Below are 57671 nucleotides of genomic sequence, written 5' to 3' on the forward strand. Positions count from 1 at the left end.
ACCCGGCCGAGTCGTCGGACCCGGTCGCGTCGTCAGACCCGGCCGAGTCGTCGGACCCGGTCGCGTCGTCAGACCCGGCCGAGTCGTCGGACACGGCGGGCTTGGGCGCCGAGGCCTCGTCCCGGGCCACCTGACCGACCTCGGCCGCCTGAGCCGCCTGGCCAACCTCAGCTGCCGCGGCGGCCTCTGCCGCTTCGGTGGCCTGTGCTGCCTGCGCGCCTTGCGCTGCCTGCGCTGCCTGCGCGGCCTGCGCGGCCTGCGCGGCTTCGGCGGCCTCGGCGGCCTGCGCTGCTTCCGCTGCTGCCTGTTTGTCTGCTGTTTTGCGGGCTGCCGCGAGTTCCTTCGGTTCTTCGGCTGCCGGGTCGAGGGCGGGCGGGGACGGGACCGTCCACATCCATTCGCGGAGCTTGTCGCGCTCGTGGGTGAGTTCGTGGATGTCCGTCTCGGCGTACTCGAACTCCGGGGACCAGAACAGCGCGTCGAAGGGGCACACCTCGATGCAGATACCGCAGTACATGCAGAGGGAGAAGTCGATGGCGAAGCGGTCGAGGACGTTGCGGCTGCGCTCGCGGCCGCCCTCGACGGCGGCCGGGACCGTCTCCTTGTGGGAGTCGATGTAGATGCACCAGTCGGGGCACTCACGGGCGCACAGCATGCAGACCGTGCAGTTCTCCTCGAACAGGCCGATCACGCCGCGGGTGCGGGGCGGGAGTTCGGGCTGGGCGTCCGGGTACTGCTCGGTGACGGTCTTCTTCGTCATCGTGCGGAGGGTGACGGCGAGGCCCTTGGCCAGGCCGGACCCGGGGATCGGGGGCACTAGTTGATCGCCACCTTCACGATTCCGGTGAGCGCGATCTGCGCGAGGGCGAGGGGGATGAGCGTGGTCCAGGCGAGTTTCTGGAGCTGGTCCTCGCGCAGCCGGGGATAGGACACGCGCAGCCAGATCACGACGAAGGCCAGGACCGCCGTCTTCAGCAGCGTCCAGACCCAGCCCAGTCCTTCGGAACCCCACGGCCCGTGCCAGCCGCCCAGGAAGAGGACCGTGGTCAGGCCGCACAGGACGACGATGCCCGCGTACTCGGCGAGGAGGAAGAGCGCGAAACGCAGCCCGGTGTACTCGGTGTACGCGCCGAAGATGATCTCGGAGTCGGCGACCGGCATGTCGAAGGGCGGGCGTTGCAGCTCGGCGAGGCCCGCCACGAAGAAGACCAGGGCACCGACGATCTGCCAGGGCAGCCACCACCACGCGAAGGCGTCGACGATGCCGGGCAGCGAGACCGTGCCGGCCGCCATGGCCACCGAGGCCGCCGCGAGCAGCATCGGGAGTTCGTAGGCGAGGAGCTGGGCGGCGGTGCGCAGGCCGCCGAGGAGGGAGAACTTGTTGGCGCTGGCCCAGCCCGCCATCAGCGAGCCGAGCACGCCGACGCCCATCACCGCGAGTACGAAGAAGATGCCCGCGTCGATGACCTGGCCGACCGCGCCGTCACCCGGCCCCACCGGGATCGCCAGCAGGACGATGAGGTACGGCAACAGGGCGACGGCGGGGGCGAGTTGGAAGACCCGGCGGTCGGCGTCGGCCGGGACCACATCCTCCTTCTGCGCGAACTTGACGCCGTCGGCGACGAGTTGGGCCCAGCCGTGGAAGCCGCCCGCGTACATGGGGCCGAGCCGGCCCTGCATGTGGGCCATGACCTTGTGCTCGGTCTGGCCGACGACCAGGGGCAGCACCAGGAAGGCGACGAAGACGACGACGAGGCGCAGGGCGACGTCGAGAGCGTCGTTCACTGCTTGCCTCCGTCGGTCGTGTCGTTGTCGGTCGTGCCGTTATCAGTCGTGCCGTTGTCGGTCGCGTCGGCGCCGGTCGTGCCGTTGTCACTCGTATCGGCGCCGGTCGTGCCGCTGTCAGTCGCGTCGGCGCCGGTCGTGCCGCTGTCACTCGTATCGGCGCCGGTCGTGCCGCTGTCACTCGTATCGGCGCCGGTCGTGCCGTTGTCACTCGTATCGGCGCCGGGTTCCGCCGACGCCGGGTCCGATTTCGCGTCCCGCTTCGGCTCGGCCTCGTCGAACGCGGGCTTGGCGTGGTGCCAGGGAGCGTCCGAGGAGCGGGCCGGGGCCGGTCCGTTCTCCGGGGCCGCGTCCGGCGCGGGCCGCTGACTCGCCGAGCCGTCGGAGACGCTGCGCGCACGCCGGGCGGGCCGCGCCGCACGCGCCTCCCCCGCCGGGGCATCCGGAACAGCCGGGGCATCCGAAGCAGCCGGCGTCTCCGAAGGAACCGCACCCTCCGGAGCAGCCGCAGCAACCCCCTGGCTCGCCGAACCCTCACTGACCGACCGCGCCCGCCGGGCCGGACGCTCGCCCGGCCCACCCGACGCGGCCCCAGCCGCACCCGCACCCGCCCGCCCCGCACCCCGCGCCGCTCGTGCCGGACGGGCCGGGGCAGCCGGCATCTGGCCCTTCATCGGGCCCCATTCGTTCGGGTCGGGGACGCCGGGCGGCAGCATCTGGCGCCGCTTCGGGCCGCCGTGTTCGGACTCTCCGGGCTCCTTCGCGCCGGGCCATGCCTTGGCGACGCGCGCCGCGAGCACGAAGTCCTTGCGCAGCGGGTGTCCTTCGAAGGTGTCGGGGAGGAGGAGCGGAACCAGATGCGGGTGGCCTTCGAAGTCGACGCCGAACATCTCGTGCGTCTCGCGCTCGTGCCAGGCCGCGCCCGCGTACACGTCGACCGCCGACGCGAGGACCGGCGCGGCGTGCGGCACGGTCGTGCGCAGCAGCAGACGGCGTACGGAACGGGGGGCGACGGCCGCGACGTGCGCGCACACGCGGAAGCCGGTCTCCGGTTCGTCGACGGCGCTCAGCCAGTCGAAGTACGTGCAGCCCAGTCGCGTACGAGCCGTTTCGAGAGCGGTGATCCAGGAGGCGGCGGGGACGTCGACCGTCAGCAGGTCGTACGCCTCCTCGACGGTGGCCTCGGCGCCGAACAGTTCCTCGACGGGGTCCGGCAGCCAGCTCATCGGTCACCACCCACGGCGGGCGGCTGGACGAGGCCGCTGCTCAGCGCCGCCGCGGAGGGCCGGCCGGCCGCGGCGTCGGCGGAGGCGTACCGCTCGCCGAGCGACTCGCGCGCGATCTTCTCCTGGAGTTTGAGGATGCCCTGGAGCAGTGCTTCCGGCCGGGGCGGACATCCGGGCACGTACACGTCGACGGGGATGATCTGGTCGACGCCCTTGGTCACCGAGTACGAGTCCCAGTACGGGCCGCCGCAGTTGGAGCAGGCGCCGAAGGAGATGACGTACTTCGGCTCGGGCATCTGCTCGTACAGGCGCTTCACGGCCGGGGCCATCTTGTCGGTGACCGTGCCGGAGACGACCATCAGGTCGGCCTGGCGCGGGCCCGGCGCGAAGGGGATGACGCCGAGCCGGATGAAGTCGTGCCGCGCCATGGACGCGGCGATGAACTCGATGGCGCAGCAGGCGAGGCCGAAGTTGAAGACCCACAAGCTGTACCGGCGGCCCCAGTTGAGGACCACCTTCATCGGCTCGGGGGCCAGGCGCGAGAGCACGCCAAGCCGCTTCGGCTCCGGGAGGAGAACGGGCACGGGCTCGGGGGTCACGTCACTCACGCCCATGTAAGGACGCCCTTCTTGTATGCGTACAGCAGGCCCACGGCGAGGAAGCCGAGGAAGATGAACATCTCGACGAGGGTCGTCGCGCCGTATCCCGGCGCGGCGAAGACCGTGGCCCAGGGGAAGAGGAAGATGGAGTCGACCGCGAAGATCACGTAGAGGAACGCGTACACGTAGTAGCGGACCTGGGTGTGTGCCCAGCCCTCGCCGACGGGGTCGACGCCACACTCGTACGTGAGGAGTTTCTCGGGGGTGGGGACCACCGGGCGGAGCAGTCGTCCCGCGCCGAAGGCCACGGCGACGAACAGCACGCCGACGACGGCGAGCAGTCCGACCACCGAGTACGACTGGAAGTAGTCGTGGGCATAGCCGTCGGAGGTGTCCGCCGCGATGACGGTCACGGTGGGTCCCGTCACGTCTGTCGCCCCTCGCGTGTTCGTGTTCGACGATCTGTACGCACGGGAGTCTAGGGCCTGTTAAAGGGACGGTAAGCCTCCTGGGTCCGGCCGTCGCCCTCGGCGGGGTGGGGTTATCCCCCGTTCCTCCCGGCCGGTCCGCCTCATGGCGCCGCGCGTCGCGCGCAAGGCACTCTTTCGCTATGACCGACCCACTGCACCCGCCCGGGGCCGCGGACGACGACCGCCCGGTGCTGCCGTCGCCGCGTTTCGCCTACGACAGACACACCTGGAAGGAGATCTCGTTTCTCCTGACCAGCTTTCCGCTCGCCGTCCTCGGGTTCGTGTACGCGCTCACGATGCTGGCGCTCGGGGCCGGCCTGACCGTCACCGTGATCGGGCTGCCGCTGATCGCGGCGGGACTGACCGGCGCGCGGCTCCTCGGCAGGGCGGAGCGGGCACGGGCCCGGAAGCTGCTCGGGGTGCGGATCGACGAGCCGAGCCCGTTGCCGCGCCGGCGCGAGGACGGTTTCTTCGGCTGGCTGTGGAACGGGCTGAAGGACCCGGTGGGCTGGCGTGCCGTGCTGTACGAGCTGATCCGGCTGCCGTGGGGCATCCTGACGTTCGTCGTGACGCTGGTCGGCCTGTTCGTGCTGTGGCCGGTGCTGCCGTTCGTCGCGCGCGGCCTGACCAACGCGGACCGTGCCATGGTGCGCGCTCTGCTGTCGCCCTCCGACGAGCTGGAGCGGCGGATCGCGGAGCTGGAGTCGGACCGGGGTGTCGTGGTCGACACGGCGGCCGCGGATCTGCGGCGCATCGAACGCGATCTGCACGACGGCGCGCAGGCCCGCCTGGTCAATCTGGCCATGGGGCTCGGCCTCGCCAAGGAGAAGCTCCTGGAGGATCCGGAGGCGGCGGCCACCATGGTCGGCGAGGCGCACGGTGAAGTGAAGCTCGCGCTGCGGGAGTTGCGGGATCTGGCCCGTGGCATCCACCCGGCGGTGCTCACCGACCGCGGCCTCGACGCGGCGCTCTCCTCGATCGCCTCGCGCTGCACGGTCCCGGTGAAGGTGACGGCCGACCTTCCTGCGCGGCCCGCCGAGGCGATCGAGGGCATCGCGTACTTCACGGTCTCCGAGCTCCTGCAGAACGTCAGCAAGCACAGCCGCGCGACCAAGGCCTCGGTCGACGTGTGGCGGTCGGACGAGCGGCTGCTGATCCAGGTGCAGGACGACGGACAGGGCGGCGCCAGCCTCGACAAGGGCACCGGCATGTCCGGGCTCGCGGAGCGGCTCGGCGCGGTCGACGGGCTCTTCGTCGTGGACTCGCCGGACGGCGGCGGAACGACGGTCACGGCCGAGCTGCCGTGGCGCGACCGGTCGTAGCAGCATCCCGGGGGTAGGGAAAACCCCCGGTCGAAGACGCCGACCCGCCGCATGGCCCGGGGCCCCGCCCCCCGGGGACCCTGGAAACAGAGCAGCGGACCCGAGCAGAAACGGACGACACCCATGGCCACGCAGCAGTACGGATACCGAAGCGAGTACTCGTACGACGACGAGCCCTGCCCGCGGCGGCACGGGCTCGGCCGTCTGCCGGCCGGGCTGCGGGCGCCGGTCGAGGGGCGTGCCTGGCGGGAGTTCGCCTACCTGCTGCTGAGCCTGCCGATCGCCGTCGTGGCGTTCGTCTGGTCGGTGACGATGATGTCGCTCGGTGCCGGACTGCTCGTCACCTTCATCGGGGTGCCGGTGCTCGCGGCGGCGCTGGCCGGGACGCGTGGGCTCGGCGCCGTCGAGCGGGCGCGGGCCCGGGGGCTGCTCGGCCTGGAGGTCGGTTCGCCGGAGCCGGTGCGGCCGCGCGGCGGCGGACCGCTGGCCTGGATGGGCGCGACCCTCAAGAGCGGCGTCTCGTGGCGGCATCTGCTGTACAGCGTGCTGCACTTCCCGTGGGCGGTGTTCTCCTTCTCCGTGGCGATCGCGTTCTGGACGACGGGCTGGTCACTGCTCACGTACCCGCTGTGGCAGTGGGTCTTCCCGATGTACGCGGGCCAGGCCGGTATACAGCTGTACGGCGACGAGTCGCACTCCGTGTACCTGAACAACCCCTTCGAGATCACGCTGACCGCGGTGTTCGGCCTGCTCGTCACGTTGGCGACGCCGTGGATCATCCGGGCGCTCACGACGGTGGACCGGGTGATGGTCGGCGGGCTGCTCGGTCCGTCGCGGCTCGCGTCGCGCGTGGTGGAGCTGGAGTCGGACCGGGGTGTCGTCGTCGACACGGCGGCCGCGGATCTACGACGCATCGAACGCGACCTGCACGACGGCGCGCAGGCCCGCCTGGTCAGCCTGGCGATGGATCTGGGCCTGGCCAAGGAGAAGCTGAGCGAGGACCCGCGGACGGCGGCCCGCATGGTCGACGAGGCGCACGGCGAGGTGAAGACGGCGTTGCAGGAGCTCCGCGACCTGGCGCGCGGCATCCACCCGGCGGTGCTCACCGACCGCGGCCTGGACGCGGCGCTCTCCTCGGTGGCGTCGCGCTGCACGGTCCCGGTGACGGTGGAGGTCGACCTCGAGGAGCGCCCGGCGCCCGCCATCGAGGGTATCGCCTACTTCACGGTCTCCGAGCTGCTGCAGAACGTCAGCAAGCACAGCCGGGCCACGCGGGCGACGGTCGACGTGTGGCGTACGCGTGACCGCCTCATGCTCCAGGTGGCCGACAACGGGATCGGCGGAGCGGCCGCCGCCACCGGCTCGGGCCTCGCGGGCCTGACCGGGCGCCTCGACGCGGTCGACGGCATCCTCCTGGTCGACTCGCCGACGGCCGGCCCGACCCGGATCACGGCGGAACTGCCCTGGCGCCGGGCGTGACAGCCGCCCGGACCCACTGAACACCCGACGGAACACCCGACGGAACATCTGGCCGAACAACCCACCTCTCCCGCCCATTTCGGGCCCCCGCGCGGAGGAATCCGCCCCTCTTCCCGCAGCGTGGGCGCACCCCGGTCCGGATCCTGGAATGCTGGACCTGTCAGAACTGGCCGCTGTGACAGGTGCGCAGCGGCGCTGGGGGGCCGAAAAACGTGGAGGACAGGGTGCGGGTGGTCATCGCCGAGGATTCGGTGCTGCTCAGGGAGGGCCTGACCCGGTTGCTGACCGACCGCGGGCACGAGGTCGTCGCCGGTGTCGGTGACGGGGACGCGCTGATCAAGACCATCAACGATCTGGGCGCGCAGGACCAGCTTCCCGACGTGGTCGTCGCGGACGTACGGATGCCGCCCACGCACACCGACGAGGGTGTGCGCGCCGCGGTGCAGCTGCGCGGGAAGTTCCCCGGGCTCGGGGTCCTGGTCCTTTCGCAGTACGTGGAGGAGCAGTACGCGACCGAACTGCTGGCCGGATCGAGCCGCGGGGTGGGCTATCTGCTCAAGGACCGGGTGGCCGAGGTACGGGAGTTCGTGGACGCGGTCGTCCGTGTGGCCGAAGGGGGCACGGCGCTCGACCCGGAGGTCGTCGCGCAGCTGCTCGGGCGCAGTCGCAAGCAGGACGTGCTGGCCCATCTCACCCCGCGCGAGCGCGAGGTCCTCGGCCTGATGGCGGAGGGCCGGACGAACTCGGCGATCGCCCGGCAGCTCGTGGTGAGCGACGGCGCTGTCGAGAAGCACGTGAGCAACATTTTCCTGAAGCTGGGCCTGTCCCCGAGTGACGGGGACCACCGTCGCGTTCTGGCCGTTCTGACCTACCTGAACTCCTGATTACCTGACACCCTGTCAGGTATCGCGGTGGGCCGGGCGCCGGACCAGAACCGAAGGGCGAGCGCAGTGCGTCTTCCAGATCGCTTCGAGTGCGCCTCCAGGGGGCTGGCAGATCATGACAGAACGGGGCGACACGCCGTCTCGAAATCAAGTCCGTCCTGCGAACGCTCAGAGGAAGGCACCCCTTACAGACGTAGGGTGGGCCTGGGGTAGGCCAGTGGGACGGGTCTGCCCGGACAGCCGCCTCGAGGGAGGTCCAGTTCAGTGACCAGCCAGGTCAGTAGCCCAGCCGAGCAGGCCGACGGGACCGACGGTGCAGTGGTCGGAGAACAGCGCACAGTCGCGGGTGAATCGAGCAAGGACGTACGGCGTCTGGACCGGGTGATCATCCGGTTCGCGGGTGACTCCGGTGACGGGATGCAGCTCACGGGTGACCGGTTCACCTCGGAGACGGCGACGTTCGGCAACGATCTGTCGACGCTGCCGAACTTCCCGGCCGAGATCCGGGCACCCGCCGGAACGCTGCCGGGTGTGTCGTCGTTCCAGCTGCACTTCGCGGACCACGACATCCTCACGCCGGGCGACGCGCCCAACGTACTGGTGGCGATGAACCCGGCCGCTTTGAAGGCGAACATCGGCGATGTGCCGCGCGGCGCGGAGATCATCGTCAACACGGACGAGTTCACCAAACGGGCGATGGCCAAGGTCGGCTATGCGGCCAGTCCGCTGGAGGACGGTTCGCTGGACGGGTTCTCCGTGCATCCGGTGCCGCTGACCACGCTGACCGTGCAGGCGCTCAAGGAGTTCGAGCTGTCCCGCAAGGAGGCCGAGCGCTCCAAGAACATGTTCGCGCTGGGCCTGCTGTCGTGGATGTACCACCGGCCCACCGAGGGCACCGAGAAGTTCCTGAAGACCAAGTTCGCCAAGAAGCCCGAGATCATGAAGGCGAACCTGGCGGCGTTCCACGCGGGCTGGAACTTCGGTGAGACCACCGAGGACTTCGCGGTCTCCTACGAGATCGCGCCGGCCACCACCGCGTTCCCGACGGGCACCTACCGCAACATCTCCGGGAACCTGGCGCTGTCCTACGGGCTGATCGCCGCGTCCCAGCAGGCGGATCTGCCGCTGTACCTGGGCTCGTACCCGATCACTCCGGCCTCCGACATCCTGCACGAGCTGTCGCGGCACAAGAATTTCGGGGTGCGCACCTTCCAGGCGGAGGACGAGATCGCCGGGATCGGAGCGGCGCTGGGTGCCGCGTTCGGCGGCTCCCTGGCGGTCACGACCACCTCCGGGCCCGGAGTGGCGCTGAAGTCGGAGACCATCGGGCTCGCGGTGTCCCTGGAACTGCCGCTGCTGGTGGTGGACATCCAGCGCGGCGGCCCCTCGACGGGGCTGCCGACCAAGACCGAACAGGCCGATCTGCTGCAGGCGATGTACGGGCGCAACGGGGAGGCGCCGGTGCCGATCGTCGCCCCGATGACGCCGGCGGACTGCTTCGACGCGGCACTGGAGTCCGCCCGGATCGCCGTCACCTACCGCACCCCGGTGCTGCTGCTCTCCGACGGCTACCTGGCCAACGGGTCCGAGCCGTGGCGCATCCCCGAGGTGGACGAACTCCCGGACCTGCGCACCCAGTTCGCGACCGGCCCGAACCACACGCTGGACGACGGCAGCGAGGTGTTCTGGCCCTACAAGCGCGACCCGCAGACCCTGGCACGGCCGTGGGCGATCCCCGGCACACCCGGACTCGAGCACCGGATCGGCGGGATCGAGAAGCAGGACGGCACCGGGAACATCTCCTACGACCCGGCCAACCACGACTTCATGGTCCGCACCCGCCAGGCCAAGATCGACGGCATCACCGTCCCGGACCTGGAGGTCGACGACCTCACCGGCGACGCCACGACTCTGGTGCTGGGCTGGGGTTCCACGTACGGGCCGATCACCGCTGCGGTGCGCCGGCTGCGCGGGGCGGGCGAGGCGATCGCGCAGGCCCATCTGCGCCACCTCAACCCCTTCCCGCGGAATCTGGGCGAGGTCCTGCGGCGTTACGACAAGGTGGTGATCCCCGAGATGAACCTCGGTCAGCTCGCCACCCTCATCCGGGCCAAGTACCTGGTGGACGCCCACAGTTACAACCAGGTCAACGGAATGCCGTTCAAGGCTGAGCAGCTCGCCACGGCTCTCAAGGAGGCCATCGATGGCTGATACGCAGACCAGGGAGTCCACGGAAGGGACCGGAGGCGGCACCGAGACGCTTCTCTCACTGGTCCCCAAGGCCGAGGCCAAGCAGTCCATGAAGGACTTCAAGTCCGATCAGGAAGTGCGCTGGTGCCCCGGCTGCGGTGACTACGCGGTCCTCGCCGCCGTTCAGGGCTTCATGCCCGAACTCGGCCTGGCCAAAGAGAACATCGTCTTCGTCTCCGGCATCGGCTGCTCCTCCCGCTTCCCGTACTACATGAACACGTACGGGATGCACTCCATCCATGGCCGCGCTCCCGCCATCGCCACCGGCCTCGCCTCCTCCCGCCGCGACCTGTCCGTGTGGGTCGTCACCGGCGACGGCGACGCCCTGTCCATCGGCGGCAACCACCTCATCCACGCCCTGCGCCGCAACGTCAACCTCAAGATCCTCCTCTTCAACAACCGGATCTATGGCCTGACCAAGGGCCAGTACTCGCCGACCTCCGAGGTCGGCAAGATCACCAAGTCGACGCCGATGGGCTCCCTGGACGCCCCCTTCAACCCGGTGTCGCTGGCCATCGGCGCCGAGGCCTCCTTCGTGGCCCGCACCGTCGACTCCGACCGCAAGCACCTCACCGAGGTCCTGCGCCAGGCCGCCGACCACCCCGGCACCGCGCTGGTCGAGATCTACCAGAACTGCAACATCTTCAACGACGGCGCCTTCGAAGTGCTGAAGGACAAGCAGCAGGCCGAGGAAGCCGTCATCCGCCTGGAACACGGCCGGCCCATCACCTTCGGCGCCGACGACTCCAAGGGCGTCGTACGGGATGCGCGGACCGGGGACCTGGCCATCGTCCCCGTCACCGACGAGAACCGGGACCAGATCCTGGTCCACGACGCGCACGCCGCGTCCCCGACCACGGCCTTCGCGCTGTCCCGCCTCGCCAACCCCGACACCCTGCACCACACCCCCATCGGTGTGCTCCGCAACGTCGAACGGCCCGTCTACGACACCCAGATGGCCGACCAGCTCGACACCGCCATCGAACAGAACGGCAAGGGCGACCTCGCCGCGCTTCTCGCCGGCGGCGACACCTGGACCGTCGTCGGCTGACGTCGGTCCCGGACTCGGACATGGGCAGGGCCCGGATGCGCGGTCGCATCCGGGCCCTGCCCATGGTGGTCGCCCTTGGTTCCGGGTCCTGTCAGGCGTCCGGAAGGTCGCGCTTCGCGCTGACCATGGTCGCGCGGGTGATCACCACCACGCGCTCGCCGGGATCGAGCGTCACGCCCTGCGGAAGCCGCCCCCGGAGGGAGTCGGTCGCATCGGTGCCCACGACCGCGAAGTTGCTGTCGCTCAGCTCGAAAATGTCCGGGCAGGTCTCGCCCGAACCGCAGCCCCTCAGACGTGGCGCGTCGCCCATACGACGAACGATCTTCACTTGGGGAATCCTCCGGCCTGGGCGACAACTGGGTGCTGACCTTTCCCGACCCGGTCACGCACCGCAAAACGCTGCTGGGCCAAACGGCAGAGGGGAAAGAACCTCCCCATCCTTCTGCCGCTCCGCCCCTCCCGACAGCCGAACGCCGCAACATGTCCGTAGTACGACCTTTCCCGGTCTGTCGGACACTGCGGACGTTCACCGGTTCGAGCGGACATCCCCGGCGCACCCGGTCAGTCCGCAGATGTGTCCGGGCCTACGACCCACCATTCCTCGGGGTCGGTGGCCAGTTCCTCGATGATGCTGTTCAGCGCGTCTCTGACCCGTGCGTCCAGCGTGTCGGGGGCGAGGCTGCGCCGGTGATCCACTGTGCGCGTCCAGTACAGCTGGAAGATCTCGTTGCGGCACAGGACGCGCAGATGGCCGATGAGTTCGTCCCAGCAGAACGCGCCCACCCGGTGCGCGAGCAGCAGCACGGCGTACTCCCGGTTCACCCACAGCATCAGCCGCCGCTCCCGGTCCGACAGATCCGGCAGCGTGCTCAGCGCCGCCGCCAGGTCCGGATCGTCGATCGCGCGGTCCAACTGGTCGAGAAACAAGGAGTGTTGACGGAGTACGTTCGCCCGGCTCATTTCCTCGACGAGCCGCTCCAGGAGTTCGTCCCGGCGGCGACGGCGGCCGAATCCGGCGCGCAGGCGGGAGCCCATCCCGCGCAGGGGCGATGTCAGTGTGGCCATGGCGAAGAGACCCCCCGGTCGGCGCAGCGGGCGGAGCATTCCACCTCCAGGGTGCCGAGCCGGGCCGGGCGGCGCGGGAGGCGGACAGGGGGCGCACAGGTGGATGGCGGGTTTGGTGTATACCGACGCCCTACCGGGTGTGTGCCCCCGTGTGCCGTGGGCATGCCGGGCCGAACGGCCCTCCATGGCCTGAATCCCTTGCCAGGGCGGCCAGTTACGTCAGGCGGACGACCTGGCCGCCCGGACCTCGTCGTACCTCTCTCGCGCCTCGGCCACGTCGGCCATCCGCCGCTCCGTCCACTCAGCGAGCGCGCGCACCTGGGCCGCCGCCTCCCGGCCGAGACCGGTGAGCGAGTAGTCGACGCGCGGCGGGATCACCGGTTTGGCGTCGCGATGCACCATGCCGTCGCGCTCCAGGGTCTGCAGCGTCTGCGTGAGCATCTTCTCGCTGACCCCGCCGATCTCCCGGCGCAGCTCGCTGAACCGGAACGAGCGCTCCTCCAGAGCGAGCAGCACCAGGACACCCCAGCGGCTCGTGACGTGCTCGAGGACCAGGCGCTGCGGGCAGATGCCCTCGCCGGCCGGCATCGTCCACTCCCGCACCTTGGTCATCTTGGCTCTCCTTCGCGGGCGTGTGCTTGGTCGTGTGCTTGGTCGAGTGCGGTCGAGTGCGGTCGAGTGCGGTCGAGTGCTTCGTCCACTGCTCATTCGCTTACTTACTCGCGCGACAGTACCTTACTTCAAAGTGGGTACTTTCTAATCCACAGCGCTGCCTTTACGGTGGGGAAGAACCACCCACCCAAGGAGAATTCCGTCATGAGCCTCGTCATCACCGGAGCCACCGGACACCTCGGCCGTCTCGTCGTCGAAGGGCTGCTCGCCGCGGGCGTGCCGGCCGGGGAGATCGCCGCCGTCGTACGCGACAAGGAGAAGGCCGCCGGCCTCTCCGCCCGCGGCGTCGAGCTGCGCATCGCCGACTACAGCGCCCCCGAGACGCTGACCGGCGCCTTCCGCTCCGGCGACAAGGTGCTGCTGATCTCCGGCAGCGAGGTCGGGCAGCGCGTACCGCAGCACCAGGCCGTGATCGACGCCGCGAAGGCCGCGGGCGTGGCCTCGCTCGCCTATACCGGCGTGCTCGGCGGCCCGGACGCCGACTTCGCCCTCGCCGACGAACACAAGGTCACCGAGCAGGCGATCCTCGACTCCGGGCTGCCCTACACGTTCCTGCGCAACGGCTGGTACCACGAGAACTACACCGGGAACCTGGCCCCGGTCCTGGAGCACGGCGCCGTTCTCGCCTCCGCGGGCGAGGGCCGGGTCGCCTCCGCCTCCCGCGCCGACTACGCCGCGGCCGCCGTCGCCGTACTGACCGGCGAGGGTCACGAGAGCGTGGCCTACGAGCTGAGCGGCGACGTCGCCTGGTCGCTCGCCGAGTACGCCGCCGAGGTGGCGAAGCAGTCCGGCAAGGACATCGTCTACCGGGCCGTCACGCCCGAGGAGAACCGGGAAGTGCTGCTCGGCGCCGGGCTGCCCGCCCCGTTCGCCGACATCCTCGTGGGCGTCGACACCGCCATCGGGCAGGGTCTCCTCGCCCGGCGGAACGGGGACCTCGCCCGCCTCATCGGGCGCCCCACCACGCCGCTCGCCGACGCCGTCGCCGACGCCCTGAAGTAGCCCGGTCCGACGTCAGGACCGTATGGCGATACGGGCATGACACGCACCGCCCCTCGGCGCTACCTTGCTTGATGGCCGCCGCGGGGCTGCCGGGTGTCATGAGGAGGGTCCGTGCAGGACGGGGCGGCAGGCGGCGGGTCGGGGCGGGGCAGCGAGGGGCGCACAGGGCTTCTCAACGGTTTCGCGGCGTACGGGATGTGGGGGCTCGTGCCCCTCTTCTGGCCGCTGCTCAAGCCCGCCGGGTCCGTGGAGATCCTGGCCCACCGGATGGTGTGGTCGCTGGCCTTCGTCGGCGTCGCCATGCTCTTCGTACGCAAATGGGGCTGGGCGCGGGAGCTGTTGCGGCAGCCCAAGCGGCTCGGGCTCGTCGCCGTCGGCGCCGCCGTCATCACCGTCAACTGGGGCGTCTACATCTGGTCCGTGAACTCCGGGCATGTGGTCGAGGCCTCCCTGGGGTACTTCATCAACCCCCTGGTCTCCATCGCGCTCGGCGTGCTGCTGCTCAAGGAACGGCTGCGGCCCGCGCAGTGGACTGCCGTCGGAGTCGGACTCCTCGCCGTTCTCGTGCTGGCCATCGGGTATGGCCAGCCGCCCTGGATCTCGCTCGTGCTCGCGTTCTCCTTCGGCACGTACGGGCTCGTGAAGAAGAAGGTGAACCTCGGGGGGCTCGAGTCGCTCGCCGCCGAGACCGCCATCCAGTTCCTGCCCGCGCTCGCGTATCTGCTGTGGCTCGGTTCGCAGGGGCGGTCCACGTTCGCCTCCGAGGGAGCCGGGCACGCGGTGCTGCTGGCCTCGACCGGGCTTGTCACCGCCGTGCCGCTCGTGTGCTTCGGGGCTGCCGCGATCCGGGTGCCGCTTTCGACTCTCGGGCTGCTGCAGTACCTCGCGCCCGTCTTTCAGTTCCTGCTCGGGATCGTCTACTTCCATGAGGCGATGCCGGCTGAGCGGTGGGCCGGGTTCGGGCTGGTGTGGCTGGCGCTTGTCCTGCTGACCTGGGATGCGTTGCGCTCCGCTCGGGCCGGGCGGATGGCGTTGATCCGGGCGGAGGTCGCCGCTGCCGGGGTTCGGGACGACGCTCCGCCCGTTCAGCGGGAGTCGGCTGTGTAAAACCCGGCGATCCACCGGTCCGCCCCGTCGCGCGGGTGGACCGGGGCTCCGCCACGCCACGCCCCGTCGCGCGGGTGGACCGGGGTCCCGCCACGCCACGCCCCGTCGCGTGGGTGGACCGGGGTCCCGCCACGCCACGCCCCGTCGTGTGGGTCGCCCGGCGCGGAGTTCTGCAGCCGCGCCTCGCCCTGTTGCGTCGTGGGGCGGGGCCGTGACGGGGTACCTCCTCGGCCGGATCGGTGTCGTCGTCTCTTGTACGCCGTAGGCGCGTCATCCGGCGCGGAGTTCCCGCGGTGTCCTGCGGGGGCACCCCGCCACGTCCCCTCCCGTCGTATTGCGGCCGCGAGTGCGTGGGGCGTCTGGTTGGGGTGCAGCGCCGTCGCATTGCGACCACGAGTGCGTGGGGCGTCTGGTTGGGGTGCAGCGCCGTCGCATTGCGACCGCGAGTGCGGGGGGCGTCTGGTTGGGTGCGGCGCCGTCGGCTGTCGCCGCCTCCGCCAGCGGGTTCGCCGCCCCGCCGGCCGGGTCGCCGCCCGTCGCTGCCCTCGTCGCCTCGCCGCCCGCCCCGCCCTGGGCAACCTGCCCTCGCCTTAACCGACTTGGGCAATCTGCCGCCTTGGGCGGCAGGGTGGGCAAGGCGGCACCCCAGCGCCGGGCACCGTGAAATCCGGCCCGCAGGAAGGCCGGCTCCCGGCCGAGGCCGATCCCCCGTCGGCTGCCGCCCCGCTAGCGCCGGGGGCCGTGAAATCACGCCTCGCCGAGACCCGTTCCGGTCACGTCCGCTGGTTCGGCGGATTCCGTCGTGCGACCTCAGGACCAAGCCGCCCGGAATTCGAACACGGGTGACCGAAATACGCCCTTGACCGGGCCTCGGCTCACCAGGACCATCGGGCCACCTCAAATCCCCGTACACACCCAGGAACCAGGAGCCCCCCACATGCCCCTGCACCCCATACGCGTGCGGCTCGCAGCCGCGTCTCTGCTCACCGCCGCCACCCTCGTCACCGCTGTCGCCGCCCCGGTCGGCGCGGCGCCGGAGGCCGCCGCGGCGCCCGACATACCCGTGGCCTCGGTCAAGGCCCATCTCACCCAGTTCCAGTCCATCGCCACGGCCAACGGAGGCAACCGCGCCCACGGCCGCCCGGGCTACAAGGCCTCCCTCGACTACGTGAAGGGGAAGCTGGACGCGGCCGGGTTCACCACCTCTGTCAAGCAGTTCACGTCCGGCGGGCGTACCGGATACAACCTGGTCGCCGACTGGCCCGGCGGCGACACGAACCAGGTCGTCATGGCCGGCGCCCACCTCGACAGCGTCACCGCGGGCCCCGGTATCAACGACAACGGGTCCGGGTCCGCCGCGATCCTGGAGACCGCGCTCGCCGTCTCGCGCACCCAGTTCAAGCCGACGAAGCATCTGCGGTTCGCCTGGTGGGGCGCCGAGGAGCTCGGCATGGTCGGCTCGCGGAACTACGTCAACTCCCTTGCTGTCGCCGACCGGTCGAGAATCTCCGGTTACTTGAACTTCGACATGGTCGGGTCGCCCAACCCCGGCTACTTCGTGTACGACGACGATCCCGCCCTGGAGAAGGTCTTCAAGGACTTCTACGCCGGTCTGGGCATTCCCACCGAGATCGAGACCGAGGGCGACGGCCGCTCGGACCACGCCCCGTTCAAGAGCGCGGGCATCCCGGTCGGCGGGCTGTTCAGCGGCGCCGACTACACGAAGACCAGCGCTCAGGCCCAGAAGTGGGGCGGCACGGCGGGCAAGCGGTTCGACGCCTGCTACCACTCGTCCTGCGACACGGCCACGAACATCGACAGCACCGCTCTCGATCACAACAGTGACGCCGTCGCCCACGCCGTGTGGGAGCTCGCCGGGTAGTCCCGCGCCGCGGCGAGTCCGGCTTCCCCTGTCGCGATTTACTTGCGTGTGCATATACTGCATGCGCAAGTAAGTCGTGTCCGCGTCCCAGGGGGAGCCATGACCCACCGCGAATTCCTGTTCGTGCTCGGCAGCAGCCGGGCCGACGGCAACACCGAGATCCTCGCGCGCAGGGCCGCCGAGCAGCTGCCGCCCGGCGTCGGGCAGCGCTGGATCGACCTGGCCGCGCATCCGCTTCCCGATTTCGAGGATCTGCGGCACGACAGCGACCACGTGCGCCCGAAGGGTGATGACGTCGCGCTGCTGCTCGACGCCACCCTCGCCGCCACCGACATCGTCATCGCGTCGCCGCTGTACTGGTACTCGGTCTCCGCCTCCACCAAGCGCTACCTGGACTACTGGTCCGGCTGGCTGCGCACCCCGGGCCTCGACTTCAAGGCCACCCTCGCCGGGCGCACCCTGTGGGGCGTCACCGCCCTCGCGCACGAGGAGGAGGTCGTCGCGGAGCCGCTGGTCGGCACCTTGCGCAACTCGGCCGCGTACATGGGCATGCGCTTCGGCGGCGTGCTCCTCGGCAACGGCAGCAAGCCCGGCGACGTGCACAAGGACGTGGCGGCCTCGGCCCGCGCCAAGACGTTCTTCGCGCAGGAGGCCCCGCTCGCCTCGTTCCCGTACGCGCAGGGGTAGTTACGCGGTGACGTCCTTCGCCGTGAAGCGGGCCCAGGCCGCCGAGCCGAACACCGCCGCGTACAGCGCCTGGAGTTCGAAGTTCTTGGTCAGGTCGTCCCAGTAGACCGGGTCGCGCATCAGGTCGGCGAAGGACAGCCAGTAATGGGAGAAGAAGTACGGCTGCAGTGCGTGCAGTTGGGGGATCTGGTCGAGGATCTGGATCGTGATCAGCAGGCCCACCGTGGTCGCCATCGCCGCGATGCCGCTGTTGGTGAGGGTGGAGACGAAGAGGCCCAGGGCGGCGATGCCGATGAGGGACGCGGCCACTGCGAGAGCGATGAGGAACGCGCGCCACAGGCCCTCGCCGAAGCCGATCCGCGTACCGGAGATGGTGACCACATCGCCGAGCGGGAAGAGGATCGCTCCGGTGATCAGCGCCGAGACGGCCACGACCAGCGTCGCCACGACGCAGAACGCCATCGTCGTCGCGTACTTGGTGAGCAGGAGGCGGCCGCGGCCGGCCGGGGCGACGAGGAGGTAGCGCAGCGTCCCCGCGCTCGCCTCGCCGGCCACCGCGTCGCCCGCGATGACGCCGACCGCCATGGGGAGGAAGAACGGGAGCGTCGCCGCCAGAGCGGTGAAGACGAGGAACAGGCCGTTGTTCGTGATCTGCGCGATGAACGCCGGGCCGCCGCCGCCCTCGGGGCCTCCCCCGCCGAGCGATGAGCCGTCACCCGTCTCGATCCTCACCGCCGCGCCGATCAGGATCGGGACGCCCGCGAGGACCGCGAGCAGCGCCAGTGTGCGCCAGCGTCGGAACGTCGTGAACAGCTCGCTGCGCAGCAGGCCGAACGTCCACAGCGGGTTCACCCGCGGCGCGGTGCGGGCCGCTTCAGCCTGCGACATCGAAGCCCTCTCCGGTCAGGGCGACGAACGCGTCCTCCAGTGACGCCCGTTCCACGCCGAAGCCGCGGACGCGTACGCCCGCGGTGACCAGTGCTGTGTTCAGATCCGCCAAGTCCGTTCCGGGGGACGGTGGTTCGGCGGTGACGCGGTCGTCGGTCGTCTCCACGACGGTGATGCCGTGCTCCTTGAGCACGCGGGCCGCGTCGGCCGGGTCGGGGGTGGTGACGGTCAGGTTTCCCTTGGCGCCCGCGGCCAGTTCGGCCACCGGGCCCTGGGTGATCAGGCGGCCCTGCGTCATGACTGCGGCGTGCGTACAGACCTGCTCGATCTCGTCGAGGAGGTGGGAGGAGAGGAAGATGGTGGTGCCGTCGGAGGCCAACTCCCGTACGAGCGTTCTGATTTCTCTCATGCCTTGGGGGTCCAGGCCGTTCGTCGGCTCGTCCAGGACCAGCAGGCGGCGCGGCTGGAGCAGGGCCGCTGCCAGACCCAGGCGTTGTTTCATGCCGAGCGAGTACGCCTTCGCCTTCTTGGCCGCCGCGGCCGTCAGGCCCACCCGGTCCAGGGCCTCCGCGACCCGCGCCTTACGGGTGCGCGGGTCGGCGGTCGGGTCCGCGGCGTCGTAACGGAGCAGGTTGTCACGGCCGTTCAGGAACCCGTACAGGGCCGGGCCCTCGATGAGCGCGCCGACGTGCGGCAGGACGGCGCGGGTGGCGCGGGGCATCGGGCGGCCGAGGACCTGGGCGGTGCCCGCGGTCGGTTCGATCAGGCCCATCAGCATGCGGATGGTGGTGGTCTTGCCCGAACCGTTCGGCCCGAGGAAGCCGAAGACGGCGCCTTCCGGGACGGTCAGACTCAGCCGGTCGACGGCCGGCTGACCGCCGCGGTACCGCTTGGTGAGCTCCCGGGTCTCGATGACCGGCGCCATGTCCCTCCCTCATCAAGGATGGCGAGGGGGCGGTGCGCACCGCCCCCTCGCCACCGTCCACCGGTCCGTCAGCCCGCGTCGGCCGCCTTCACCAGTGCGTCCTTGGTGACCGCGCCCGCGTACACCTTCCCGTCCTGGGTGATCAGTACGTTCACCAGGCGGGTCGAGTACACGGTGCCCGAGCCGAACTTCCCCGTCACCTTGGAGCCCAGGGAGTCGAGGAACTTCTGCGCGTCGGCCGGCATCTCGCTCGACGCGGAGCCCGACGCCAGGCCCGCGGCGCCGGAGTCACCCGGCAGTTTCAGTTCGGCGACCGAGGTCCAGCCCTCGCCGATCACGTTCAGCCCGTCCAGGCCGGCGGCGCCCTTCGGTGCCTTCTCCGCCCGGTCGCGGCCCTGCCCGGACTGCTTGTCGGCCTCGGTGACCTTGGTGCCCTTCGACGGCTTGAAGTCGAAGGTGGACGCGGCCGGCTTGCCGAAGTCGACCTTGGTGAAGCCCGCGTCGACGACGGCCGCGCCGCCGCTCGCCGGGGTCAGCGTGAACTTCAGCGGCGTACCCGTCTTCGCGTCCACGGAGACCGTGACCGCGCCGACCGTCGAACCGGACTGCTTGGGCTTGATCTGCAGCCGGTAGGCGTCGCGGCCCGCGACCTGCGCCGTGCCGTCCACGGTGAACGACGTGGTGTCGCCGGACGCCTTGAGGATCTCGTCCGTGAGCTGCTTCGGCGTGGCCGGCACCTCGGTCGCGTGCTTCTTCGCACGGTCGCCGGACGCGGTCCGGGCGTCCTTCGCGTGGTACGCCTCGTCCGACCTGCTGTCGTACGCCCACACGTCCGCGCCGTTGTGGATCAGGCTGTATTCGGACGCGTCGTCCAGAACCGACAGCTTCTGCCGGTCCTGGCCGTCCGCCGCGACGCGCAGCGTGTGCGTGCCGGTGGCGAGCTCGGCCAGCTTCGCCTGCGGGTCGGCCGAGGAGGAGCCCTTGTCGCCGCCGGTGAGGCCGGAGGCCGCGCCGCCGAGCGACGGCAGGCCCAGATCGGTGTGGATCTTCACGGTGCCGGACAGCTGCTCGGTGTCCGATTTGGCGATCTTCTCGATGAGCTGCTGGGCGGTGATCTGCGGGAGATCCGGGTCGCCCGAGTCGGCGAGCGCCGGGACGAGCCCGATCGTCGCGGCGGCCACCCCCACCACGGCCACGGGGACCGCGTAACGGGCCACCTTGCGGCGCCCGGAGCCCTGGCTGTCTTCGGATTCGTACGGTGCCATGCTGTTGCCCTACCTCCGTGTTCGGCGGCGGCTTACCGTCCTGTGCACTCGTCGTCTGTCTGTCGGTTGCTCGTCCACCCCAAGCCGCCATTCTCACCCGAATTGGTCAGGAGTGGTGTACTCAATCTGACCAAACCGGCCACAGGGAAGCGTCAGACCCCAGGATCAACTCCGCGTACACCTACGGGATGACATGACGCGGCGACGCCTTCCCCGACCCGTAAGGGTGCCGGGGAAGGCGTCGCCGGTGACGCGCGGAGGGTCAGTCCGCCCGGTAAAGCTGGCCCCGGACGGCTCCGCCCGGGAATTCGGCCGTGTGCAGATTGGCGTAGAAGCCGGCCGGATCGGCGACGATCCGGTGCAGCAGGGCCCGGTCCCGGACGGTGACGGTGCCCGAGACGCCGTCCCGGTCGGCCTTGCCGAGGAGCTTGGTGAAGTCGACCTTGATGCCCCCGTTGACGCCCTCGGCGCCCTCGTGGATGTGCAGCATGACCGGCTTGCCGACGCGGTGCCACTTCGCGGTGACGGACACCTTGTCCCCCTGGATCTGTACGTACTCCACGGCCGAGCCGTCCATGTCGCCGACGGCGGGGCCGCCCTTGACCGGGACCTCGTCGGCCCCGTGGAGACGCGCCGCGAGAACGGTCTCCGGCGCGCCGCCGTCGGGCCGGCCGCGATCCGCGACGGCCGCGGGAACGGTCAGCGCCGCCGCGGTGAAGGCTGCCGCGCCGATACTCCCCGCGGCCAGCAGGATCCGTGTACCCATGGTCGGTTCCCCCCTGTCGAGCCGACGCCCCCTGCGTCGGCTTCCGGGTTGAGCGAACTGGTGCCACGCGCATGGCGGTACGGAGCGGGAGAAGCGGGTCCGCTCCGTCTCCCAGGGTGGCAGCAAGCGGCGCGTGCGAGGCGCACCAAGCCCGCCAATGAGAATCTGACCGGTTTCGCAGGGCCGGGGGGCGGCCCGGGCGGGTCAGCCCGCCCGGTGCACCACCGCGTCGCAGAGCTCCACCAGAGCCGCCTTCGCCTCGCACTCCGGGAGGGGGGCGAGGGCGGAGCGGGCCTCCTCGGCGTACCGGACCGTGTCGCGGCGGGCCTGCTCCAGCGCGGGGTGGGCGCGCAGCAGGGAGACCGCCTCGGTGAGCCGGTCGTCGTCCGCGAGGTCGGAGTCGAGCAGCTCGACCAGGGCCTGGTCCTCGGGCAGCCCGAGGAGCTCGGCGCGCTCGCGCAGCCGCAGCACCGGCAGCGTGGGGATGCCCTCGCGCAGGTCGGTGCCCGGGGTCTTGCCCGACTCGTGCGAGTCGGAGGCGATGTCGAGCACGTCGTCGGCGAGCTGGAAGGCGACGCCGAGCCGCTCCCCGTACTGGGTGAGGACGTCGACGACCGTCTCGTCGGCGCCGGACATCATCGCGCCGAAGCGGCAGGCCACCGCGATGAGGGAGCCGGTCTTGCCGCTGAGCACGTCCAGGTAGTGGTCGACGGGGTCGCGCCCGTCGGCCGGGCCCGCGGTCTCCAGGATCTGGCCGGTGACGAGGCGCTCGAACGCCTCCGCCTGGATGCGGACGGCGTCCGGGCCGAGGTCGGCCAGGATGTGCGAGGCGCGGGCGAAGAGGAAGTCCCCGGTGAGGACCGCGACGGAGTTGCCCCAGTGCTGGTTGGCGCTCTCCACGCCGCGCCGCACGTCGGCCTCGTCCATCACGTCGTCGTGGTAGAGCGTCGCGAGGTGGGTGAGCTCGACGACGACGGCTGAGGGCACGATGCCCGGCGCGTACGGGTCGCCGAACTGGGCGGCGAGCGTCACGAGCAGTGGCCTGAAGCGTTTGCCGCCGGCCCGGACCAGATGCTGGGCGGCCTCCGTGATGAAGGGGACCTCGCTCTTGGTCGCTTCGAGCAGTCCCTCCTCGACAGCCACCAAACCAGCCTGGACATCGGCTTCGAGAGCCTGGTCCCGAACGCTAAGACCGAAAGTCCCGACGACGGTCACGAGAGGTTCTCCTGTCTGCTGACGAACACGACGCTCACATGGCGAACTCGGTCGATGATTCGGCCGATCATTTGGTCGTCGACCCGGTTTGTCGATGTGTCGCTGCCATCACTCAAGTCAGCGTATCCGGTCGCGTTTCGATCACAGGGGGCGCCTGCCCGGACAGCCCAGACCAGGCGGCCCGGTGACGCCCCCGGTATGTTGCTGATCAGCCCATACGACCGGGAGTACACGCTTTGTCCCGCACCACTACCGACCCCGAGCCCGCGGCCGAGCCGCCGCCGGGCGACGACACGGCCTTCTTCGGGCAGCCACGCGGGCTGCTCACACTGTCGGGCCTGGAGGTCTGGGAACGCTTCTCGTTCCTGGGCATGCAGGCCATTCTCGTGCTGTTCTTCGCCGACACCGTCGCACATGGCGGCATGGGCATGGACCCCGGCACGGCGGCATCGGTCTCGGCCGCGTACGGAACCCTCGTCTACCTGGTCTCCGTCGCGGGCGGCTGGCTCGCCGACCGGATCCTCGGCTCGTACCGCGCCGTCCTGTGGGGCGGCATCCTCATCGCCTGCGGCCACTACTCGATGGCGGTGCCCACGCCGACGATGACGTGGGTCGGCCTCGGCCTGATCAGCGCCGGTACCGGGCTGCTCAAACCGAACGTGGCCTCCATGGTCGGCAAGCTCTACCGCACCGACGACGAGCGGCGCGACGCCGGCTTCGCGCTGTACTACATGGGCATCAACATCGGCGCGTTCGCCGGACCGCTGATCACCGGCTGGCTCGGCGACCACAAGGGCTGGCACTGGGGCTTCTCCGCGGCCGCGATCGGCATGACCCTCGGTCTGATCCAGTACGTCGCCGGCCGGCGTCACCTGGCCGGACGCAAGAACGCCGCCGAGTACGCGCTGGCGCCCGAGGGGATGCGCCGCGCGGTGCGGACGATCATCGTCGGCGCCGTCGTGGTGGCCGCGCTCGCCGTGCTCCTGTCCGCGGTCGGCTGGCTGACCATGGACCGCTTCGTCGACTGCCTCACGGTCATCTCGGTGATCGCGCCGATCGTGTACTTCACCGTGATGTTCCGCAGCCCGCGCGTCACGCCCGAGGAGCGCGGCCACCTGCGCCCCTACCTGGTGCTGTTCGTCGGGTCGGTCGCCTTCAACTTCATCCTCTTCCAGGCCTACTCGACGATGATCCTGCTGGCCTCGACCAACGCCGAGACGACCATTTTCGGCCTGCACTTCCCGGCCAGCTGGTACGCCTCCGCGCTGGGCGCCTTCGAGGTCGCCCTGGCGCCCGTGGTGGCGGGCGTGTGGGCGCGGATGGGCCCGCGCCAGCCGCACGCCTCCAACAAGATCGCGTTCGGCGTGATCCTGGGCGGCCTGTCGTTCCTGCTCATGGTCCTGCCGACCTCGGGCCACAGCGACGACACGTACAAGATGGCGGTCTGGTGGATCGTCGGCTCGTACCTGCTGCTCGGGCTCGGCGACATCCTCGTGGAGACCTCGGGCATGTCGGCGACGACCAAGCTCGCCCCCCAGGCCTTCGCCAGCCAGACCATGTCGCTCTGGTTCCTGTCGCTCGCCCTCGCCAACGGCATCCAGGCACAGACCGTGAAGCTCTACGGCGAGGTCTCCAACTCCGCGTACTTCGGCGTCAACGGCGCCATCGCCGTCGCCGTCGGCATCGCCGTGATCGCCCTGGCGCCTTGGCTGCGCCGCACCATGCACCCCGTTCACTGAGGCCGAGGCCATCGAGGTTTTCCCATGAGCACTCCGAAGATCCAGACGACATTCCCCTACGGGACGACCCGCGAGGACATCCGCGTACCCCTCTCGGACGGGACGACGCTCTTCGCGCGCGTCTGGCGCCCGGTGACCGACGAGCCGGTGCCCGTCCTCCTCGAATACCTTCCGTACCGCCTCTCCGACTGGACGGCGCCGCGCGACTGGCAGCGCCACCCCTGGTACGCCGGGCACGGCTACGCCTCCGTCCGTGTCGACGTGCGCGGACACGGCAACTCCGAGGGCATGCCCGGCGACGAGTACGACGCGCAGGAACTCGCCGACGGCGTCGAGGTCGTCAACTGGCTCGCCGCGCAGCCCTGGTCGAGCGGCAAGGTCGGCATGTTCGGCATCTCCTGGGGCGGCTTCAACTCCCTGCAGATCGCGGCCCTCGCGCCCGAGCCGCTCAAGGCGATCGTCACCGTCTGCTCCACGGACGACCGCTATGACAACGACGTGCACTACATGGGTGGTTCCGTCCTCGCCGTGGACATGCACGCGTGGGCGGCGACGATGCTCGCCTTCGTGTCGCGCCCGCCGGACCCGGCCTACGTCGGCGAGGGCTGGCGCGACATGTGGGTCGACCGCCTGGAGGCCGTCGACCCGTTCATCCACACCTGGCTGAAACACCAGACGCGCGACGAGTACTGGCGCCACGGCAGCGTCTGCGAGGACTACTCGGCGATCAAGGCCGGCGTCCTCGCGGTCGGCGGCTGGCACGACCCGTACCGCGACACCGTGCTCCGCCTCGTGGAGGCCCTCCCCGACGAGCAGGTGCGCGGCCTCATCGGGCCGTGGTCGCACCAGTACCCGGACCGCGGCCTGCCGCCGGGCCCGGCCATCGGCTTCCTCCAGGAGACGCTGCGCTGGTGGGACCACTGGCTCAAGGGCGACGACACCACGGGGGTGATGTCCGAGCCCAAGCTCCGCTCCTGGATCAGCGACTCGCACCCGCCGGCGACGGTCTACGCGGAGCTGCCAGGACGCTGGGTCGGCGACCCCTCCTGGCCCTCGCCGAACGTCTCCCCCGTCTCCTACGCGCTCCAGGGCAGCCCCGTCCTGGTCCGCTCCCCGCAGCAGACGGGCCTCGACGCGGGCCGCTTCTTCCCGTTCGGCAACGACGCGGACCTGCCGCCCGACCAGCGGGACGAGGACGCGAAGTCGTCCTGCTTCGAGTTCGAAGTGCCCTCGGACACCCGGGTGTTGGGACGGCCGCGCGTGACGGCGCGGATCACCCTCGGGGTGCCGCGCGGCCAGGTCGTGGCCCGCCTCTGCGATGTCGCGCCGGACGGCTCCTCCACGCTGGTCACCCGCGGCGTGCTCAACCTGTCGTCGCGGCACGGCCGGGCGGCGTCGCTGCCCTGGGTGCCGGGCACGACCGAGGACGTCACGTTCGACCTGAACGGCATCGGCCACGTCTTCCCCGCCGGGCACCGCATCCGCCTCGCGGTCTCCTCGACGTACTGGCCCTGGATCTGGCCCCAGCCGGGCTCGGCGTCCGGTTTCACCCTCGACCCGGTAGGCAGCTCGCTCGAACTGCCGGTGCGCTCCGCCGCATCGGGCGGGACGATCTCCTTCGGCGACCCCGAGCAGTCGGAGCCGCTCGGGGTCGTCTACCCGGCCTCGCTCGACGAGCAGCGGCCCGAGCGGCTGGTCGTACGCGATGTCGCCAAGGGCGAATGGCGCCTGGAGGTCGACCCGCGGTACGGCGGTACGCGGGTGTACCCCGACGGCCTCGAATTCACCGAGGACGCCGTGGAGACGTACGTCATCGAGGAGGACGACCCGCTGTCGGCCCGCACCCGCTCGGACTGGTCGATCCGGCTGCACCGGCCGGAGATCGGGTGGGACGCGACGGTGCAGACCCGGTCCGAAATCGCTTGCACGGAAATGGAGTTCGTCACGTCGAGTGAGGTGGTGTGCCGGGACAGGGGCGAGGTGGTGTTCCACCGGACGTGGGAGGAACGGATTCCGCGGACGGCGGGTTGAGCCTCGCCCGGCCGCGGCTATGACACGGGCTCCCGCCCGTACAGCCGCTCCAGCACCGCGGCCACCCCGTCGTCCTCGTTCGACGACGTCACCTCCGCGGCCACGGCCTTGAGTTCGGGATGCGCGTTCGCCATGGCCACCCCGTGGGCCGCCCAACCGAACATCGGCACATCGTTCGGCATGTCACCGAAGGCGACGGTGTCGGCGGCCCCGACGCCGATCCGCTCGGCCGCCAGGCTCAGGCCCGTCGCCTTCGTCACGCCGAACGGCTGGAGTTCGACCGTGCCGGGGCCCGACATGGTGACGGACGCCAGCGGGCCGACCGCGGCACGGGCCACGGCCGCCAACTCGTCGTCGCTCAGCTCCGGGTGACGCAGCAACACCTTGCTGATGGGCTCCGCCCACAGGTCGGCGCGGCGGTCGACCCGGACGGCCGGAAGCGTGGGGTGCGGCATCAGGTACTGCGGCTCGATGAGCGTGCGGCCGTGGACGCCGTCCTGGTCGACGGCCGCGTACACCTGCCCGATCTCCGCCTCGATCTTCCCGAGCGCCTGCTCGGCCAGCTCCCGCTCCAGCGTCAGCGACCACACCAGCCGGTCGTTCACGGCGTCGTACAACTGCGCCCCCTGCGCGCACACGGCGAGTCCGTCGGAGCCGCCCAGGCCGTCGAGGAGCGCCTTGACGCGCGGCGCGGGACGGCCCGTCACCACGATGTGCCGGGCACCGGCCGCGGCGGCTCTCGCGAGGGCGGCCCGTGTGCGGTCGGAGACCGTGTCGTCGCCGCGGAGCAGCGTTCCGTCCAAGTCCGTGGCGATGAGGGCATATGCGGGTGCGGCCATGATCCGAAGAATACGGACCGCCCGCCCGGGCGGGCCGTCGAGTACCGGCCGTGTGGTGCGGGTGTGGTATTGCGTCACGGGAGGCGGCGCCGGGGCGCCCCGGGCCCCGCTCGTACCGGTGCTCTTTTCAGGTCAGGAGCCGGTGACCTGCCACCGTCGCACCACGTCCCTTGGACAGTGAGCCACGTGCCGTCGCCGAGCGCGATCGGGTCGGGGAAGTCCGTACCGGGGCAGTGGCTCCCGGCGGTCGGCCGCAGCGTACGGCCGTCGAGCAGCAGGTGCCGTGCCGTCTCGGACCACTCCTCCTCGGCCTCGACGACGGTGCCGGACTGCCCGCGCTCGTGGCGGCTGAGCCACGCACCTCCCACATGACCTTGAGGAAGGTCCCGATGAAATCCAGAACGTCGTCCGGCCAGCCCGGAATCGTATGGCCCATCCCAGTAACCCCCGTTGCCACAACACCATTTCGACGTCCGTCGCGGCAGTGATGCGCTGGCGCAGCATGGGCAGTGACGCATCCGGCCGAACGACAGTTGCGGAAGGCGACGCATGGGCAGAGGGGGCCACAGAGGTTCAGGGGATACGGCCCTCGCGGCCGCGCACGGATGGAGAACCGGGAGAACCCACCCGTGCGCGGCCGCGAGAGCGGCGGGCTCAGCCGTGTGCTCCCGCCAGGTGCCGGGCCAGCCGCGGTGACGCGAACACCGTGCCGCACACGAAACGCATCACCGGGCCGTACGAGGACCCGCCGAGCATGCCCGTGAAGTACAGCCCGGGGACGGACGAGACGTAGCCGGCGCCGAGCCGCGGTGTCCCCCGGCTGACGGCTGTCCGCGTACGCAGCCCGTCCCCCAGGAACGGCATCGCCGCCAGGTCCACGCGGTATCCCGTCGCCGCGATCACATGGTCCGAGGCCAGCTCCTGGCGGCGGCCGCCGTGTGTGCGGACGGTCAGGACGGGCGCCCCGTCCGAGACCGAGGCACGCTCGACGGCGGCGACGTTCCGCACCGTCACCTTCCCCTCGAACCGCTCGCGCAGCCACCACGCACCCATCGGTCCGAGCACCCGCTTGACGAGGAAGTGCCGCGCCTGTGGCGGCAGTTGACGGTACTGGTGCGGGTAGTACGAGAGCGCGTACAACGACCAGGCCCGGCCGAACGGCGTCTCCGGGCGGAACTTCGGCTGGTCCCACGGCGGCGCGCCGAACCGCACCCGGCCCTGGCCGCGGGCCACCACCTTCACGGTCGCTCCGGTCTCCGCCGCGAGCGCGGCCGTCTCCAGGGCGGACTGGCCCGCCCCGACCACGGTCAGCTCCTTGCCCGCGAACCGGGACAGGTCGTGGTGCTGGGCGCTGTGCGAGAGCGGGCCCGTGGGGCTGGGTCCGTCGGGCACGGCCGCGGCGAGCTCGCGCGGCAGATGCTCCAGGCCGGACAGGCCCGTGGCGACGACCACGGCCCGCGCCGTGAACTGCTCGCCCGAGTCGAGCTTCACCTCGAACCCGGCCCGGCCGTGCCGGTCCACGGAGACGACACGGACGCGCTCCAGGTCGGGCACCAACTGCTGCTGGAACCAGTCCCCGTAGGCGACGAACACCTCGGCGGAGATCAGGTCCTCGTCGGTGACGAGACGCTTGATGCCGGCCGCGTCGCAGTAGTCGACCAGGTCGTGACCGCGCTGCGGAGCGTCGATGTTCGACGCGGACGGGACGGACTTCAGGATCATGCCTTCGGGCATGTGCGAGCGCCAGCTCACCATGGGTTCGCCGAAGACTCTGACGGGGATGCCACGCGCCCTCAGATGAGCGGCGGTGGACAGGCCGTAGGGGCCCGCCCCGATGACAGCAACCGGATGGATCACGAAGTCCCTCCCCAGGACGGAGCAGCGTCACATTCTTCGTGTGTCCGGCCCCCGCGGTTCAGGCGGGTGAACCGGATGCGCTGCCGCGGCGGTTGGTCCGCCACAGTTGGTAGAGATGCCGCGCCCCTGGCCGTACGAAGCGGGCGAGCATCGTGAAGAACGGCCGCGGATCGTCGGCCGCCCACCACGCCAGCTCCGTGCCGCTCGCGCGGGCCGGGGCGTGCGGGGTCGTATAGCCACTGCGCCGGTAGGCGAGCAGGGCCGGCAGGTCGATGTTCTCGACCACGTACCGATACCCGGCCCGCTGTTCCCCCTCCGGGACGTCGCGGCCGGTCAGCGACAGGTGCATGGCGCGGACGACGTCCACGCCGGCCTCGCTCTCGAACAGGCGGAACTGGGCGCCCATCCGCGGATTGAAGTCGAGCAGCTTGTACTGTCCGTCGCGCCGGTCGAAGCGCAGGTCGAGGTCGATGATGCCGGTGAAGCCGATCTGCTTGATGAAACGCGCGGCGATGTCCGCGAGTTCCGGATTGTCGACGACGTACGCGTGCGCGGTCATGCCCGCGTGCGGCGGCCACGAGCGGACCTTCACACCGGTGAACAGGGCGCGGGGCGTGGAGTCCTGGTCGAAGTAGGCGTGCACGATCCAGTCCTCGGCGTCCTCGCGCGGCAGATACTCCTGGAGGATCACGCCGGGCCGCTCGCCCCAGTCACGGGCGAGCGCCCGCAGGCCGTCGGGGGACGCGATCCTCGTCGTCCCGTTCACCGCCGGGCTGCTGCGGCGCGTGAACGCCTCCCGGTTCTTCGCGACGACCGGGAACCTCGCTCTCCGGGCGAACTCCTCGATCTCCGCGCGGCTCGCCGGGAACTCGGCGGCCGGCGACGGGATCCCGTGCTCCACGCACAGCTCGTGCAGCCCTTGCTTGCTGGCCAGGCGGCGCGGCAGCTCCCGCTCCACGCGCGGGAAGAGAAACCCCGCCCCGGCCAGCAGGTCCTGGTGCTCGGCGATGAGGACCGCCGCTTCCTCGTCGGTCGGGATCAGCACCGTGGGCCGCCCGATGCGGCGCGCGATGCGCAGCAGCCCTTCGACCAGGCGTCCTGGCTCCTCCGCCCCGGTGGTCCGCCAGGGAAAGGCCCGGTGCAGATAGCGCGAGGCCGCCGCGGGCGTGTACCGGTCCTCGGTGATCGCGTACATGGGCACACCGAGCCGCCCCAGACTGCGGATCGCCCCCACGCCTCCGTGGTGCAGCGGGTAGTCGCCGAATTTGACGATGAGCCCCGGCACGTCCCGGTCCACGGCGAACGGCATATTTCCGGCGCCGCTCCGAGCACTGCCGGCACTCCTGGCCACGGGTCCCCCCACGTGTCCTGTTCCCCCCCATAAGAACCCGGACCCACCCCGTCCGCGTCCACCGGACATAGACGCTAAGCCGGAACCGACCACTCCATCAACGGGTCATTCGGACATTGCGAACTCTTTAGGCACTGCCCGAACCCGTGTCTCCCACGTAACGTGACCCGCAATCGATGGAAAGTGAGGCAGGTCGGTATGGCTGTCACGCCCGAGCACACCCCGCTCGACCTCCCCGAAGGCGATCCCTTCGGCCCGCACAACCTTCCCTACGGGATCTTCTCCCTCGGCACCGACGGCACCCGCGGCACCGAGGGCTCCGCCAACTCCGTTGGCACCGGCGGCTCCGGCGGTCCCGACGGCGTGCGCCGGGTCGGCGTGCGCCTCGGCGACCACGTCCTGGACGCGGGCGCGGCGGCCGCGGCCCTCGGCTCCCCCTACGTCTCGCTCCTGGCCCGGCCGAGCCTCAACTCCCTGATGGCGGCGGGCCGTACGGCGTGGTCCGACGTACGGCGTGCGCTGACCGCCTGGGTGACGGTGCCCGCCCACCGCGAGACCGTCCTGCCCTTCCTGCACCCGCTCTCCTCGGTCACGCTGCACCTCCCCTTCGACGTCGCGGACTACGTCGACTTCTACGCCTCCGAGAACCACGCCTCGAACCTCGGCCGGCTCTTCCGCCCCGACGAGGAGCCGCTGAAGCCCAACTGGAAGCACCTGCCGGTGGGTTATCACGGCCGGGCCGGCACCGTTGTCGTCTCCGGAACCGACGTGGTACGTCCCTCGGGCCAGCGCAAGAGCCCGGCCGACCCCGCCCCGGTCTTCGGCCCCTCGGTCCGCCTCGACATCGAGACGGAGGTCGGGTACGTGGTCGGAGCCCCCTCCGCGCAGGGCACCACGGTGCCGCTGTCCTCCTACCGCGACCACGTCTTCGGCCTGTGCCTCCTCAACGACTGGTCGGCGCGCGACATCCAGTCCTGGGAGACGGTGCCGCTCGGCCCGCACCTCGGCAAGTCGTTCGCCACGTCGATCTCCGCGTGGATCACGCCGCTCGACGCGCTGGACGCGGCGCGCGTGCCCGCACCGGCGCGCACGGTGCCGCTGCTCCCCTACCTGGACGACGCCGAGCCGTCCCTGGACCCCGCCGGCTACGACCTGCGCATCACGGTCTCCCTGAACGGCCACGTCATCTCCGAGCCCCCCTTCTCCGGCATGTACTGGACGGGCGCCCAGATGCTGGCCCACATGACGGTCAACGGCGCCTCCCTGCGCACCGGCGACCTCTATGGCTCCGGCACCATCAGCGGCACCGAGGAGCATGAGCGCGGCTCGCTCATCGAGATGACCTGGAACGGGCAGCACCCCCTCGAACTCCCCGACGGCAAGCGGGGCTTCCTGGAGGACGGCGACGTGGTGACCCTGACGGCGTGGGCACCCGGCCCGCACGGCACCCGGGTGGGCCTCGGCGACGTGACCGGCAGGATCATCGCGCCCCGTTGAGAGCGCGGCCCCGGCGCGGGTGGCAGATCTACCCCACCCGCGCCCCATCGCCGCAGGTCACAACCTGACCGCCACAGGCCCCCGGTGGCGCGACACAACAGCGGCACCACCTTCGCCCGCCCCCGGCTGCCGTCCGTCGCATGCCCGCCGCAGACCGCGTACGAGACCCCACGGGAGCCGGGGCGACCACCGCCGCCGCCCGGACGGCCCGCCGCAGCCCCAGGTCGAGTACAAGTTGCGCCGCTTCGTGAACGACTACGTGGCGCCGCCCAAGTCCGGCGCGCGGCTCTCCCCCGCCGTCGAGCACGTCGAACGCATGCGGGCCGACATCGCCGCCATGGGCGCCCGCACCCCGCACCAACTGATGCGGTGCGCCGAGGTGTCGTTCATCCGCGACTGCGCCGAGATGGCCGCCCGCTCCTCGCTGGCCCGCACCGAATCGCGCCGGGGCCTCTACCACGAGCGCACCGACCATCCGGCGCGCGACGACGCCCAGTGGTTCCACCACCTCGACCTCCACAAGTCCCCCGTCGGCGCCATGGAGTTCACGGCGGCGACCCGGACATCGAGGTACGCGTCGCCGCGGTACGGGCCCTGGTGTCCGTCGACGCCCTGGACGTACTGGCCTCGGCCACCGGCGATCCGGCCCACGAGGTACACGTCGCCGTGGCCCGGGGACTGGCCGCCCCCGAGGCCCTGGCGCCGCTCCTGGCCGACCCGGACGCCCTGGTCCGCGCGGTGACCACCTTGAGCGGCGCGGGCTGTCCGCCTCCGTACGAGGCGTCGGCCATCGCGGCCCTCGGCGATCCGGCCTGGCAGGTGCGCGCGGGCGCGGCCACGGCTCTCGGCGCCGCCGCGCGTACCGGCCCCGCGATCGAGGCGCTCACCGGGGCACTGGACGACGGGAACGCGGACGTCCGCAAGGCCGCCGTCCTCGCGCTACGCCGTCACGCCCCCGCCGCGCCCCTCGCCCGCGCGGCCCTGGCGACGGCCGCCGAGGACTCGGACGCGGATGTCAGGGCGTACGCGGCCCGCCCCGTGTGAACCCGCACCGTGTGAATCCGCGCGGTCTGAGACGTACGTGATGTGCGGTGCCGGTGCGGCGGGCCGTGCGCCCTGCACGCGCACGGCGCAAGGAACCGGCCCTCGCCACCACAGCCTCCCCCGTCACCAGTCGATCTCATCGAACTCGGGCTCCGGCTCGGGCTCCGACCCGAAGTACGACTCCCGCTGCGGCTCGCTCCGCTCCGGCTCCGTCCGCTCCGCACCCTGGCCGCCGCCGTCGAGCGCGGCGCCCAGGGCCCCGAGCACTCCTTCGCCCCACGTCGCCAGCTTCTTCTCGCCGACCCCGCCGATCGTGCCCAACTGAGCGAGCGACGTGGGCCGTTGAACGGCGATCTCCTTGAGCGTCGCGTCGTGGAAGATGACGTACGCCGGGACCCCGTTCTCCTTGGCCTGCGCCCCGCGCCAGGACCGCAGCGCCTCGAAGACGGGCAGCAGCTCCTCGGGCAGATCGGCGGCGGGCGACTTGGCCTTGCGGTCGCGCGCGGTGGCCCGCGTCGCCGCCTTCGGGGCCTCCTTGCGCAGCCGCACCTCGCGCTGCCGCCCGAGCACGCTCGCGCTCTCCTCGGTGAGCACCAGCGTCCCGTACTCGCCCTCGACCGCGATGAGCGACTGAGCCAGCAACTGCCGCACCACACCCCGCCATTCGGTCTCGCTCAGCTCCTCGCCGATACCGAACACGGAGAGCTGGTCGTGGTCGAACTGGATGATCTTGGCAGTGCGCCGTCCCAGCAGGATGTCGATGATCTGGCCCGCGCCGAACTTCTGTCCGCGCTCGCGCTGCAGCCGCACCACAGTGGAGAGGATCTTCTGCGCGGCGACGGTGCCGTCCATGGTCTCGGGCGGCGTCAGACACGTGTCGCAGTTGCCGCAGGCCTCGGTCGCGTCCTGGCCGAAGTAGGTCAGGAGCTGGGTGCGGCGGCACTGGGCGGTCTCGCACAGCGCCAGCATCGAGTCGAGGTGGGCGGAGGCACGGCGGCGGAACGCCTCGTCCCCCTCCCCCATGTTGATCAGCTTCCGCTGCTGGACGACGTCCTGCAGTCCGTAGGCCATCCAGGCCGTGGACGGCAGCCCGTCCCGCCCGGCGCGGCCGGTCTCCTGGTAGTACCCCTCGACGGACTTCGGCAGGTCCAGGTGGGCGACGAACCGGACGTCGGGCTTGTCGATGCCCATGCCGAACGCGATGGTCGCGCAGACGACCAGTCCCTCCTCGCGAAGGAACCGGGACTGGTGCCTGGCGCGCGTGCCCGCGTCGAGGCCGGCGTGGTACGGCACCGCCTCGATCCCGTTCCGGCAGAGGAACTCGGCCGTGGCCTCCACCGACTTGCGCGACAGGCAGTACACGATGCCCGCGTCGCCCTCGTGCTCCTGCTTGAGGAAGGTGAGCAGCTGCTTCTTCGGGTCGGCCTTGCCGACGATGCGGTACTGGATGTTCGGCCGGTCGAAGCTCGCCACGAAGTGCTTGGCGTCCGGCATGCCCAGGCGCTGGGTGATCTCCTGGTGCGTGGCGTGCGTCGCCGTCGCCGTCAGGGCGATGCGCGGGACGTCCGGCCAGCGCTGCCCGAGCACCGACAGCGTCAGATAGTCCGGGCGGAAGTCGTGGCCCCACTGCGCGACACAGTGCGCCTCGTCGATGGCGAAGACGGAGATCTTGCCGCGGGAGAGCAGGTCGAGCGAGGAGTCGAGCCGCAGCCGCTCCGGTGCCAGGTAGAGCAGGTCAAGCTCGCCCGCGAGGAACTCGGCCTCGACGGTGCGCCGCTCGTCGAAGTCCTGCGTCGAGTTCATGAACCCGGCGCGCACTCCGGCCGCCCGCAGCGCGTCCACCTGGTCCTGCATCAGCGCGATCAGCGGGGACACGACGACCCCGGTGCCGGGCCTGACGAGCGCCGGGATCTGGTAGCAGAGCGACTTGCCGCCGCCGGTCGGCATGAGGACGACGGCGTCCCCGCCGGCCACCACGTGGTCGATGACCGCTTCCTGCTCGCCGCGGAAGGCGTCGTACCCGAAGACGCGGTGGAGCGTGCCCAGCGCCTCGCTGCCGACGCCCTCACCGCCAAAGCTCTCACCGTCGAAGCTCTCGCCGCTGATGCTTCCGGCACGCTCGACGTCCTCGCGCTCCGTCACCTCGCTCATACCCTCAGTCCCATTCATCGCCTGTTTCCCCGCGCGCCGTGGCTCGACGTCTCCCGCCACGATAGGGGTCCGCGCCGACAACCCTCGAAGTTATCCACAGGCCCGGACGTCAAAGTGCCCGGCACCCCTTCCGAGGGGCACCGGGCACCGGAACATTCGTACGACCGCGGCAGCGGCTACCGCTACTGCTATCGGACGAAGACGCTCGCCTGACTCGCCAGGTCCAGGAAGTACTGCGGCGCGAGGCCGAGCACGACCGTGACCGCGACGCCCACCGCGATCGTCGTCATCGTCAGCGGTGAGGGCACGGCGACGGTCGGCCCGTCCGCCTTCGGCTCGCTGAAGAACATGACGACGATCACCCGGATGTAGAAGAACGCGGCGATCGCCGACGACACCACACCGACCACGACGAGCGCGCCCGCGCCGCCCTCGGCCGCGGCCTTGAACACCGCGAACTTCCCAGCGAACCCGGAGGTCAGCGGGATACCGGCGAAGGCGAGGAGGAAGACCGCGAAGACCGCCGCCACCAGCGGCGAGCGCCGTCCGAGCCCCGCCCACTTCGACAGGTGCGTCGCCTCGCCGCCCGCGTCGCGCACCAGCGTCACCACGGCGAAGGCGCCGATCGTGACGAAGGAGTACGCGCCCAGGTAGAAGAGGACCGACGAGACGCCGTCGGGGCTCGTGGCGATGACACCGGCCAGGATGAAGCCGGCGTGCGCGATGGACGAGTAGGCGAGGAGCCGCTTGATGTCGGTCTGGGTGATCGCGACGATCGCGCCCGCGAGCATCGTGACGATGGCGACGGCCCACATGACCGGCCGCCAGTCCCAGCGGAGCCCCGGCAGGACGACGTAGAGCAGGCGCAGCAGCGCACCGAACGCGGCGACCTTCGTGGCGGCCGCCATGAAGCCGGTGACCGGCGTCGGGGCGCCCTGGTAGACGTCCGGGGTCCACATGTGGAAGGGGACGGCGCCGACCTTGAACAGCAGGCCCATGACGACGAGCGCCATGCCGATGAGCAGCAGCGCGTCGTTGCCCATGGTGTCGGCGAGGGCCGGGTCGATGTTCTGCACGGAGCCGTCGGCGACGCTCGCGATGGTGGCGTACGAGACCGAGCCCGCGTAGCCGTACAGCAGCGCGATGCCGAACAGGGTGAAGGCCGAGGCGAACGCGCCGAGCAGGAAGTACTTGACCGCGGCCTCCTGCGACATGAGCCGCTTGCGGCGGGCCACGGCGCACAGCAGGTAGAGCGGGAGGGAGAAGACCTCCAGGGCGACGAAGAGCGTCAGCAGGTCGTTCGCCGCGGGGAAGACCAGCATCCCGCCGATCGCGAAGAGGACGAGCGGGAACACCTCGGTGGTGGTGAACCCGGCCTTCACGGCGGCCTTTTCGCTGTCGCTGCCGGGTACGGAGGCGGCCTGCGCGGCGAAGGAGTCGACGCGGTTGCCGTGCGCCTCCGGGTCGAGCCGCCGCTCCGCGAACGTGAAGACCGCGACGATACCGGCCAGCAGGATCGTCCCCTGGAGGAAGAGCGCCGGACCGTCGACGGCGATCGCGCCCATGGCCGCGATGTGCGCCTTCGTCGTGCCGTATCCGCCGGCCGCGAGGCCCACGACCGCCGCGAAGGCGGCGGCGAGCGCGACGACCGACAGGAACACCTGTACGTAGTAACGGGACTTGCGGGGCACGAAGGCCTCGACCAGGACCCCCAGGACGGCGGCACCGATGACGATCAAGGTCGGGGACAATTGCCCGTATTCGATCTTCGGTGCGTCGATCTTGGAGATCGGATCGGCGGCAGTTGTCCACAGGCTGTGGACGGCTGAAGCGCTCACTTGTGGGCCGCCTCCACTTCCGGCTTCGGGTCCTTCTTCTGGACGTCGGACATGGTGTGCTTGACCGCCGGGTTCACCAGCTCGGTGAGCGGCTTCGGATACACACCCAGGAAGATCAGTACGGCGATCAGCGGGACCACGACGGCGAGCTCACGCACCCGCAGGTCGGTGATGCCCTCGGTCGACGGCTTCACCGGGCCGGTCATGGTGCGCTGGTAGAGGACCAGCGTGTAGAGCGCGGCGAGGACGATGCCGAAGGTGGCGATGATGCCGATCACCGGGTAGCGCGTGAACGTGCCGACCAGGACCAGGAATTCACTCACGAACGGGGCGAGCCCCGGCAGCGAGAGCGTCGCGAGTCCGCCGATCAGGAACGTGCCGGCGAGCACCGGGGCGACCTTCTGCACACCCCCGTAGTCCGCGATGAGACGCGAGCCGCGACGCGAGATCAGGAACCCCGCGACGAGCATCAACGCGGCAGTGGAAATACCGTGGTTGACCATGTAGAGCGTCGCGCCGGACTGGCCCTGGCTGGTCATCGCGAAGATGCCCATGATGATGAAGCCGAAGTGCGAGATCGACGCGTACGCCACCAGGCGCTTGATGTCGCGCTGGCCGACCGCGAGCAGCGCTCCGTAGATGATGCTGATCAGGGCGAGCACCAGGATGACCGGTGTCGCCCACTTGCTCGCCTCCGGGAACAGCTGGAGGCAGAAGCGGAGCATCGCGAACGTGCCGACCTTGTCGACAACTGCCGTGATCAGTACGGCGACCGGGGTCGTGGCCTCGCCCATCGCGTTCGGCAGCCAGGTGTGCAGCGGCCACAGCGGGGCCTTCACCGCGAAGGCGAAGAAGAAGCCGAGGAAGAGCCACCGCTCGGTGTTGGTCGCCATGTCGAGCGAGCCGTTGGCCCGGGCCGCCGCGATCTCCTGGAGCGAGAAGTTCCCCGCCACCACGTAGAGGCCGATGACGGCCGCCAGCATGATGAGGCCGCCGACGAGGTTGTAGAGGAGGAACTTGACGGCCGCGTACGAGCGTTGCGTGGCCGCCTCCTTCTCGCCGTGCGGGCCCGCGCGGTCACCGAAGCCGCCGATGAGGAAGTACATCGGGATGAGCATGGCTTCGAAGAAGATGTAGAAGAGGAAGACGTCGGTGGCCTCGAAGGAGATGATCACCATCGCCTCGACCAGCAGGATCAGGGCGAAGAAGCCCTGCGTCGGCCGCCACCGGGTGCTTCCCGTCTCCTGCGGGTCCGCGTCGTGCCACCCGGCGAGGATCACGAACGGGATGAGCAGTGCGGTCAGCGCGACGAGCGCGACGCCGATGCCGTCGACTCCCAGTTCGTAACGGACCCCGAAGTCCGCGATCCACGCGTGGGATTCGGTGAGTTGGTACCGGCCGCCGCCCGGGTCGAAACGGATCGCGACCACCGCCGCGAGGACGAGTGTCCCGACCGAGACGAGGAGCGCGAGCCACTTGGCCGCGGTGCGCTGTTTCGCCGGCACGGCGGCCGTGGCGATCGCGCCCACGGCGGGGAGCACCGCTGTCGCTGTCAGCAGAGGAAAGGACATCGGTATCAGACCGCCCTCATCAGCAGGGTCACGGCGGTGATGAGCGCCGCACCGCCGAACATCGAGACGGCGTACGAGCGCACGTAGCCGTTCTGGAGCTTGCGCAGCCGGCCGGAGAGGCCGCCCACGGAAGCCGCCGTCCCGTTGACCACTCCGTCGACCAGGGTGTGGTCGACGTAGACCAGCGAGCGCGTCAGGTGCTCGCCGCCGCGTACGAGGACGACGTGGTTGAAGTCGTCCTGGAGCAGGTCGCGGCGGGCGGCCCGGGTGAGCAGCGAACCGCGTGGGGCGACGGCCGGGACCGTGCGGCGCCCGTACTGGAGCCAGGCGAAGCCCACACCGATCACCAGGCACACCATGGTGGCGCCGGTGACGACGCCCGCGCTGATCGGAGGGTGGCCGTGCTCGTGGCCGGTGACGGGCTCCAGCCAGTTCAGGAAGCGGTCGCCGATGGAGAAGAAGCCACCCGCGAACACCGAACCGATGGCGAGCACGATCATCGGGACCGTCATGGAGGACGGCGACTCGTGCGGGTGCGGATCGTGGCCGTCGGCATCCGGCTGCCAGCGCTTCTCGCCGAAGAACGTCATGATCATCACGCGGGTCATGTAGAACGCGGTGATGGCCGCGCCGAGGAGAGCGACGGAGCCGAGGATCCAGCCTTCCGTCCCGCCCTTGGCGAAGGCCGCCTCGATGATCTTGTCCTTGGAGAAGAAGCCGGACAGACCCGGGAAGCCGATGATGGCGAGATACCCGAGGCCGAACGTCACAAAGGTGACCGGCATGTACTTCCTGAGGCCGCCGTACCTGCGCATGTCGACCTCGTCGTTCATGCCGTGCATGACCGAACCGGCGCCGAGGAAGAGCCCGGCCTTGAAGAAGCCGTGCGTCACCAGGTGCATGATCGCGAAGACGTAGCCGATCGGGCCGAGGCCGGCGGCGAGGATCATGTAGCCGATCTGCGACATCGTCGAGCCCGCGAGGGCCTTCTTGATGTCGTCCTTCGCGCAACCGACGATCGCACCGAACAGCAGCGTCACCGCGCCGACGATCGTGACGACCAGCTGCGCGTCGGGGGCGGCGTTGAAGATCGCCCCGGACCGCACGATCAGGTACACACCTGCGGTGACCATGGTCGCGGCGTGGATGAGGGCCGAGACCGGTGTCGGGCCCTCCATCGCGTCCCCGAGCCAGGACTGCAGCGGGACCTGCGCCGACTTGCCGCACGCGGCGAGCAGCAGCATCAGGCCGATCGCGGTGAGCTTGCCCTCGGACGCGTCACCGACGCTGTCGAGCACCGGCGTGAAGGCGAACGTCCCGAAGGTCGTGAACATCAGCATGATGGCGATCGACAGACCCATGTCGCCGACGCGGTTGACCAGGAACGCCTTCTTCGCGGCGGTGGCCGCGCTCGGCTTGTGCTGCCAGAAGCCGATGAGGAGGTACGAGGCGAGGCCCACGCCCTCCCAGCCGACGTACAGCAGCAGGTAGTTGTCGGCGATGACCAGCAGGAGCATCGCCGCGACGAACAGGTTCAGGTAGCCGAAGAAGCGGCGGCGCCGCTCGTCGTGCTCCATGTACCCGATCGAGTAGATGTGGATCAGGGTGCCCACGCCGGAGATCAGCAGCACGAACGTCATCGACAGCTGGTCCAGCTGGAAGGCGACGTCCGCCTGGAAACCCTCGACGGGAATCCAGCTGAACAGGTGCTGGCTGAACGTGCGGTCGTCCGGGCTCTTGCCGAGCATGTCGGAGAAGAGCACGACGGCGATCACGAAGGAGGCGGCCGCGAGCAGCGTGCCGAGCAGATGACCCACCCGGTCCAACGCCCGCCCACCGCACAGCAGTACGGCCGCTCCGAGCAGGGGCGCCGCTACCAGCAGCGCAATCAAGTTCTCTGCATTCATGTGGTTCGCGGCCCCTTACAGCTTCATCAGGCTGGCGTCGTCGACCGAGGCCGAGTGGCGGGAACGGAACAGCGACACGATGATCGCGAGTCCGACCACGACCTCCGCGGCGGCGACGACCATCGTGAAGAACGCGATGATCTGGCCGTCGAGATTGCCGTGCATCCGGGAGAACGCGACGAACGCGAGGTTGCACGCGTTCAGCATCAGCTCGATGCACATGAACACCACGATCGCGTTCCGCCTGATGAGCACGCCGGTGGCGCCGATCGTGAACAGCAGGGCGGCGAGATACAGGTAGTTGACCGGATTCACTTCGACGTCTCCTCCGAACGCTCCAGACGGTCGGCCGAGCGCTGCTCCAGGGCCTTGAGGTCGCTCAGCGCCTCACCGGATACGTCCCGGATCTGGCCTCGCTGGCGCAGCGTCTGCATGACCGTGAGCTCCGAAGGGGTGCCGTCGGGCAGCAGACCCGCGATGTCCACCGCGTTGTGCCGGGCGTAGACACCGGGGGCGGGCAGCGGCGGCAGGTGCTTGCCCTCGCGTACGCGCTCCTCGGCCAGCTCCCGCTGGGTCTTGGCCCGCTCGGTGCGCTCGCGGTGGGTGAGCACCATGGCGCCGATGGTGGCCGTGATCAGCAGGGCGCCGGTGATTTCGAAGGCGAAGACGTACTTGGTGAAGATGAGGGTGGCCAGGCCCTCCACGTTGCCGTTCGCGTTCGCCTTGCCCAGTCCGTTGAACGACTTCAGCGAGGCGTTCGCGATGCCCGCGACCAGCAGGATGCCGAAGCCGAGCCCGCACAGGGCGGCCAGCCAGCGCTGCCCCTTGATGGTCTCCTTCAGGGAGTCCGCCGCGGTGACACCGACGAGCATGACCACGAAGAGGAACAGCATCATGATCGCGCCGGTGTAGACGACGATCTGCACGATGCCCAGGAAGTACGCCCCGTTGGCCAGGTAGAACACCGCAAGGATGATCATGGTCCCGGCGAGACACAGAGCGCTGTGCACGGCCTTCTTCATCAGGATCGTGCACAGCGCGCCGATGACGGCGACCGTGCCGAGGACCCAGAACTGGAACGCCTCACCGGTGGAGGTCGAGTAGGCGGCGAGCTGCGTCATGCCTCGGCCCCCTCGGGGTCGGGCTTCTCGCCCTTGGATACGGCCACTTGGGGCTCCGTGCCCGGCGCGGCCTCGGTGACCAGACCCCGGTAGTAGTCCTGCTCGTCCATGCCCGGGAAGATCGAGTGCGGCGACTCGACCATGCCCTCGTCGAGCCCGGCGAGCAGTTGCTCCTTGGTGTAGATGAGGTTGGCGCGGCTGCTGTCGGCCAGCTCGAACTCGTTCGTCATCGTGAGCGCGCGCGTGGGGCACGCCTCGATGCACAGGCCGCACAGAATGCAGCGCGCGTAGTTGATCTGGTAGACGCGGCCGTACCGCTCGCCCGGGGAGTAGCGCTCCTCCTCGGTGTTGTCCGCGCCCTCCACATAGATGGCGTCCGCCGGACAGGCCCACGCGCACAGCTCGCAGCCGACGCACTTCTCCAGGCCGTCCGGATGGCGGTTGAGCTGGTGCCTGCCGTGGAAGCGCGGAGCAGTGGTCTTCTGCTGCTCCGGGTACTGCTCGGTCAGCCGCTTCTTGAACATGGCCTTGAAGGTCACACCGAAGCCGGCAACGGGGTTCATGAACCCGGGCGCGGTGTCCTTCTCGTTCTCGTCAGCCATCGGACGCCTCCTTTCCATCACGAGATCCGCCAAGTGATTCGTCACTCGCAGTATCGGGGCCACCACTGACAATCAACTCCCGCTCATGGCGCGGGCGTCGGCGCGGCACGGGCGGCAGGGTCTGTCCGGGCAGCGGAGGCACGGGGAAACCGCCCGCCATCGGGTCGAAGGCGACCGGCTCCTCGTCCTGCGCACGCTGCTTGGCCCCCCGGTCGCGGAAGATGTCCACGACGAACGACAGCAGCAGGATCACGAGGATGGCGCCGCCGATGTACAGGGCGATGGTGGCGAAGTCGTAGTTCTCGTTCTGCAGGGTCCGCACGGTCGCGACGAGCATCAGCCACACCACGGAGACCGGGATGAGCACCTTCCAGCCGAGCTTCATCAGCTGGTCGTAGCGGACCCGTGGCAGCGTGCCGCGCAGCCAGATGAAGAAGAACAGCAGCAGCTGGACCTTGATGACGAACCAGAGCAGCGGCCACCAGCCGTGGTTCGCGCCCTCCCAGAACGTGGAGACCGGCCACGGTGCGCGCCAGCCGCCCAGGAAGAGCGTCACCGACACCGCCGAGACCGTCACCATGTTCACGTACTCGGCGAGCATGAACATCGCGAACTTGATCGACGAGTACTCGGTGTTGAAGCCGCCGACGAGGTCACCCTCGGACTCCGGCATGTCGAACGGGGCGCGGTTCGTCTCGCCGACCATCGTCACGATGTAGATCAGGAACGAGACCGGCAGCAGGACGATGTACCAGCGGTCGTGCTGCTGGGCGACGATCTCCGAGGTCGACATCGAGCCCGAGTACAGGAACACCGAGGCGAACGCGGCGCCCATCGCGATCTCGTAGGAGATCATCTGCGCGCAGGACCGCAGACCGCCGAGGAGCGGGTACGTGGATCCGGAGGACCAGCCGGCGAGGACGATGCCGTAGATGCCGACGGAGGCGACCGCGAGGATGTAGAGCATCGCGATCGGCAGGTCGGTGAGCTGCATCGCCGTACGGTGGCCGAAGATCGAGACCTCGCCGCCGGCCGGGCCGAAGGGGATCACGGCGATCGCCATGAAGGCGGGGATCGCGGCGACGATCGGCGCAAGGATGTAGACCACCTTGTCCGCGCGCTTGACGATCACGTCTTCCTTGAGCATCAGCTTGATGCCGTCGGCGAGCGACTGGAGCATGCCCCAGGGGCCGTGCCGGTTCGGGCCGATGCGCAGCTGCATCCAGGCGACGACCTTGCGCTCCCACACGATGGAGAAGAGCACGGTCACCATCAGGAAGGCGAAGCAGAACACCGCCTTGACGACGACGAGCCACCACGGATCGGTGCCGAACATCGACAGGTCTTCGTTGGCCAGCGGGCTCAGTGCCGTGGGGCTCATGACTGCACCTCCGGGGCCGCGGCGACGGCCGGGCCGATCTTCACCAGGTCGCCGGGGGCGGCACCGGTGTCCGAAGCGACGCCGCCACCCGCGGAGTTGAGCGGCAGCCACACCACGCGGTCCGGCATCTCCGTGACCTGGAGGGGCAGGGCGATCGCGCCGGCGGGTCCGGTGACGGCCAGCGCGTCGCCGTGCCGCACACCGATCTCGGCGGCCGTGGCGGCGGACACGCGCGCGTGGGCGGTGTGCCGCGTCCCGGCGAGCGCCTCGTCGCCGTCCTGCAGCCGCCCCTGGTCGAGCAGCAGCCGGTGTCCGGCGAGGACGGCCTCACCGGAGGCCGGACGCGGCAACTGCGCGCCGGTGTCCAGCGGTGCGGTCGCGTGCGGCCCGTCCCAGTTGCCCAAGCGGTCCAGCTCACCGCGCGCGGCGCGCAGGTCCGGCAGCCCCAGGTGTACGTCCATGGCGTCGGCCAGCATCTGCAGCACGCGCGCGTCCGTGGGCGCGACGCGGCGCGTCATCTGGTCGGGCTTGAGCGCGGCCTCGAACATCCGGGCCCGCCCCTCCCAGTTGAGGAACGTGCCCGCCTTCTCGGCGACCGCGGCCACCGGGAACACGACGTCCGCGTGGTCGGTGACCTCGCTGGGCCGCTGCTCCAGGGAGACCAGGAACCCGATCTCGTGAAGGGCTTCACGCGCGCGCAGCGGGCTCGGCAGGTCGGCGACCTCGACCCCCGCCACGACGAGGGCCAGCAGCTCGCCGGTGACGGCGGACTCCACGATCTGGCCGGTGTCCCGCCCGAAGCGGTGCGGCAGTTCGGCCACCCCCCAGGCGGCGGCGACCTCGCCCCGCGCGCGCGGGTCGGTCGCCGGACGTCCGCCCGGCAGCAACGACGGCAGCGCGCCGGCCTCGACGGCGCCGCGCTCACCGGCGCGCCGCGGGATCCACACCAGCTCGGCGCCGGTCGCGGCCGCGGCCCGCACGGCGGCGGTGAGTCCACCCGCGACGGCGGCGAGCCGCTCGCCGACGACGAGCACGGCACCTTCGGTGCGCAGCGCCGCCGCGGCGGCGTCTCCGCCCTCCTCCAGGCCGACACCGGAGGCGAGCGCGTCCAGCCACTCGGTCTCGGTGCCGGGCGCGGCGGGCAGCAGCGTGCCGCCGGCCTTCTCCAGGCCACGCGTCGCATACGTGGCGATCGAGAAGACCTTCTGACCGTGGTTGCGCCAGGCCTTGCGGAGCTTGAGGAAGACGCCGGGCGCCTCCTCCTCCGACTCGAAGCCCACGAGAAGCACCGCGGGGGCCTTCTCCAGCTTCTTGTACGTGACTCCGCTGCCGTCCAGATCACGACCGCGGCCCGCGACCCGCGCGGCGAGGAAGTCGGCCTCCTCGCTGCTGTGCACGCGCGCGCGGAAGTCGATGTCGTTCGTGTCGAGGGCGACGCGCGTGAACTTGCTGTACGCGTACGCGTCCTCGACCGTCAGCCTGCCACCGGTGAGGACACCGGTCCGGCCGCGCGCGCCGACGAGCCCGCGGGCGGCGGCCTCCAGAGCCTCGGGCCAGGAGGCGGGCCGCAGCTCACCGGAGGCGGAGTCACGCACCAGCGGCGTCGTCAGCCGGTCCGGCTTCTGCGCGTACCGGAAGCCGAACCTGCCCTTGTCGCAGATCCACTCCTCGTTGACCTCGGGCTCGTTGGCCGCCAGGCGGCGCATGACCTTGCCACGCCGGTGGTCGGTGCGGGTCGCGCAGCCACCGGCACAGTGCTCGCACACCGACGGCGACGACACCAGGTCGAAGGGCCGGGAGCGGAATCGGTACGCCGCCGAGGTCAGCGCCCCGACCGGGCAGATCTGGATGGTGTTCCCGGAGAAGTACGACTCGAAGGGGTCACCCTCGCCCGTGCCGACCTGCTGGAGCGCGCCGCGCTCGATCAGCTCGATCATCGGGTCGCCCGCGATCTGGTTCGAGAACCGGGTGCAGCGGGCGCACAGCACGCACCGCTCGCGGTCGAGCAGCACCTGCGTGGAGATCGGGACCGGTTTCTCGTAGGTGCGCTTCTTGCCCTCGAAGCGCGACTCCGACTGGCCGTGCGACATGGCCTGGTTCTGCAGCGGGCACTCACCGCCCTTGTCGCAGACCGGACAGTCCAGCGGGTGGTTGATGAGCAGCAGCTCCATCACGCCGTGCTGCGCCTTCTCGGCGACGGGCGAGGAGAGCTGGCTCTTGACCACCATCCCGTCGGTGCAGGTGATGGTGCAGGACGCCATCGGCTTGCGCTGGCCCTCCACCTCCACGATGCACTGGCGGCAGGCGCCGGCCGGGTCGAGGAGCGGGTGGTCGCAGAACCGGGGGATCTCGATGCCGAGCATCTCGGCGGCCCGGATGACCAGGGTGCCCTTGGGCACGCTGATCTCGATGCCGTCGATCGTCAGCGAGACGAGGTCCTCCGGCGGAACGGCCGCCTCGCCGCCCCCGGAGGGAGCGCTTGTGGTCACAGTCACGCGTTCACCTCCGTGCGGTGCTTGTCGGTCCCGTCCGCCCAGAGCGTCGAGCGGGCCGGGTCGAAGGGGCAGCCCTTGCCCGTGATGTGCTGCTCGTACTCCTCGCGGAAGTACTTGAGCGAGGAGAAGATCGGCGAGGCGGCGCCGTCACCGAGGGCGCAGAACGACTTGCCGTTGATGTTGTCGGCGATGTCGTTCAGCTTGTCGAGGTCGTCCAGGGAGCCCTTGCCGGCCTCGATGTCGCGGAGCAACTGCACGAGCCAGTACGTCCCTTCGCGGCACGGTGTGCACTTGCCGCAGGACTCGTGGGCGTAGAACTCGGTCCACCTCGTGACCGCGCGCACCACGCACGTCGTCTCGTCGAAGCACTGCAGCGCCTTGGTGCCGAGCATCGATCCGGCGGCGCCGACACCCTCGTAGTCGAGGGGGACGTCGAGGTGCTCCTCGGTGAACATCGGGGTCGAACTGCCGCCCGGTGTCCAGAACTTGAGCCGGTGGCCCGGGCGGATGCCGCCGCTCATGTCGAGGAGCTGGCGCAGCGTGATGCCGAGCGGGGCCTCGTACTGGCCGGGCGAGACGACGTGGCCGCTGAGCGAGTAGAGCGTGAAGCCGGGTGACTTCTCGCTGCCCATCGACTTGAACCAGTCTTTTCCGCGATTGATGATCGCGGGAACCGACGCGATGGACTCGACGTTGTTCACGACAGTGGGGCACGCGTAGAGGCCCGCGACCGCAGGGAAGGGAGGACGGAGTCGCGGCTGACCACGGCGGCCTTCGAGCGAGTCCAGGAGTGCGGTCTCCTCACCACAGATGTACGCGCCTGCGCCGGCGTGCACGGTGAGTTCAAGGTTGAGACCGGACCCGAGGACGTTTTGCCCGAGATACCCCGCGGCGTAGGCCTCGCGCACGGCCTCGTGCAACCGCCGCAGTACGGGGACCACTTCACCGCGCAAGTAGATGAACGCGTGCTCGGAACGGATCGCGTAACAGGCGATCACGATGCCCTCGATGAGGCTGTGCGGGTTCGCGAAGAGGAGCGGGATGTCCTTGCAGGTCCCCGGCTCCGATTCGTCGGCGTTGACAACTAGATAGTGCGGTTTGCCGTCTCCCTGCGGGATGAACTGCCACTTCATCCCGGTCGGGAACCCGGCGCCACCACGTCCGCGGAGCCCCGCGTCCTTCACATAAGCGATCAGATCGTCCGGCGACATGGCGAGGGCCTTGCGCAGCCCCTCGTAGCCGTCATGCCGGCGATACACATCCAAAGACCAGGACTTGTCCTCGTCCCAGAAGGCCGACAGGACCGGTGCGAGCAGCTTCTCCGGACTGGTGTCGTTGTTGTCGATCTCGGCTGCCAAGGTCATCACTCCCCCTCCTCGGCGGCGGGACCCGCTGGGTGGGACGGGTCGGAGGCCGATGTGTCCTGCGGCGCGTCGTGCGAGCTCAAGTGCTCGGCGGGTGACGGTTCATGGGTCTGACCGCCGTCCGTGGCCTCCGCGCGCGGGTGGACCACGCGGGCGGGCGATGCCTCGCCCTTGGCCAGGCGGAGGCCGGTCAGTGAGGCCGGGCCCGCGCTGCCGCTCGCCTCGACCGCGCCGGGGCGCTCGTCGGGGAAGCCGGCCAGGATGCGCGCGGTCTCCTTGAAGGTGCACAAGGGAGCGCCTCGGGTCGGTGACACCTGCGCTCCCGCGCGCAGGTCGTCGACGAGCCGCTTGGCGGACTCGGGCGTCTGGTTGTCGAAGAACTCCCAGTTGACCATCACCACGGGGGCGAAGTCGCAGGCCGCGTTGCACTCGATGTGCTCGAGCGTGACCTTGCCGTCGTCCGTGGTGCCGCCGTTGCCGACGGCGAGGTGCTCCTGGAGCGTCTCGAAGATGGCGTCGCCGCCCATGACGGCGCACAGGGTGTTGGTGCAGACGCCGACCTGGTAGTCGCCGCTGGGGGCACGCCGGTACATCGAGTAGAAGGTCGCGACGGCCGTGACCTCGGCGGTGGTCAGGTCGAGCATGTCCGCGCAGAACCGCATGCCGGTGCGCGTGACATGGCCCTCCTCCGCCTGGACGAGGTGGAGCATCGGGAGCAGCGCCGAGCGGGAGCCGGGGTAGCGGGAGATGATCTCCTTCGCGTCCGTCTCCAGCCGGGCTCGGACGTCGTCCGGGTATGTGGGCGCGGGCAGTTGGGGCATGCCCAGACTGACGCCCTGCTCCGAAGAACTGGTGGTCACCGGTCGACGCCTCCCATCACGGGGTCGATGGATGCGACGGCGACGATGACGTCGGCGACCTGGCCGCCTTCGCACATCGCGGCCATCGCCTGCAGGTTGGTGAAGGACGGGTCGCGGAAGTGGACCCGGAAGGGGCGGGTGCCGCCGTCGGAGACGACGTGCACGCCCAGTTCGCCCTTGGGCGACTCCACGGCGGTGTACGCCTGTCCCGGCGGGACGCGGAAGCCCTCGGTCACCAGCTTGAAGTGGTGGATGAGGGCCTCCATGGAGGTGCCCATGATGTTCTTGATGTGGTCGAGCGAGTTGCCGAGGCCGTCCGGGCCGAGGGCCAGCTGGGCGGGCCAGGCGATCTTCTTGTCGCCGACCATGACCGGGCCCGGGGCGAGCCGGTCCAGGCACTGCTCGACGATGCGCAGCGACTGGCGCATCTCCTCCAGGCGGACCAGGAAGCGTCCGTAGGAGTCGCAGGTGTCCGCGGTCGGGATGTCGAAGTCGTAGTTCTCGTAGCCGCAGTACGGGTCCGTCTTGCGCAGGTCGTGCGGCAGTCCTGCGGAGCGCAGGATCGGCCCGGTGGCGCCGAGCGCCATGCAGCCCGAGAGGTCGAGGTAACCGACGTCCTGCATACGGGCCTTGAAGATGGGGTTCCCGGTGGCGAGCTTGTCGTACTCGGGAAGGTTCTTCTTCATCTTCTTCACGAACTCGCGGAGCTGGTCCACCGCGCCGGGCGGCAGGTCCTGGGCGAGTCCGCCGGGCCTGATGTACGCGTGGTTCATGCGCAGGCCGGTGATGAGCTCGTAGAGGTCGAGAATGAGTTCACGATCACGAAAGCCGTAGATCATGATCGTGGTCGCGCCGAGTTCCATGCCGCCGGTGGCGATACAGACCAGGTGCGAGGACAACCGGTTCAGCTCCATGAGCAGGACCCGGATGACGCTCGCGCGGTCGGGGATCTCGTCCTCGATGCCGAGGAGCTTCTCGACGGCGAGGCAGTACGCCGTCTCGTTGAAGAACGGCGTCAGGTAGTCCATGCGCGTCACGAACGTGGTGCCCTGCGTCCACGTGCGGTACTCGAGGTTCTTCTCGATACCGGTGTGCAGGTAGCCGATGCCGCAGCGGGCCTCGGTGACCGTCTCGCCGTCGATCTCCAGGATGAGCCGCAACACGCCGTGGGTGGACGGGTGCTGGGGTCCCATGTTGACGATGATGCGCTCGTCGTCGGAGGTGACCGCGGACTGGGCGACCTCGTCCCAGTCGCCACCGGTGACCGTATATACGGTGCCCTCGGTGGTCGCGCGCGGAGTTGCGTGGGGAGTGGTCATCAGCTGTACGACCTCCGCTGGTCCGGAGCCGGGATCTGGGCGCCCTTGTACTCGACGGGGATGCCGCCGAGGGGGTAGTCCTTGCGCTGCGGGAAGCCCTGCCAGTCGTCCGGCATCATGATCCGCGTCAGCGCGGGGTGGCCTTCGAAGACGATGCCGAAGAAGTCGTACGCCTCGCGCTCGTGCCAGTCGTTCGTCGGGTAGACGGGGACCAGGGACGGGATGTGCGGGTCCGCGTCGGGCATCGACACTTCGAGACGGATCAGCCGGCCGTGGGTGAGCGAGCGCAGGTGGTAGACGGCATGCAGCTCGCGGCCCTTGTCGTGCGGGTAGTTCACCCCGGAGACCCCGGTGCACAGCTCGAAGCGCAGCGCCGGGTCGTCGCGCAGCGTCCGCGCCACGCGGACCAGGTACTCGCGCTCGATGTGGAAGGTGAGTTCGCCGCGGTCGACGACCGTCTTGTCGATGACGGTGCCGGGGACGAGTCCCTGTTCCTCCAGGGCGCCCTCCAGCTCGTCGGCGACCTCGTCGAACCAGCCGCCGTAGGGGCGGGCGGTCTCGCCGGGCAGCCGGACGGAGCGGACAAGCCCGCCATAGCCGGAGGTATCGCCACCATTGTTGGCGCCGAACATGCCGCGCTGGACGCGGATCTCCTCACCCTGGTCGCCGCGCTGCCCCGGGAGGTTGGCGGCACTCAGGTCCTTCTCGGGGTTGACCCCGTCGTTCTGCGCGTCACTCACCGCAGCAGCCCCTTCATCTCGATCGTCGGGAGCGCCTTGAGCGCCGCTTCCTCCGCCTCGCGGGCCGCCTCCTCGGCGTTCACGCCGAGCTTGGAGGACTGGATCTTCTGGTGGAGCTTGAGAATCGCGTCCATCAGCATCTCGGGCCGGGGCGGGCAGCCGGGCAGATAGATGTCGACCGGCACGATGTGGTCGACGCCCTGCACGATCGCGTAGTTGTTGAACATCCCGCCGGACGAGGCGCAGACCCCCATGGAAATGACCCACTTGGGGTTGGGCATCTGGTCGTAGACCTGGCGAAGGACGGGTGCCATCTTCTGGCTCACCCGGCCCGCGACGATCATCAGGTCCGCCTGGCGGGGCGATCCGCGGAACACCTCCATGCCGAACCGCGCCAGGTCGTAGCGGCCCGCGCCCGTCGTCATCATCTCGATGGCGCAGCACGCGAGGCCGAACGTGGCAGGAAAGACGGACGACTTGCGCACCCACCCCGCGGCCTGCTCGACGGTGGTCAGCACGAATCCGCTGGGCAGCTTTTCTTCGAGTCCCATTGGTCTGTGGCTCCTGGTCTCCCCTATACGGGGCTCAGTCCCATTCCAGGCCGCCGCGCCGCCATACGTACGCGTACGCGACGAAGACGGTGAGCACGAAGAGCAGCATCTCTACGAGCCCGAACACCCCCAGGGCGTCGAAGGTGACGGCCCAGGGATAGAGGAAGACGATCTCGATGTCGAAGACGATGAAGAGCATCGCCGTCAGGTAGTACTTGATGGGGAAACGCCCGCCGCCGGCCGGCGTGGGGGTCGGCTCGATCCCGCACTCATAAGCCTCAAGCTTGGCCCGGTTGTACCGCTTTGGACCGATAAGCGTGGCCATGACCACGGAGAAGATCGCAAAGCCTGCCCCGAGGGCTCCCAGTACGAGGATGGGCGCATACGCGTTCACCGCTCCTCGCTCCTCTCAGTCGGCACTGACTGCTGGCGGTTGTTGCACGGGTCCGTGACCTCGCAAGCGGTCGAAGATCGCTTACATGTGAAGCAGGTCACAAGCCCCAACTTGCCCCGCATCCTATGCCCGGCACTCTGTGATCTGCGACACGGGGTGCGCCAACTACTTTGTGATCTCCACCACCTGACGAAGGATCATGAAGTCGGATGAGCGGTGATCTTCACACTCGAAGCGCCTGAGTGATCACCAGAGGTGACAACTTGTCTCGTAACCGCTGGTAGGAGGCCTGGCGCACTATCAAGCCACGGGAGTCGCAGGCAAATTGGCGCTGGACGGCCGTGGCTGATAGTGGACGCCGTTCACACGTCGGAGGGAGAGGTGTGGACGGAAGTGGACACGGAGGCCCACCCCTAGGGGTCGCTTGTGACCTGCGTCACGCAGCGAGGGGTGCCCCGGAAACCGGGCTTGGCCAACGGTGTCAACGAGTGGTAGGCGTCGGGCAATTCGGACGTATTGCGGAAACGGCGTGATCACAGCCTCGATCATGGCTGTCCAAATTGCCCTTTACGGCGTCAATAAGGGCCGTCGCGCCCGGGATTCACGCCGCCACCACACAACTGTGGCGCACCACACGTTTCTTGAAGGGAACCGTGAAGCCCTGATAGCGGTTGTACTCATGTCCCACACCGCTCACATACCCAGCCACCGCAAGCCCCGCCGCAGCGCCTCGAAGATGGCCCTGCGTGCCGGAGTCACCGGTGGCGTCCTCAGCACCCTGGCAGTGGCTGGTGCGTCCGGTGCGGCGAGTGCGGCCGAGCCGGTCACGCAGACCATCGAACTGCCCACGCTCACCACCGACCTGTCCTCCCAGGTGGCCCAGTCCGCGGACGCCACCCAGCAGGCCGCGGCCAACTACCAGCTCCAGGCCGAGCGCGACGAGGCCTTCGCGAACGCCGCCAAGCAGGCCAAGAAGGACCAGGCCACCGCCGAGAAGAAGGCGGAGGCCAAGAAGAAGGCCGAAGCCGAGGCCGCCGCCAAGGCGAAGGCCGAGCGCGAGGCCGCCCAGCAGGCCTCCTCCCGCTCCACCGAGCGCACGACGCTCTCCACGGCCTCCACGACCGCGGCCGCCCCGGCCAGCGGCTCCGTCGGCGCCGTCCTGAGCTTCCTGCAGTCCCAGGTCGGCGACGCGTATGTGATGGGCGGTACGGGACCCAACTCGTGGGACTGCTCCGGCCTCGTCCAGGCCGCGTTCAAGCAGGCCGGCGTGGACCTCCCGCGCACCTCACAGGAGCAGTCGACCGCCGGTACCGCGGTCTCCCTGTCCAGCATCCAGGCCGGCGACATCCTGTACTGGGGCGGCGCCGGCGAGGCGTACCACGTCGGCGTCTACATCGGCAACGGCCAGTACCTCGACGCCGCCAACCCCTCCAAGGGCGTCGTCATCCAGGACCTGTCCGGCTACCCGGCGAGCGGCGCGGTCCGCGTCCTCTGAGCCACCCGCGCCCTCCAAGGGCCTCTGTACGTACGGCGAAGGCCGCCGCACCCCGTCGGGGTGCGGCGGCCTTCGGGCGTCGTGTGCGTGGCGTCAGGCGGCTCTGCGGCGCATGACGAGGACGACCGCGGCGCCGAGTCCCAGGACGACGACAGCGATGCCGCCGATGACCAGGACGCCACCGGCGCCGGTCAGCGCGAGCCCGCCGCCCGAACCGGAGCCCTGCTCACCGGAAGCACCGCCGGACGAGCCGGAGTTACCAGACGTACCGGAAGAACCGGACGTATCGCCGCTCGCGCCCGGCGACGGGCTCCCGGAGGGGCCGCCGTCGGACGAGCCGCCCGCGGACTGCCCGTCGTCGGTGCCGTTGAGGACGATCCAGGCGGTGTTGTTGGACTGCTCCGGCTCGCTCGGGTTGTCCCAGGCCGGCAGCGCGACCTTGCCCTTGGCGTTCTTCACGACCTTGTCGATGCGCAGCTCGAAGGGGAACGTCAGCTTCGCGTCCTCCAGGAGCGGGGTGTCCACCCAGCACAGGTAGCCCTTCACGCCCTCCTCGATCGTGGTGGAGTTGCAACGGTCCGGCGCCTTGGTGACCTTCGCGCCCTCGGGCACCTCGACCGTGAAGCCGATCGGCTCGCCGCCGGAGCGCTGCGCGCTGAGCCAGCCCGGCCCGTCGTTGCGGAACCCGATCTCCGCCTTCACGGTGTCGCCCACCGCGCCCTTCGCGGAGGCGCCGGTCAGGACCAGGTCGTAGGTGTTGGTGCTGGGCAGGTCCAGCTCGGCGTAGCGCGTGTAGTCGGCCGGGGCGGTGCCCGAAGCCTCCGTCAGCGTCAGGGGCGCGCCGGTGCCGGGCGTGTAGCCGTCACCGTCGAGGAGCGCCTTCGCCTTGGCCGGGGCGACCGCGGAGAAGCCGTAGTTCACGATGTCGAAGAGCGCGAAGTCGGCCGTCTTCACCTTCAGCGGCTCGGCGAGGGCGTAGGCCGTGCCCGCCTGGTAGGTGCCGGGGAAGGTGCAGATCGCGTCCGTGCCCTGGCGCAGCAGCGGACCGTCGGTGGTCTCCTTGTACGCGCAGTTGCCGTGGCTGCCGGGGAAGCTCAGTCCGCGCGAGCCGTGGAAGCGCAGCACCGCGCCCTCGGCCGCCATGCCGCCCGCGTTGCGGAAGCCGACCGGCGCCTCGTACGTGTCACCGGCCTTGAAGCCCTTCGGCTCGGTCAGCTTGTGGCCGAGGAACTCCGGGCCGCCCACCAGGACGTCGATGGTCAGCGGGGTGAAGTCGACGCCCTCGCCCTCACCGGTGACCTTGATGGAGCCGAAGTCGCCCGCCGCGCTCTCGCTGTCGATGTCGAGGCGGATGCCGCCGAGCCGGTTGTAGTCCTCGCCCGCGTTGATCTCGTCGCCCGTGCACTCGGCGGTCAGGCCGCTCGCCGCGCAGGGCAGTTTCACGGCGGCGACGCCCTTGAGCCCGCCGGCGTCGATCTTGATCTTGTAGTCGCCGTGATGGACGACGGGTATCACGCCGTCGTCGCCCGGCTCATCGCTGCCCGGTGCCGCGAGCCGCAGGGTGACCTGGGGCTCGGTCTCGTCGCCGTTGTCTCCCTGCAGGGACAGGTCGACCCGGTTCTCGCCGGTGATGGCCACGGTCAGCGGGGCGTCGGCGGCGAGCGCGGGCGCGGCTGCCGCGAGCCCGCCGCCGGACAGGGCCGCGGCCGCGGCGAGCCCGAAGGCCGCACGGAAGGCGGAGCGGCGCATGTGACGTCTCATCAACGCTCTCTCGTCGAAGTCGAAAGGGGCGTGCCGTTCCACGGCACACTCCCTCCGACTCCGCGCGCGGGCTGATCGTTGCCCACGGAAGCGTCACAGGAACATCACAGGTCGGGCTCAGCCCTGCGGGGCCAGCTCCCCCATCGCGCCCCAACCCTCGTTCGGGATGTCGGCGTTGATGATCTCGGGGGTGGAGGCGATGAGCGGCGCCATGGCCGCGAGGCCGTCCTTGAAGTGGTCGGAGGAGACGTGCGCCGCGCCCGCGTCGCCGTCCCGGAAGCCCTCCAGGAGGACGTACTGGTTCGGGTCGTCGACGCTGCGGGACCAGTCGAAGAAGAGGTTGCCCTCCTCGGCGCGGGTCGCGGCGGTGAACGCGGCGGTCTTCTCCAGCCAGGAGTCGGCGTGCTCGGGGCGGGCGGTGAACTTCACAGCGATGAAAATCATGGTTCCACCCTCCCCCGAGCCGGCCGGCCCGGCCAAGTCAGGGCCCCGTCACGCCTTCGGCGCCACCTTGCTCAGCCCGTTGATGATGCGGTCCATGGCGTCGCCGCCCGTCGGGTCCGTCAGGTTCGCGAGCATCTTCAGGGTGAACTTCATCAGGATCGGGTGGGTCAGCCCGCGCTGCGTCGCGATCTTCATGATCTTCGGGTTGCCGATCACCTTCACGAAGGCGCGGCCCAGCGTGTAATAGCCGCCGTAGGTGTCCTTCAGAACCTTCGGGTAGCGCTGGAGGGCGAGTTCGCGCTGGGCGGGGGTGGCACGGGCGTGGGCCTGCACGATGACGTCGGCGGCGATCTGCCCCGACTCCATGGCGTACGCGATGCCCTCGCCGTTGAACGGGTTGACCAGGCCGCCCGCGTCACCGACCAGGAGCAGGCCCTTGGTGTAGTGCGGCTGGCGGTTGAAGGCCATCGGCAGGGCGGCGCCGCGGATCGGCATCGTCATGTTCTCCGGGGTGTACCCCCAGTCCGCCGGCATCGACGCGCACCAGGCCTTGAGGACCTCGCGCCAGTCCAGCTCCTTGAACGCCTTGGAGGAGTTGAGGATGCCGAGGCCCACGTTGGACGTGCCGTCGCCCATGCCGAAGATCCAGCCGTAGCCGGGCAGCAGCCGGTCCTCGCCGGGGCCGCGCCGGTCCCACAGCTCCAGCCAGGACTCCAGGTAGTCGTCGTCGTGGCGGGGCGAGGTGAAGTACGTACGGACCGCGACGCCCATCGGCCGGTCCTCGCGCCGGTGCAGGCCCATGGCGAGGGAGAGCCGCGTGGAGTTGCCGTCGGCCGCGACCACGAGCGGGGCGTGGAAGGTGACCGCCGTCTTCTCGTCGCCGAGCTTGGCGTGCACGCCCGTGATGTGGCCGGTGCGGTCGTCGACGATCGGCGCCCCGACGTTGCAGCGCTCGTACAGCCGCGCGCCCGCCTTCTGCGCCTGACGTGCGAGCTGCTCGTCGAAGTCGTCGCGCTTGCGGACCAGGCCGTAGTCCGGGTAGCTGGCGAGATCCGGCCAGTCGAGCTGGAGGCGGACGCCGCCGCCGATGATGCGCAGGCCCTTGTTGCGCAGCCAGCCCGCCTCTTCGGAGATGTCGATGCCCATGGAGACGAGCTGCTTGGTGGCGCGGGGCGTCAGACCGTCACCGCAGACCTTCTCGCGCGGGAACGCGGTCTTCTCCAGGAGCAGGACGTCGAGCCCCGCCTTCGCAAGGTAGTAGGCGGTCGTCGAACCGGCAGGACCGGCTCCGACGACGATCACGTCTGCGCTGTACTCGGAGAGGGTCTTGGGTTCGGTCACTGCGGGTTCTCCCCAAGGCTCGAAAAGAGTGTGCCGTGCGGCACGGACATGGGCAGTCTATTCAGCGGTACCGATCACCCAGCCGAAGGGCCAGCCCATGAGTCGAGTCCTGCCCGCCGTGGATCTGCGCGTCCCCACCCATGAGGACGCCTTCGCCTGGCACCGGGTGTTCGACGACGCGGAGGTCATGGAGTTCCACGGGGGCGCCTCCGCCGAGTTGTCCGTGTACGAGGAGCTGACCGCACGCCAGCGCCGGCACGACGCCGAGCGCGGGTTCTGCCTGTGGACGATGACCGACGAGTCCCGCCAGGTCATCGGGTTCACGGGCGCCCAGCCCTGGGACCGCGCGTGGGGCCCGACCGGCGAGATCGAGATCGGCTGGCGGCTCGGCCGCGCGTACTGGAGCAAGGGGTACGCCACGGCCGCCGCGCTCGCCACCCTCGACCGGGTGCGGGCCGCGGGCATCGGCAGTGTCGTCGCGATGGTCGACGCGCTCAACGAACGCTCGATCGCGGTGACCCGGCGGCTCGGCATGGAGCGGACGGAGACGTTCGTGACGCCGACGGGGCGGCAGGGCCACTGCTTCCGCCTGGAGCTGTAGGCACCGCCAACCAGGGCGCGGGCAAAGGTGGTCGAGGTGCCCGCGCCGGTTCGTGCCGTTTCGCGCGGCGCTGCGCGGGGCTACCCTTCCGGTACCTCCTGGGGGTGACCTCTGTGCAGATTCCACCCGCGAAGCCACCGGAAGTCCGGGTGCCGAAACTGGTCGGCCTGATGGCGGTCGACGCGCGCGGCGCGGCCGAGGGCCATGGCGTGCGGCTCGCCACCCCCGACCGGCCCGACTTCCCGCTGACGACCGTCGACTACGTGGTGCGGCAGTATCCGCCGCCCGGCGTCGAGGTCCCCCGGGACGCGGCGGTCACGATCTGGTTCGACCTCGGGGAGGACGACGGCGGCGGAGGCGGCGCGGGGGTGCGCGTGCCCCGTGAGCCGGGCCCGCGGGGCGGGGGAATCCGCCGTGAACTGAGCGAACCGGCCGAGCCGTTCACTCCGTGTCCGTGAGCCGCCAGGAGTCGAGGCCGACCTGGTAGGTGCCCGCCAGATCGGTCCAGATGTCGTCCTTGCCCGTGAGGAAGATCGTGTACTCGGTGCCGTCGGCGGCGATGTACGACTGGTCGATGCCGTGGATGGTCTGCCCGGCCTCGTTCTCGTACGTGTACTCCCACAGGGCGCCGTCCTCGCCCTGGAAGGTGTTCGTGTTCAGGAGGATGCGCCGGTAGTTCGTCTTGTTCTTGTCCTCCTTGAGGTGCTTCTCCATGGCGAGGAGGTTGCCGTGGGACGTGTAGTCCGCGTTCGGGATGACGCCGACGACGTACTTCTCCATGCCGGTGCTGCCCGCGTAGGTGATCTGGCTGTCGTTCTCGATGCCGATGCGGTCCCA

The 57671-nt window shown here is 70.1% G+C and carries 50 protein-coding genes and 2 pseudogenes (1 of these 52 cut by a window edge); 16 read left to right on the forward strand and 36 right to left on the reverse strand.

Going from position 1 to position 57671, the window contains the following annotated elements:
• Window positions 1-214 precede the first annotated feature (214 nt).
• The 5 genes and pseudogenes from AB0J02_RS07705 to AB0J02_RS07725 all read right to left on the reverse strand — a co-directional run.
• Window positions 215-817, reverse strand: a pseudogene (locus AB0J02_RS07705) (NADH-quinone oxidoreductase subunit I); the annotation flags it as partial.
• The gene (locus tag AB0J02_RS07710) at window positions 817-1785 is read right to left on the reverse strand and encodes a complex I subunit 1 family protein (RefSeq protein ID WP_363192679.1); all 969 of its coding nucleotides are present in this window, start codon (window positions 1783-1785) and stop codon (window positions 817-819) included. The gene AB0J02_RS07710 and the pseudogene AB0J02_RS07705, both read right to left, overlap by 1 nt.
• The gene (locus AB0J02_RS07715) at window positions 1782-3011 is read right to left on the reverse strand and encodes an NADH-quinone oxidoreductase subunit C (protein WP_363192680.1); all 1230 of its coding nucleotides are present in this window, start codon (window positions 3009-3011) and stop codon (window positions 1782-1784) included. Before AB0J02_RS07715 ends, AB0J02_RS07710 begins: the two co-directional genes overlap by 4 nt.
• Window positions 3008-3625 (reverse strand): NADH-quinone oxidoreductase subunit B family protein, encoded by a 618-nt coding sequence (locus AB0J02_RS07720; protein WP_363192681.1) that lies wholly within the window; start codon window positions 3623-3625, stop codon window positions 3008-3010. The genes AB0J02_RS07715 and AB0J02_RS07720 overlap by 4 nt, the downstream gene beginning before the upstream one ends.
• A complete protein-coding gene (locus tag AB0J02_RS07725) occupies window positions 3616-4038 on the reverse strand; it encodes an NADH-quinone oxidoreductase subunit A (protein ID WP_363192682.1) in 423 nt (140 codons plus the stop codon). The genes AB0J02_RS07720 and AB0J02_RS07725 overlap by 10 nt, the downstream gene beginning before the upstream one ends.
• A gap of 182 nt (window positions 4039-4220) precedes the next feature.
• Here AB0J02_RS07725 and AB0J02_RS07730 point away from each other — a divergent pair, with 182 nt between their 5' ends.
• The 5 genes from AB0J02_RS07730 (at window position 4221) to AB0J02_RS07750 (ending at window position 11066) form a co-directional block, all read left to right on the forward strand.
• Entirely contained in the window at window positions 4221-5402 is a 1182-nt protein-coding gene (locus tag AB0J02_RS07730) for a sensor domain-containing protein (RefSeq protein WP_363192683.1), read from the forward strand.
• A 123-nt stretch (window positions 5403-5525) separates the two neighbouring features.
• Window positions 5526-6881 carry a sensor domain-containing protein gene (locus AB0J02_RS07735; protein ID WP_363192684.1) on the forward strand — a complete coding sequence of 452 codons (1356 nt, stop codon included), beginning with the start codon at window positions 5526-5528 and terminating at the stop codon, window positions 6879-6881.
• 224 nt (window positions 6882-7105) lie between these two features.
• Window positions 7106-7765 carry a response regulator transcription factor gene (locus AB0J02_RS07740; protein ID WP_363193028.1) on the forward strand — a complete coding sequence of 220 codons (660 nt, stop codon included), beginning with the start codon at window positions 7106-7108 and terminating at the stop codon, window positions 7763-7765.
• Between the two features lie 264 nt (window positions 7766-8029).
• Window positions 8030-9976: a 2-oxoacid:acceptor oxidoreductase subunit alpha gene (locus tag AB0J02_RS07745; RefSeq protein WP_363192685.1), complete on the forward strand. Its 1947-nt coding sequence runs from the start codon at window positions 8030-8032 to the stop codon at window positions 9974-9976.
• Window positions 9969-11066: a 2-oxoacid:ferredoxin oxidoreductase subunit beta gene (locus AB0J02_RS07750; RefSeq protein ID WP_363192686.1), complete on the forward strand. Its 1098-nt coding sequence runs from the start codon at window positions 9969-9971 to the stop codon at window positions 11064-11066. Before AB0J02_RS07745 ends, AB0J02_RS07750 begins: the two co-directional genes overlap by 8 nt.
• 91 nt (window positions 11067-11157) lie before the next feature.
• Here the strand turns inward: AB0J02_RS07750 and AB0J02_RS07755 are convergent, their stop codons facing one another.
• The 3 genes from AB0J02_RS07755 to AB0J02_RS07765 form a co-directional block, all read right to left on the reverse strand.
• Entirely contained in the window at window positions 11158-11394 is a 237-nt protein-coding gene (locus AB0J02_RS07755; protein WP_363192687.1) for a hypothetical protein, read from the reverse strand.
• Between the two features lie 233 nt (window positions 11395-11627).
• The gene (locus AB0J02_RS07760) at window positions 11628-12131 is read right to left on the reverse strand and encodes a DUF6082 family protein (protein WP_363192688.1); all 504 of its coding nucleotides are present in this window, start codon (window positions 12129-12131) and stop codon (window positions 11628-11630) included.
• 219 nt (window positions 12132-12350) lie between these two features.
• Window positions 12351-12743: a helix-turn-helix domain-containing protein gene (locus tag AB0J02_RS07765; protein ID WP_363192689.1), complete on the reverse strand. Its 393-nt coding sequence runs from the start codon at window positions 12741-12743 to the stop codon at window positions 12351-12353.
• 204 nt (window positions 12744-12947) lie between these two features.
• Between AB0J02_RS07765 and AB0J02_RS07770 the strand changes: the two genes are divergently transcribed.
• The 4 genes from AB0J02_RS07770 to AB0J02_RS07785 all read left to right on the forward strand — a co-directional run bounded on the left by AB0J02_RS07770 (window position 12948) and on the right by AB0J02_RS07785 (window position 17481).
• Window positions 12948-13805 (forward strand): SDR family oxidoreductase, encoded by an 858-nt coding sequence (locus AB0J02_RS07770; protein WP_363192690.1) that lies wholly within the window; start codon window positions 12948-12950, stop codon window positions 13803-13805.
• A 195-nt stretch (window positions 13806-14000) separates the two neighbouring features.
• Window positions 14001-14912, forward strand: coding sequence for an EamA family transporter RarD (rarD, locus tag AB0J02_RS07775; RefSeq protein ID WP_363193029.1), 912 nt, complete (start codon window positions 14001-14003; stop codon window positions 14910-14912).
• Window positions 14913-15849: 937 nt separating this feature from the next.
• Entirely contained in the window at window positions 15850-16794 is a 945-nt protein-coding gene (locus AB0J02_RS07780; protein ID WP_363192691.1) for a M28 family metallopeptidase, read from the forward strand.
• Between the two features lie 99 nt (window positions 16795-16893).
• The gene (locus tag AB0J02_RS07785; RefSeq protein WP_363192692.1) at window positions 16894-17481 is read left to right on the forward strand and encodes an NAD(P)H-dependent oxidoreductase; all 588 of its coding nucleotides are present in this window, start codon (window positions 16894-16896) and stop codon (window positions 17479-17481) included.
• Here AB0J02_RS07785 and AB0J02_RS07790 read toward each other — a convergent pair whose 3' ends face one another.
• The 5 genes from AB0J02_RS07790 to AB0J02_RS07810 form a co-directional block, all read right to left on the reverse strand.
• Window positions 17482-18369 carry an ABC transporter permease gene (locus AB0J02_RS07790; RefSeq protein WP_363192693.1) on the reverse strand — a complete coding sequence of 296 codons (888 nt, stop codon included), beginning with the start codon at window positions 18367-18369 and terminating at the stop codon, window positions 17482-17484.
• Window positions 18356-19294 (reverse strand): ABC transporter ATP-binding protein, encoded by a 939-nt coding sequence (locus tag AB0J02_RS07795; RefSeq protein ID WP_363192694.1) that lies wholly within the window; start codon window positions 19292-19294, stop codon window positions 18356-18358. Before AB0J02_RS07795 ends, AB0J02_RS07790 begins: the two co-directional genes overlap by 14 nt.
• Window positions 19295-19362: 68 nt before the next feature.
• The gene (locus AB0J02_RS07800) at window positions 19363-20559 is read right to left on the reverse strand and encodes a DUF2092 domain-containing protein (protein WP_363192695.1); all 1197 of its coding nucleotides are present in this window, start codon (window positions 20557-20559) and stop codon (window positions 19363-19365) included.
• Between the two features lie 262 nt (window positions 20560-20821).
• Window positions 20822-21325, reverse strand: a complete 504-nt coding sequence (locus AB0J02_RS07805) for a CHRD domain-containing protein (protein ID WP_363192696.1) — start codon at window positions 21323-21325, stop codon at window positions 20822-20824.
• A gap of 204 nt (window positions 21326-21529) precedes the next feature.
• A complete protein-coding gene (locus tag AB0J02_RS07810) occupies window positions 21530-22540 on the reverse strand; it encodes a polyprenyl synthetase family protein (protein ID WP_363192697.1) in 1011 nt (336 codons plus the stop codon).
• Window positions 22541-22776: 236 nt separating this feature from the next.
• On the opposite strand from AB0J02_RS07810, the gene AB0J02_RS07815 reads away from it, so the two are divergent.
• Together AB0J02_RS07815 and AB0J02_RS07820 are read left to right on the forward strand one after the other, a co-directional pair.
• On the forward strand, window positions 22777-24279 hold the full coding sequence (locus tag AB0J02_RS07815; protein WP_363192698.1) for a peptide MFS transporter: 1503 nt from the start codon (window positions 22777-22779) through the stop codon (window positions 24277-24279).
• Window positions 24280-24303: 24 nt separating this feature from the next.
• Complete coding sequence (locus AB0J02_RS07820; RefSeq protein WP_363192699.1) at window positions 24304-26310, forward strand: CocE/NonD family hydrolase; 2007 nt, start codon at window positions 24304-24306, stop codon at window positions 26308-26310.
• A 17-nt stretch (window positions 26311-26327) separates the two neighbouring features.
• Here AB0J02_RS07820 and AB0J02_RS07825 read toward each other — a convergent pair whose 3' ends face one another.
• The 4 genes from AB0J02_RS07825 to AB0J02_RS07840 all read right to left on the reverse strand — a co-directional run bounded on the left by AB0J02_RS07825 (window position 26328) and on the right by AB0J02_RS07840 (window position 30315).
• A complete protein-coding gene (locus AB0J02_RS07825; protein ID WP_363192700.1) occupies window positions 26328-27149 on the reverse strand; it encodes an HAD family hydrolase in 822 nt (273 codons plus the stop codon).
• 74 nt (window positions 27150-27223) lie between these two features.
• Window positions 27224-27517 (reverse strand): hypothetical protein, encoded by a 294-nt coding sequence (locus AB0J02_RS07830; RefSeq protein ID WP_363192701.1) that lies wholly within the window; start codon window positions 27515-27517, stop codon window positions 27224-27226.
• A 286-nt stretch (window positions 27518-27803) separates the two neighbouring features.
• Window positions 27804-29006 carry an FAD-dependent oxidoreductase gene (locus AB0J02_RS07835; RefSeq protein ID WP_363192702.1) on the reverse strand — a complete coding sequence of 401 codons (1203 nt, stop codon included), beginning with the start codon at window positions 29004-29006 and terminating at the stop codon, window positions 27804-27806.
• Between the two features lie 58 nt (window positions 29007-29064).
• Complete coding sequence (locus tag AB0J02_RS07840; protein WP_363192703.1) at window positions 29065-30315, reverse strand: ATP-grasp domain-containing protein; 1251 nt, start codon at window positions 30313-30315, stop codon at window positions 29065-29067.
• Between the two features lie 240 nt (window positions 30316-30555).
• Here AB0J02_RS07840 and fahA point away from each other — a divergent pair, with 240 nt between their 5' ends.
• Together fahA and AB0J02_RS07850 are read left to right on the forward strand one after the other, a co-directional pair.
• Complete coding sequence (gene fahA, locus AB0J02_RS07845) at window positions 30556-31854, forward strand: fumarylacetoacetase (protein WP_363192704.1); 1299 nt, start codon at window positions 30556-30558, stop codon at window positions 31852-31854.
• Window positions 31855-32053: 199 nt separating this feature from the next.
• Window positions 32054-32898, forward strand: a pseudogene (locus AB0J02_RS07850) (HEAT repeat domain-containing protein); the annotation flags it as partial.
• Window positions 32899-33021: 123 nt separating this feature from the next.
• On the opposite strand, the gene recQ reads toward AB0J02_RS07850, so the two are convergent.
• The 15 genes from recQ to AB0J02_RS07925 form a co-directional block, all read right to left on the reverse strand.
• Window positions 33022-35049 (reverse strand): DNA helicase RecQ, encoded by a 2028-nt coding sequence (recQ, locus tag AB0J02_RS07855; RefSeq protein ID WP_363192705.1) that lies wholly within the window; start codon window positions 35047-35049, stop codon window positions 33022-33024.
• Between the two features lie 188 nt (window positions 35050-35237).
• Window positions 35238-36887: an NADH-quinone oxidoreductase subunit NuoN gene (nuoN, locus tag AB0J02_RS07860; RefSeq protein ID WP_363192706.1), complete on the reverse strand. Its 1650-nt coding sequence runs from the start codon at window positions 36885-36887 to the stop codon at window positions 35238-35240.
• The gene (locus AB0J02_RS07865) at window positions 36884-38458 is read right to left on the reverse strand and encodes an NADH-quinone oxidoreductase subunit M (protein WP_363192707.1); all 1575 of its coding nucleotides are present in this window, start codon (window positions 38456-38458) and stop codon (window positions 36884-36886) included. The genes nuoN and AB0J02_RS07865 overlap by 4 nt, the downstream gene beginning before the upstream one ends.
• Window positions 38459-38463: 5 nt before the next feature.
• Window positions 38464-40365, reverse strand: coding sequence for an NADH-quinone oxidoreductase subunit L (gene nuoL, locus AB0J02_RS07870; protein ID WP_363192708.1), 1902 nt, complete (start codon window positions 40363-40365; stop codon window positions 38464-38466).
• 15 nt (window positions 40366-40380) lie between these two features.
• The gene (nuoK, locus tag AB0J02_RS07875) at window positions 40381-40680 is read right to left on the reverse strand and encodes an NADH-quinone oxidoreductase subunit NuoK (protein ID WP_003974374.1); all 300 of its coding nucleotides are present in this window, start codon (window positions 40678-40680) and stop codon (window positions 40381-40383) included.
• Complete coding sequence (locus AB0J02_RS07880; RefSeq protein ID WP_363192709.1) at window positions 40677-41486, reverse strand: NADH-quinone oxidoreductase subunit J; 810 nt, start codon at window positions 41484-41486, stop codon at window positions 40677-40679. Before AB0J02_RS07880 ends, nuoK begins: the two co-directional genes overlap by 4 nt.
• Complete coding sequence (nuoI, locus tag AB0J02_RS07885) at window positions 41483-42088, reverse strand: NADH-quinone oxidoreductase subunit NuoI (RefSeq protein WP_363192710.1); 606 nt, start codon at window positions 42086-42088, stop codon at window positions 41483-41485. The genes AB0J02_RS07880 and nuoI overlap by 4 nt, the downstream gene beginning before the upstream one ends.
• Complete coding sequence (gene nuoH, locus AB0J02_RS07890; RefSeq protein ID WP_363193030.1) at window positions 42081-43454, reverse strand: NADH-quinone oxidoreductase subunit NuoH; 1374 nt, start codon at window positions 43452-43454, stop codon at window positions 42081-42083. Before nuoH ends, nuoI begins: the two co-directional genes overlap by 8 nt.
• A gap of 11 nt (window positions 43455-43465) precedes the next feature.
• Complete coding sequence (locus tag AB0J02_RS07895) at window positions 43466-45964, reverse strand: NADH-quinone oxidoreductase subunit G (protein ID WP_363192711.1); 2499 nt, start codon at window positions 45962-45964, stop codon at window positions 43466-43468.
• Window positions 45961-47328, reverse strand: coding sequence for an NADH-quinone oxidoreductase subunit NuoF (nuoF, locus tag AB0J02_RS07900; RefSeq protein ID WP_363192712.1), 1368 nt, complete (start codon window positions 47326-47328; stop codon window positions 45961-45963). The genes AB0J02_RS07895 and nuoF overlap by 4 nt, the downstream gene beginning before the upstream one ends.
• Complete coding sequence (nuoE, locus tag AB0J02_RS07905) at window positions 47328-48188, reverse strand: NADH-quinone oxidoreductase subunit NuoE (protein ID WP_363192713.1); 861 nt, start codon at window positions 48186-48188, stop codon at window positions 47328-47330. The genes nuoF and nuoE overlap by 1 nt, the downstream gene beginning before the upstream one ends.
• On the reverse strand, window positions 48185-49507 hold the full coding sequence (locus AB0J02_RS07910; RefSeq protein WP_363192714.1) for an NADH-quinone oxidoreductase subunit D: 1323 nt from the start codon (window positions 49505-49507) through the stop codon (window positions 48185-48187). The genes nuoE and AB0J02_RS07910 overlap by 4 nt, the downstream gene beginning before the upstream one ends.
• Window positions 49507-50247, reverse strand: a complete 741-nt coding sequence (locus AB0J02_RS07915; protein ID WP_363192715.1) for an NADH-quinone oxidoreductase subunit C — start codon at window positions 50245-50247, stop codon at window positions 49507-49509. Before AB0J02_RS07915 ends, AB0J02_RS07910 begins: the two co-directional genes overlap by 1 nt.
• Window positions 50244-50798: an NADH-quinone oxidoreductase subunit B family protein gene (locus AB0J02_RS07920; protein ID WP_363192716.1), complete on the reverse strand. Its 555-nt coding sequence runs from the start codon at window positions 50796-50798 to the stop codon at window positions 50244-50246. The genes AB0J02_RS07915 and AB0J02_RS07920 overlap by 4 nt, the downstream gene beginning before the upstream one ends.
• A gap of 34 nt (window positions 50799-50832) precedes the next feature.
• A complete protein-coding gene (locus tag AB0J02_RS07925; protein WP_007383963.1) occupies window positions 50833-51192 on the reverse strand; it encodes an NADH-quinone oxidoreductase subunit A in 360 nt (119 codons plus the stop codon).
• A 679-nt stretch (window positions 51193-51871) separates the two neighbouring features.
• Between AB0J02_RS07925 and AB0J02_RS07930 the strand changes: the two genes are divergently transcribed.
• On the forward strand, window positions 51872-52687 hold the full coding sequence (locus AB0J02_RS07930) for a C40 family peptidase (RefSeq protein WP_363192717.1): 816 nt from the start codon (window positions 51872-51874) through the stop codon (window positions 52685-52687).
• 93 nt (window positions 52688-52780) lie between these two features.
• On the opposite strand, the gene AB0J02_RS07935 is transcribed toward AB0J02_RS07930, so the two are convergent.
• The 3 genes from AB0J02_RS07935 to AB0J02_RS07945 form a co-directional block, all read right to left on the reverse strand.
• Window positions 52781-54436: a hypothetical protein gene (locus AB0J02_RS07935; RefSeq protein WP_363192718.1), complete on the reverse strand. Its 1656-nt coding sequence runs from the start codon at window positions 54434-54436 to the stop codon at window positions 52781-52783.
• A gap of 129 nt (window positions 54437-54565) precedes the next feature.
• Window positions 54566-54892, reverse strand: coding sequence for a putative quinol monooxygenase (locus AB0J02_RS07940; protein WP_363192719.1), 327 nt, complete (start codon window positions 54890-54892; stop codon window positions 54566-54568).
• 48 nt (window positions 54893-54940) lie between these two features.
• Complete coding sequence (locus AB0J02_RS07945) at window positions 54941-56233, reverse strand: geranylgeranyl reductase family protein (protein WP_363192720.1); 1293 nt, start codon at window positions 56231-56233, stop codon at window positions 54941-54943.
• 97 nt (window positions 56234-56330) lie between these two features.
• On the opposite strand from AB0J02_RS07945, the gene AB0J02_RS07950 reads away from it, so the two are divergent.
• Both AB0J02_RS07950 and AB0J02_RS07955 read left to right on the forward strand, forming a co-directional pair.
• The gene (locus AB0J02_RS07950; RefSeq protein ID WP_363192721.1) at window positions 56331-56834 is read left to right on the forward strand and encodes a GNAT family N-acetyltransferase; all 504 of its coding nucleotides are present in this window, start codon (window positions 56331-56333) and stop codon (window positions 56832-56834) included.
• Window positions 56835-56947: 113 nt separating this feature from the next.
• A complete protein-coding gene (locus AB0J02_RS07955) occupies window positions 56948-57292 on the forward strand; it encodes a PASTA domain-containing protein (RefSeq protein WP_363192722.1) in 345 nt (114 codons plus the stop codon).
• On the opposite strand, the gene AB0J02_RS07960 is transcribed toward AB0J02_RS07955, so the two are convergent.
• Window positions 57276-57671, reverse strand: partial view of a zinc-ribbon domain-containing protein gene (locus tag AB0J02_RS07960; RefSeq protein ID WP_363192723.1) — the final stretch only. It continues 1908 nt past the right edge of the window; only the last 396 of its 2304 coding nucleotides appear in the window; its start codon lies off the right edge, out of view; the stop codon is at window positions 57276-57278. The two genes, AB0J02_RS07955 and AB0J02_RS07960, sit on opposite strands and share 17 nt — an antisense overlap.

This window comes from Streptomyces sp. NPDC050264 (assembly GCF_040655895.1).
In the GTDB taxonomy this organism is placed as follows: domain Bacteria; phylum Actinomycetota; class Actinomycetes; order Streptomycetales; family Streptomycetaceae; genus Streptomyces.

Bases quoted from the DNA above. Each gene is read 5' to 3' on its own strand.
- AB0J02_RS07795 (WP_363192694.1), bottom strand. From the start codon at position 19,294: ATGGCGCCGGTCATCGAGACCCGGGAGCTCACCAAGCGGTACCGCGGC.
- AB0J02_RS07805 (WP_363192696.1), bottom strand. From the start codon at position 21,325: ATGGGTACACGGATCCTGCTGGCCGCGGGGAGTATCGGCGCGGCAGCC.
- nuoF (WP_363192712.1), bottom strand. From the start codon at position 47,328: ATGACCTTGGCAGCCGAGATCGACAACAACGACACCAGTCCGGAGAAG.
- AB0J02_RS07800 (WP_363192695.1), bottom strand. From the start codon at position 20,559: ATGGCACCGTACGAATCCGAAGACAGCCAGGGCTCCGGGCGCCGCAAG.
- AB0J02_RS07840 (WP_363192703.1), bottom strand. From the start codon at position 30,315: ATGCCGTTCGCCGTGGACCGGGACGTGCCGGGGCTCATCGTCAAATTC.
- AB0J02_RS07760 (WP_363192688.1), bottom strand. From the start codon at position 12,131: ATGGCCACACTGACATCGCCCCTGCGCGGGATGGGCTCCCGCCTGCGC.
- rarD (WP_363193029.1), top strand. From the start codon at position 14,001: ATGTGGGGGCTCGTGCCCCTCTTCTGGCCGCTGCTCAAGCCCGCCGGG.
- AB0J02_RS07720 (WP_363192681.1), bottom strand. From the start codon at position 3,625: ATGGGCGTGAGTGACGTGACCCCCGAGCCCGTGCCCGTTCTCCTCCCG.
- AB0J02_RS07950 (WP_363192721.1), top strand. From the start codon at position 56,331: ATGAGTCGAGTCCTGCCCGCCGTGGATCTGCGCGTCCCCACCCATGAG.
- AB0J02_RS07735 (WP_363192684.1), top strand. From the start codon at position 5,526: ATGGCCACGCAGCAGTACGGATACCGAAGCGAGTACTCGTACGACGAC.
- fahA (WP_363192704.1), top strand. From the start codon at position 30,556: ATGGCTGTCACGCCCGAGCACACCCCGCTCGACCTCCCCGAAGGCGAT.
- AB0J02_RS07770 (WP_363192690.1), top strand. From the start codon at position 12,948: ATGAGCCTCGTCATCACCGGAGCCACCGGACACCTCGGCCGTCTCGTC.
- AB0J02_RS07880 (WP_363192709.1), bottom strand. From the start codon at position 41,486: ATGACGCAGCTCGCCGCCTACTCGACCTCCACCGGTGAGGCGTTCCAG.
- AB0J02_RS07910 (WP_363192714.1), bottom strand. From the start codon at position 49,507: ATGACCACTCCCCACGCAACTCCGCGCGCGACCACCGAGGGCACCGTA.
- AB0J02_RS07785 (WP_363192692.1), top strand. From the start codon at position 16,894: ATGACCCACCGCGAATTCCTGTTCGTGCTCGGCAGCAGCCGGGCCGAC.
- nuoI (WP_363192710.1), bottom strand. From the start codon at position 42,088: ATGGCTGACGAGAACGAGAAGGACACCGCGCCCGGGTTCATGAACCCC.
- AB0J02_RS07935 (WP_363192718.1), bottom strand. From the start codon at position 54,436: ATGCGCCGCTCCGCCTTCCGTGCGGCCTTCGGGCTCGCCGCGGCCGCG.
- AB0J02_RS07940 (WP_363192719.1), bottom strand. From the start codon at position 54,892: ATGATTTTCATCGCTGTGAAGTTCACCGCCCGCCCCGAGCACGCCGAC.
- AB0J02_RS07930 (WP_363192717.1), top strand. From the start codon at position 51,872: ATGTCCCACACCGCTCACATACCCAGCCACCGCAAGCCCCGCCGCAGC.
- recQ (WP_363192705.1), bottom strand. From the start codon at position 35,049: ATGAGCGAGGTGACGGAGCGCGAGGACGTCGAGCGTGCCGGAAGCATC.
- AB0J02_RS07920 (WP_363192716.1), bottom strand. From the start codon at position 50,798: ATGGGACTCGAAGAAAAGCTGCCCAGCGGATTCGTGCTGACCACCGTC.
- AB0J02_RS07820 (WP_363192699.1), top strand. From the start codon at position 24,304: ATGAGCACTCCGAAGATCCAGACGACATTCCCCTACGGGACGACCCGC.
- AB0J02_RS07865 (WP_363192707.1), bottom strand. From the start codon at position 38,458: ATGTCCTTTCCTCTGCTGACAGCGACAGCGGTGCTCCCCGCCGTGGGC.
- AB0J02_RS07825 (WP_363192700.1), bottom strand. From the start codon at position 27,149: ATGGCCGCACCCGCATATGCCCTCATCGCCACGGACTTGGACGGAACG.
- AB0J02_RS07730 (WP_363192683.1), top strand. From the start codon at position 4,221: ATGACCGACCCACTGCACCCGCCCGGGGCCGCGGACGACGACCGCCCG.
- nuoL (WP_363192708.1), bottom strand. From the start codon at position 40,365: ATGAATGCAGAGAACTTGATTGCGCTGCTGGTAGCGGCGCCCCTGCTC.
- AB0J02_RS07715 (WP_363192680.1), bottom strand. From the start codon at position 3,011: ATGAGCTGGCTGCCGGACCCCGTCGAGGAACTGTTCGGCGCCGAGGCC.
- AB0J02_RS07790 (WP_363192693.1), bottom strand. From the start codon at position 18,369: ATGTCGCAGGCTGAAGCGGCCCGCACCGCGCCGCGGGTGAACCCGCTG.
- AB0J02_RS07750 (WP_363192686.1), top strand. From the start codon at position 9,969: ATGGCTGATACGCAGACCAGGGAGTCCACGGAAGGGACCGGAGGCGGC.
- AB0J02_RS07765 (WP_363192689.1), bottom strand. From the start codon at position 12,743: ATGACCAAGGTGCGGGAGTGGACGATGCCGGCCGGCGAGGGCATCTGC.
- AB0J02_RS07780 (WP_363192691.1), top strand. From the start codon at position 15,850: ATGCCCCTGCACCCCATACGCGTGCGGCTCGCAGCCGCGTCTCTGCTC.